The following is a 57,671-nucleotide window of genomic DNA, read 5'->3' as shown; positions in this document are numbered from 1 at the left end:
GCCTGCGCCGCGGTGGCGGCGAGCGGCTTCTCGACCCAGGCGTGCTTCCCGGCCAGCATCGCGCGGGCGGCCCACTGGTGGTGCAGCGCGGTGGGGAGCGCCACGTAGACGGCATCCACGTCGTCGCGCGCGAGGAGGTTCTCGTACCCCTCGACGGGGGCGCCGCCGAACCGGTCGGTGAAGGTGCGGGCCTTGGCCAGGTCCCGGCTGGCTATGGCCGTCAGCCGCACTTCGGGGACCCGCAGCACGGCGGGCAGCGTGTTGCGCCAGGCGATGTCGGCGCAGCCCAGCACTCCGATGCGCAGCGGGGCGTTGGTGGTGGTCAGGTCCATCCTCGCGTCCCTCTCTTCGTCGCCGTGGTCATCGCAGGCTGTGCAGGCAGGCGAGCAGGCTGCGGGTCTCGATGTTCAGGTAGTGTCCGTGCCGGACGAGCTCCATGAGCTGACGGATCGTCATCCATCGGTGGCTGTAGCCCACTTCGGATGGCAGGTGCGGGAAGTCGCTTTCCACTTCGATCACCTGATAGCGCGTCAGCGCGTGGTGGAAGCGTCCGCCTTCCTCCGAGAGCACCGTGTCGAAGCGGATGCGGTCGGGGGCGGCGTCGAGGACGTCCTTGAGGAAGGGCACCGCCTCGTCGGCCGCGATCGCCGGGGTGCGGACCGTGGGAGCCAGCTCCACGTGGTCCAACAGGCCCGGTTCGTAGCGTGCCTGGACCAGGATGCGCAGGCCGTCACCGGTCCGCCGGACCAGGAACGCGGCCAGGCCGTCGACCCGTGGGGCGAGCAGCGGCTGGGTCCACTCGGGCACCTCCCGGTGGAGGGACCGCACCCGGACCGCGACGACCCGGAAGCCCGAGCCGTCGTCGGCGGCGATCTCGTCGCCGTGCCGCGTCCAGCCGTGGGTCTCGTCCAGCGGGATCAGCCGGGTGTTCCACCGGCCCCTGCCCTTCACGTCGAGCAGCCAGCTCAGCGCCTCTTCGGCGCCGCTTCCAATCTCGTACGAGCGGCACAGCGCGTCGGTGAAGGCGTCCGCCCTGCTCTGGGCGGGCAGCAGGGCCGCGGGGAGGCAGCCCAGTACGGTGCGGGCGTCCATGTTCACGAGGTTCTCCACCTGGAGCAGGCCCAGGAGCTCGGGCAGCGGCACCCAGCGGAAGTCCTCGTGCACGGGCACGTCGTCCTCCACCTGGACGACCATGTTGCGGTTGTGCTTGTGCCAGAACCAGGCGCCCTGTTCCGACTGCAGGACGTCCACCAGCGTCCTGCCGCGGCCCGCGCCCCAGAAGTGCTCCAGGTACCGGGTGCGGCTCCCGCCGTGCACGCGGAGGTAGTTGCTGCGGGTGGCCTGCACGGTCGGTGAGAGTTGCAGGGTGTTGAGGTTGCCCGGCTCCATCTTGGCCTGCATCAGACAGTGCACGACACCGTCGAACTCCTTGACCAGGATGCCGAGGAGGCCGATCTCGGGCTGGTGGATGATCGGCTGGCGCGCCTGCCCGCCGTCGTCCGACTCGATGCGCAGCCCTTCCACCGTGAAGAACTTTCCGCTCGCGTGCACGAGGTTCCCGCCCTGTGGCTCGAAGCCCCAGCCGTCGAGCGCCGAGAAGGGGATGCGGGTCACCTCCGACCGATTGGCCGACCCCCGCTCCTCCCACCAGGTGCGAAATGGTGGGTCGGTCGCTGTTCCAGTCACCCAGAGCCTCCTGACAAACCTGCCCGAACGTATGGCAGGAGTTCAGCAGGATCCTCTGAAGCGGAGGTTGTGCGCCTCCAAAGCACGGAGCGCGCGGGCCGGGCGCACCGGTCCCGACATGCCAGGCCAGACGTGCGGGCCCTCGGCTAGACGGGGAGCCCGGAGCTTCGGATCGGTGGTCCCAGGAGGGCGTCGATCTCGTCGGTGACGGATTCGACCAGGTCCTGCCCGAACAGGCAGATGGTCTCTTCCCAGGGGTGCCCGAAGCCCCCCGAGTCGAAGTCCTCCGACAGGATGATGTAGTAGTCCCCGTCGGGAATGGGCACGAGGGGCCAGGGCGGCCGGCCTTCGCCACCGACACGGTGCGGCAGGAACCAGTAGGACGGGTGCTGCCACTCCAGCGCGATCAGCCAGTGGTCGGGCTTCGTGCAGGAGGTGAGGCCCCGTTCGACGACGTCGATGAAGCGGTCGACGCGGTCGGCGTCCGCCGCCTCGAACATCGAGGTGAGGCTCCATGTGACCGAGTCCGCCGGCTCCTTGATGCCCGCGCCGGCGGTCGAACCGCTCCCGGGACGGAAGTTGAACTGCTCTTGGAAGCGGTTCCAGTGACGGCGTTCCTCAGCAGCTGGCATCGCGATCACGGGGGCGTCTGTCACCCGCACAGTCTATGCAGGGGCACCCGCCCCACGCAGGGGCACCCGACCATCCGCGGAGGGCCGTTCACACCCGCGCACCTCCTGGTCAGGCGGCCGCTCGCCAGCTGTGGGCCAGCGTGAAGCCGCCGTCCCGCTCCAGTCGGCGCCAGGCCGCCCTGCACCGGTCGCCGCCCGCCGGTACCGCTCCGATCGCTTCCGGGCCCGCGGCGCGGGCGAGCAGGACCGCTGTGACGGCGGCGAGTTCCTCGGGGTCCGGAAACCCCTTCTCGACGCGCAGGAATTCTGCGGCATTCATCTCCTGTTCCCTCCTTGGGATTCCCGGGATTCACTGCGGGGGGTTGCCGTGCTTGCGGGACGGCAGGTCGGCGTGTTTGGTGCGGAGCATCGCCAGGGAGTCGATGAGCACCTCGCGGGTCTCCGCGGGGTCGATGACGTCGTCGACCAGGCCGCGCTCGGCCGCGTAGTAGGGGTGCATCAGCTCGGCCTTGTACTCCTTGACCATGCGCGCGCGCATCGCCTCGGGGTCCTCGGCCGCGGCGATCTGGCGGCGGAAGACGACGTTGGCGGCGCCCTCGGCGCCCATGACCGCGATCCCGTTGGTCGGCCAGGCGTAGGCGAGGTCGGCGCCGATGGACCGGGAGTCCATGACGATGTACGCGCCGCCGTACGCCTTGCGCAGGATCAGCGAGATCCGGGGCACCGTCGCGTTGCAGTACGCGTACAGCAGCTTCGCGCCGTGCCTGATGATCCCGCCGTGCTCCTGGTCGACGCCCGGCAGGAACCCCGGCACATCGACGAGCGTGACGAGGGGCACGTTGAACGCGTCGCAGAACTGCACGAACCGCGCGGCCTTCTCGCTCGCCTCGATGTCCAACACACCCGCGAAGACCTGGGGTTGATCGGCGACCAGTCCCACGACCCGGCCGTCCAGACGGGCGAGCGCGCAGATGATGTTGCGGGCCCAGCGCTCGTGGACCTCCAGGTAGTCGCCGTCGTCGACGAGCTCCTCGATGACCTTGCGCATGTCGTACGGCAGGCTGCCGTCCTCCGGGACCAGGTCGAGCAGGGCCTCCGAGCGCCGGTCGGCCCGGTCCGCGGGCTCCACGCGCGGCGGGTTCTCGCGGTTGTTGGAGGGCAGCATCGCGATGAGGTAGCGGACCTCGGCGATGCAGGTTTCCTCGTCGTCGTACGCGAAGTGCGCGACGCCCGAGGTCTCGGCGTGCACGTCCGCGCCGCCCAGCCCGTTCTGGGTGATCTCCTCGCCGGTCACGGCCTTGACCACGTCAGGACCCGTGATGAACATCTGCGAGGTCTCACGGACCATGAACACGAAGTCCGTCAGCGCCGGGCTGTAGGCCGCGCCGCCCGCGCACGGCCCCAGCATCACGCTGATCTGCGGGATCACACCCGACGCCCTGGTGTTGCGCTGGAAGATCCCGCCGTACCCGGCCAGCGCCGAGACGCCCTCCTGGATACGGGCCCCCGCACCGTCGTTCAACGACACCAGCGGCGCACCCGCCGCGATCGCCAGGTCCATGATCTTGTGGATCTTCTGCGCGTGGGCCTCGCCCAGCGCACCGCCGAAGATCCGGAAGTCGTGCGCGTAGACGAAGACCGTACGGCCCTCGACCGTGCCCCAGCCGGTGATGACACCGTCGGTGTACGGCTTCTTCGCCTCCAGGCCGAACCCGGTCGCCCGGTGCCGCCGCAGCTGCTCGACCTCCTTGAACGAACCCGGGTCCAGAAGCAGCTCGATGCGCTCGCGGGCCGTCAGCTTACCCTTGGCGTGCTGGGCCTCGGTCGCGCGCTCGCCCGGTCCGCGCAGTGCTTCCGCACGGATCTCGCGCAGCTCGTCACGAGCACTTCGTGTGGGTGCCATGCCTCATCGTCGACACCGCGTCTTAAGCAGTGCTAGGGCCCGCCTGGAGCGTCGGGCGCAAGCGGTGGACGCGGGCGTCGGGTACGAGCGGCGGGCTTGGGCAGTGGGCACGGACTCCGCCTACACTGCGCTTCTCCGTAGCGGACACGCGGGGTGCTTGCACCCCGAAGGATTCTCTGTAAGTATTTACTGCATGACAGGAAGTAGGGCCTCCCTGCTCACGGCAGCGGCGGAAGAATTCGCCCAGTTCGGCCTCCGGGGCACGCGCATCCAAGCGATCGTCGACCGGGCCGGCGTCAACGAGCGGATGATCTATCACCATTTCGGCAGCAAGGAAGGCCTGTACAAGGCCGCCCTCGAAGATCAGATGACGGGGCTCCACAACGCCTGGCAGCCCGCGCTGCAGCGGGCCGCGACGCTCCCCCCCTACGAGGGGATGGCCATGGCGCTCACCGCGCTCGCCGACGCCCTCGCGAACCAGCCCGCCCTGGTGGGCCTCTGGCTGCACGAGTCGCTGAACAACTGGCAGACCCTGCCGCTGCCGTCGTCGAACGCCCTGCCGGTCGAACTGCAGAAGCTGTACGAACGGGGCCAGCACGAAGGGGTGTTCCGCAAGGACTGCCCCTTCGAGATCGCCCACGGCATCGCCATGAGCGCCCTCATCGGCAGCGCGATCCTGGCGCGCCGGGGGGATGCCGCCCTGGTGAGCAGCGAGAACACGGGGCTCCCGCTGGACAAGACGCGGGAGCTGACGCTCGGACAGCTGCTGGACGGCATGACAGGACCCGCACCGACCGTTTGACGACACCCCCGCACCGGGTGCCCGCCGCCTGAGCGACGGGCACCCGCAACCGACCCGAGAACCGCGGTCGCACGACCGCCCGCCACAGGATCCATCATTTTCACCGCCCTATGCAGTAAACATTTACAGCAACACCGAAGGAGAACGCTCCGATGAGCGCGCCCACGGAAACCAAGGACGAGGCGGGCCGACGCCTGCCTCCCCGACTCGTCACCCTGATGGTCACGGTCGCCCTCGGGTCGATCATGATGCAGATGGACGCGACGATGACCAACATCGCGTACAACACCCTGCTGGAGGACTTCGACACCTCGCTCCTCACCATCCAGTGGGTCACCACGGGATACCTCCTCTCGATGGCCGCGGTGATGGCCGTGTCGGGCTGGGCCATGGAACGCTTCGGCGCCCGGACCATGTGGGTCACGTGCATCAGCCTGTTCCTGCTCGGGTCCGTGCTGTGCGGCGCGGCCTGGGACGCCCAGAGCCTCATCGCGTTCCGCGTCATCCAGGGCCTCGGCGGCGGCATGGTGCTGCCCCTGGGCATGGCGGTCCTCGCCCAGGAGGCCGGGCCGATGCGGCTGGGGCGCGTCATGAGCGTCCTGGGTATCCCCTCGGCCCTCGGCCCCGTGCTCGGCCCGGTGATCGGCGGTGTCATCGTCGACGACTGGAACTGGCGCTGGATCTTCTTCATCAACGTCCCGGTCTGCATCGCCGCCATCGCGCTGGCCTGGCGGACCATGCCCACCCGCAAGTCGCCGACCGCCGGGCGCCTGGACGTCCTCGGCCTGCTGCTGCTCTCCCCGGCCTGCGCCGTGCTGGTCTTCGGGCTCACCCAGGCCAGCAAGTACGGGTCGTTCGCCGACCGCCACTGCGTGATCCCGCTGGCCATCGGCGCCGCCCTGCTCGCGGCGTTCGCGGTGCACGCCCTGCGCGCCGAGAACCCCATCCTGGACCTGCGGCTGCTGAAGATCCGCAGCTTCATGTCGTCGTCGGCCGTGCTGTTCTTCGCCAGCGTGGCGCTGTTCGGTGTGGTGGGCGTCCTGCCGCTCTACTTCCAGCAGGTGCGCGGCCACAGCGCCCTGGAGGCCGGCCTGCTGCTGGCTCCGCAGGGCATCGGCATGGCCGCTTCGCTGTTCGTCGTCGGCAAGTTCACGGACAAGACGTCGCCGAGGCTGCTCGTCATCAGCGGGCTCACGCTCACCGCGATCGGCGCGCTGGTGTGCACGCAACTGGGGGCGGACACCAACATCGTCCTCCTCGGCGCGGCGCTCCTGGTCAGCGGCGGCGGCATCGGCCTGGTCATGGTCCCGGCCATGGCGGGCGCCATCCGGGACATTCCCGGGACGCTGATTCCGCGGGCCAGCGCGGCGAACCGGATCATCATGCAGATCGGGTCCTCGTTCGGCTCGGCCGTGCTGATCCTGGTGGCCCAGACCCGCATGGACCATCTCATCGAGACGAAGAACATCACCCCCGACAGCCTGGCCGGCGCCTACGGCACCACCTTCTGGTGGGTCATCGGCTTCGTGGTGGTGTCCGTGCTGCTCGCACTGCTCCTGCCGGCCCGCAAACCGTCCCAGCACAACCCCACCGGGGAAGCCTCCGCGATCCCCGCACTCTGACCGGAAGGGAGGGACGTTCATTCCCCCGTAGCGCCTCTCCCTTCCTCTCCCCCGGCCCCGCTCCGGCCGCCCGGCACGCCATAGCGCGGCCGAGTGCCGGAGCGGGGCCGGGGGCCCGCAGAGGGGGGATCGAGCACTGCCCGGGGGTCGGTCATCGTGTCAGCTGCCGGAGAGGAGCAGGGGTGCCGTCATCAACCGGTTGTCACCGGCGAGGATGGCCCGCTGGAGGTCCTGCAGCGGGCGGCCGGGCTCAAGGCCCAGTTCCTCCTGCAAGGTCCTGCGCGCCGCCTGGTAGACCTTCAGCGCGTCCGCCTGCCGCTCCGAGCGGTACAGGGCCAGCATGAGCTGCCGGTAGAACGTCTCCCGCATCGGATTCTCCGCCGTCAGGGCGTAGAGCGTGCCCACCGTCTCCCGGTGCAGCCCGACGTGGAGCCGGCAGTCGGCGAGCATCTCCTGGCAGGCCAGGCGGGTCTCCGTGAGCCAGGTCGAGAACCCGTCGATGATCGGACCGTTGGCCTCCTGGCCGTTGCCCCCGGCGCCGAGGAGCGGACCGCGCCACAGGTCGAGCGCCTCCTCGAAGCGGCCGGCGGCCTCCTCGTAGCGCCCCTCCCTGAACAACACCCGCCCCTCGTCGACCAGTCGGGGAAAGATGTGGGCATCGATCTCGTCGTCACCGATGTGCAGCACGTATCCCGGGGCACGGGTTTCGACGGGACTGTCCGTCCTGCCCGGCCGCTGGAGGAACTTGCGCAGCTGGGAGACGTACACGTGGAGGCCCGCGGTGGCCCTGCGGGGCAGGTCCTCGCCCCAGATCTCCGTCATGAGCTGCTCCGGGGAGACCACCTGCTCGGCTCGGATGAGGAGGACCGAGAAGAGGATCACGACTTTGCGCGCATTGACGAAGGAGCACCGGTCGCCCTCCACCACACGGAGTGGACCCAGCATCTCGTACCTCATCGCCCCTTTCCTCCAAGCCTTTCCAGCGGACGGACCACGCGTTCGAGGATCCCGGAGAGCCTGTCGGCCACGGCCTGCCGGTGGGAATCCAAGTAGAAGTGCCCGCCCTGGAACTCCTCCAGGTCGAAGGGCCCGTTGGTGTGCCGCTCCCAGTCGGCCGCCTCTTCGCGGCTGGTCTGCGGGTCCCGGTCTCCCAGCAGCGCGGTGATCGGGCACTCCAGGGGTGGCGCCTGGGTCCACCGGTATCCCTCGATGGCCCGGTAGTCGTTGCGGACGACCGGTACGACCGCCGCGAGCACGTCCGGATCGTCGAGGAAAACGGGGTCCGTGCCGCCGACACGGCGCAACTCCTCGACCATCCCGGCGTCGCTGAGCTCGTGCACCGTGCTGCGGCGGTAACGGGACGGGGCCCGCCGTCCGGAGGCGACCAGCCAGCGCGGCCCGCTCCCGGGACGGCCCGCGCCGAGGCGGCACGCCACCTCGTAGGCGACCGTGGCGCCCATGCTGTGGCCGAAGAAGACGAGCGGCCGGTCGGTGAACGGGCCCAGGGCGGAGGCAACTTGGTCAGCCAATAAGACGAGGTCGTCGACGAGCGGTTCCCTTCGCCGGTCCTGCCGACCGGGGTACTGCACCGCCAACACCTCCACTTCGCCCGTCAGCGAGGGCGAGTGGGCCAGGGGGTGGTAGTAGGTGGCCGATCCACCCGCGTGGGGGAAGCACACGAGGCGGACCTCGGCCTCCGGCCGGGGCCGGAGGTGTCGTATCCACGGATCCGATGCGTCAGGGGTGGGAGACAACTGATGATCCCTTCGTCAGGAGCGTCCGACAACGATGCCGTCGCTCCAACCAGCGACATCTTCCGGACAAAACCTCCGGGGGTAACCGGGGCGCAGCCGCCATCCACGACCCGCGGTACACCGCGCTCCTACCGCCCCCGGTTCGGCACACGGTCCGCGCAAGCGGCCTCCACGTGCCTGCGGTAAATACTTACAGAGTAGAGTCCTTGAGCACAACAACAATCTCCGAGCGACGGTCTTGACAACACGCCCGGGATGGCGTGCGGCGGGCGCCCGCACCGGGCCGGGCCACCGAAAGCACGGGAGTCGGCTTGAAGCGGGGCCCGCGCGACTTCATCGGCATCACGGACACAACCGGACAGCCCACTGCCTTCATCGACGAAAATCTCCCGCCATAAGTCCGTGCCATCTGCAAACTGTTCCTTCCAGGATGATGCACGGCATGCAGTTCCAGGAGCAACAAGCGCTCGACGACACCGAGTCGGAATACGAGAATCCAGTTATCCGGAATACCTCACCTAGCTGGGCTGCGACGAAGTCCCGAGGGGCCCGGAATCAAAAGAGAGCGGTTGCGAAAGAGACCAAGATTTTACTTGGCCAGCACCCTTCGCCAATATCTGACAGATCGTCATGATCCCGCCACCGGCCGCCGGTCCGGGGGCACGCCCCGCGCCACGGCAGGTACGGACCATGACGGGAAGCGACGGCGACCAGGGGTACGACGGGCCGTTCGGCGAAGGCCCGGTCCCGGCTCCTGGCGTACGTCATTCCTCGGCCACAGCACAGCATTCGCAAATTTGGCGTGATCCCCAAAGACGTGACACGTTTCGACCGGAGCATGATGAGCCATCTCCCGGGCCGCCTGCCGCCTCGCCCTTACTGTTCGGTGAAACGCGGTCTCTGCAGCTCGGCGATAAGGGGCGCGGAAAAAGAAGCCGAAATTATCGCCCGATATCGACGGGCGGGCCGCACCGGACATGGCCGAAAAAGTTCGGGAAGAAAACTGATCGGTTTCACCGGCAGCACAACGGGCCATGGACGTGGTGTGAAACCACGTCCATGGCCCGTAGCGTCGGCGATGGATTTCAGACGGACAGGGCCGCCCGCGCGCGCAGCGGTTCCCACCACGCCCGGTTGTCCCGGTACCAGGCCACCACCTCGGTCAGGCCCTCCTCCAGCGGGACCTCGGGCGCGAACCCCAGCTCCTCGCGGATCTTCGAGGTGTCCACGGAGTAGCGCTCGTCGTGGGCGGTCCGGTCCGGCACCTGGCGCACCCGGCTCCAGTCGGCCCCGCAGAGGGCGAGCAGGCGCTCCGTCAGCTCCCGGTTCGTCAGCTCGGTCCCGGCACTGATGTTGTAGATCTCGCCCCCGCGCCCTTCGGTGAGCACCAGGTGGACCGCGCGGCAGTGGTCCCGGACGTGCAGCCACTCGCGCACGTGGTGGCCGTCGCCGTACAGCGGCACGTCCAGGCCGTCCAGCAGGTTGGTCACGAACAGCGGGATGAGCTTCTCGATGAACTGGTGAGTGCCGTAGTTGTTGGAGCACCGCGTGATGGAGACCTCGACGTCGCTGCTGCGCCAGTAGGCCCTGGCCATCAGGTCGCTCGCGGCCTTGGACGCGGCGTAGGGGGAGTTGGGCTCCAGGAGGGTGTCCTCGGTCCAGGAGCCCTGGAGCAGCGAGCCGTACACCTCGTCCGTGGAGACGTGCAGGAACCGCCCGACGCCCGCCCGCGCGCAGGCGTTCAGGAGTATCTGGGTGCCGAGCACGTTCGTCGTCACGAAGGGCGTGCCGTCGGCCAGGGAACGGTCGACGTGCGACTCCGCGGCGAAGTGCACCACGGCGTCGTGTCCCGGCAGCAGCGCCGACAGCATCTCCGCGTCGCAGATGTCGCCCTGGACGAAGGTCAGCCGGGGATCGCTCAGCGGGAGGTTGTCGAGGTTCGCCGCGTAGGTCAGCTTGTCCAGGACGGTGACCTCGCACCCCGCGGTGCCTGGGAAGCGGGCGGCGAGCAGGTCGCGCACGTAGTGGCTGCCGATGAATCCGGCGCCGCCGGTGACCAGGAACTTCATGGACCTCGTGCCCTTCACGCGGGAATCTCGACGCGGCAGTCGTCGCCGACCATCAGCCGGTGCTTGGGGACCGGGTCGGAGCCCAGTCGCACGTCGCCGCCCTTGCCGACGATGGACTCGTGCAGCGTGCGCACTCCGCGTACGGAGGCGTGGTCCAGGATGATGGAGGACTCCACGCCCGCGTCCTGGAGGCGGCAGCCCCGGCCGAGCGCGCTGAACGCGCCCACGTAGCTGTCCTCGACGATGCTTCCGGCGCCGATGACGGTGGGGCCCACCAGGACGGAGCGCTCGATCCGGGCGCCCGGTTCGACGACGACGGGGCCGTAGATCCGGCTGAGGGTGTCGACGGAGCCCTGGACGCTCGGCTCGACCGCCTCCAGCAGGACGCGGTTGCACTCCAGGAGGTCGTGCAGCGTTCCGGTGTCCTTCCAGAAGCCCGGGTAGACCGTGCCGCGCACCTCGTGGTCGTTGCTCACCAGCCACTGGACGGCGTCCGTGATCTCCAGCTCGCCGCGCCAGCTGGGCCTGGTGTTCTCCACGGCCTCGTGGATCTCCGGGGTGAAGAAGAAGGCCCCGGTGACGGCGAGGTCGCTACGGGGCCTGGCGGGCTTCTCCTCCAGGGCCGTCACCCTGTTCTGGCCGTCGAGTTCGGCGATGCCGTAGGCGCTGGGGTCGGTGACCTTCGCCAGGAGGAGCTGCGCCGCGGGACGGTCGCGGCGGAAGGTCGCCAGCTCGTCGGTGATGCCGGGGGCGAAGACGTTGTCGCCGAGGTACATGACGAAATCGTCGTCGGCGAGGAAGTCACGGGCGATCATGACGCAGTGCGCCAGGCCCTGCGGGGACTCCTGGGGCAGATAGGTGACGGCCATGCCGAAGCGCGAACCGTCGCCCACCGCCGCGGGAATGGAGGTGTTCCGGGCGTTGATGATGATGCCGGTCTCGGTGACGCCGGAGGCGGCGAGCGCCTCAAGGGCGTGGAAGAGCACGGGCTTGTTGGCGACGGGCACCAACTGCTTGGGCATGCTGTGACTGAGCGGGCGCAACCGTGTTCCGGTGCCGCCCGACAACACTAGGGATTTCATCGGGATCTCTCACACCAATCCATCGGAGACGGAACGATCTGTACCGGGGCGGGACGTCCCCGGGTCAGGCTCACCGCCGTTCGGCGACGCGTTCCGCGACGGCGTCGGCTGCCTGCGCCGGGGTGAGCTGGGCCGCGTTCTCGTCCCGCAGGCCGGCCGCGGCCTTGGCCCAGCGCGGCTCGTCGAGCAGCGACCGGACGGCGGTGCGGATCTCGCCGGCGTCCGTCTGCGGGCCGCGGATCAAGGTGCCCGCGCCGACGGCGGCCACGGTCTCCGCGTTGCGCAGCTGGCCCGGTTCCTGGGGCAGCATCACCTGCGGTACGCCGGCGGCCGCGACGGTCAGCATGGTGCCCGCGCCCGCGTGGTTGACGGCGACCGAGCAGGTGGCGGCGACCAGGTGGAGCGGCATGCCTTCGACGACGCGCACGCCGGGCGGTACCGGGCCCAGGGCCGCGCGGTCCTGGGCCCCGACGGTGACGACCACGTCGGTGTCGAGGCCGTCGAGGGCGTCGATCACCGTGCCGAGGGGCGCCTCCTGGCCGACGAGCGTGGCGGAGTTGGACACGCTCCACGACACTCCGACGCGCGGGCGCTCCGGCGGCCTGCGCAGCCAGTCGGGGATCACGGTCGAGCCGTTGTACGGCACGAAGCGGGTGACCAGCTGGTGGGGCAGCCTGAACGCCTGCAGGCTCGGCGGGCACGGGTCGACGGTGAGGACACCGCCCGTGGCGCGCGGGGTGGCCCCGAAGCGCTCGTACAGCGCCCGCAGCTCGTCCGGCCAGCTGTCCACGGGCGCGCCGTGCCCCGGGAAGCGGACCATCCCGGCGTGCTGCGGCCCCCACGCCTGGTGGACGAGCGGGATCCCCATCACCTCGGCCACGAGGGGCCCCACCAGCGCCACCACGTCGCAGACGATCACGTCGGGGCGCCAGTGGCGGGCGAACGCGACGAGTTCGTCGGCCATCGCCGACGCCGCGCCGGTGTGGGCGGCGTTGCGCAGCGCCACGTACCTCCTGCGCACGTCCTCGGGGATGGCGCTCATCTCGCCGAACCCCGCGAGGGTCCGGCCCGTCTCCCGGCGGAGCACTTCCTGGGCCCTGCCGAGGTGGGCGAGCAGGTCGAAGTCGGCGCCCACCGGGTAGACCTGCATGCCCGAGCGCACCGCCGTGTCGGTCACGCCGGACTGGGCCGCGACGCACACCTCGTGCCCCGCGGTCCGCAGGGCCCACGCCAGCGGCACCATCGGGTAGTAGTGGCTGGCCGCGGCCAGGGGAACGAACAGCACGCGCATGGGTTTCTCCGTGTCCCGCCGGTGTCCGGCGCCGGGTGAAGCCCCACCCGTGGCCGTCGGCTGCACGGTGAGTGGGAGTCCTGGGCGGGCCCATTCCATTCGGCGGGGCTGAACCTGTGCCAAAGCCCCGCTAATCCGGGCGGCGGGCCGCCCCGTACAAGGGCTGCCCTAGACGGCTTTTAGCAGGGCTGCGGAGCATGCGGGGAATTGGCCGCCCGAGAGAAAGCGGGATGTTCCCGATGACTTCAGACGTCGTGGTGGTCGGCGGTGGCCCGACGGGGCTGACGCTCGCCTACGAGCTGGCCCTGGCCGGTGCACACCCCATCGTCCTCGAACAACAGGCGGAGCCGCGCACGGAGCCCAAGGCGAACGGGCTCGTCGGGCGGATCGTCCAGCTCCTGGACTACCGGGGGCTGCTCGACCGGTTCGCCGAGGGCTCCCGGCACGTGGGTCCCGCCCCGTCCTTCTACTTCGGCGCGGTCCCCCTGAACCTGTCCGCGCTCGAACGCAATCCCCTGCACCTGCTGGTGGTCCCGCAGCCCCGTCTGGAGGACCTGCTCGCCCGGAGCGCGGTCGCGCTGGGCGCCGAGATCCGTCGGGGGCAGCGCGTGGTGGCCCTGTCGCAGGACGACACCGGGGTCACCCTGGAGACCCAGGTCGCCGGCGGCAACGAGACGCTGCGCGCGGCCTACGCGGTCGGCTGCGACGGCGCGCACAGCACCGTGCGCAAACAGGTGGGCATCGGGTTCCCCGGCACCACCAGTTCGCTGGTGACCCGGATCGGGCACGTGTCGCTGCCCGCCGCGCTGGTGGTGCCGGGCACCGGGGAGCTGGAGCTGCCGGGCGGGCCGCGGTTGCGGCTCGGCTGGAACTACACGGAGCGCGGGAAGATCGGGCTGATGTCCTTCAAGCCCGGCGTGCACGTGGTGACGGCCGCCGAGGACGACCGGGCGCCGACCGACGCCAACGCGCCGATGACACTGGGCGAGCTCCGCTCCAGCGTCCACCGGATCCTGGGCACCGACCTGCCGATGAGCGACCCGCTGTGGCTGTCTCGGACGGTGGCGAGCAGCCGCCTCGCCGACCGCTACCGGGAGGGCCGGGTCATGGTGGCGGGGGACGCGGCGCACCTGTTCCCCGCGGGCGGTTCCGCGCTGAACACCGGCATGCTCGACGCGGTCAACCTGGGCTGGAAGCTGGCCGCCCTGCTGAACGGCACGGCCCCGGCCGGGCTGTTGGACTCGTACCACGACGAACGGCACGCCGTGGGCGAGCAGGTGCTCGCCCACACCAGGGCGCAGGCCGCCCTGATGGCCATCGGGGAGGAGTCCGCGGTGCTGCGCGACTTCTTCGGGGAGGTGCTCGGCCTCCCCCAGGCGCTCGAACACGTCGCCGGACGGCTGCACGGCGAGGACGTACGGTACGGGGCCGACGCGCTGGACGACAACGCGCACCCGCTGCTGGGCCGTTGGGCGCCCGATCTCGCACTGCGCACCGCGCAGGGCCCGACGCGGGTGGCCGAACTGCTGCGCGCGGGGCGGCCGGTGCTGCTGGACCTCAGCGGCGACGGGGCCCCGCACGACGTCGTGGCGGACGGCTGGAAGGACCGGGTTGACGTGGTGGCCGCGCGCAGCGAACAGCCCGCTCCCCCGGCCGACGTCCTGCTGATCCGGCCCGACGGCCACGTGGCGTGGGCGGCGTCCCGCCACGACCCGCGGGAGGAGCTGCGGCAGGGCCTGCGCTCGGCGCTGACCACCTGGTTCGGCGCGCCTGCCAGGGCGCTTTAGCCCCCGCAAAGCGCCCGGTTAGAGCGGTCGGCGACCGTGTGACGACGATCAGAGTGTGTGCGACGCCGCGCGCTGCGCATTCCGCTTTCGGCTGAGCCGGCAGACACACGGGGACAGAAAAGGTGGCGCGGTAAGCGATGTCGAGTCTCGACGATCACGCAGTGTCCGGTGCGGACGACCTCTCTCAGGCCATCGCGGTCGTCGGACTGTCCTGTCGGCTTCCGCAGGCGCCGAACCCCGAGGCGTTCTGGCGGCTGCTCTCGACGGGGTCCAGCGCCGTCACTCGGACGCTGGGCGCACGCTGGGGCGACGAGACCGGGCTCGCGCACGGCTCGGCGGCGGCGTTCGCCGGGGGCGTCGAGCACGGTGGCGTCCTGGACGGGGTCGACGGCTTCGACGCCGGCTTCTTCAGCATCTCGCCGCGCGAGGCGGTGGAGATGGACCCCCAGCAGCGGCTGATGCTCGAACTGAGCTGGGAGGCCCTGGAGGACGCGGCCATCGTGCCCGGCGCGCTGCGGGCGGGCGCCGGCGGCGTCTTCGTCGGCGCCATCGGTGACGACTACGCCTCGCTGCTCTCGCGCCACCACCGGGGCAGGTTCACCCCCCACACGCTGCCCGGCACCAGCCGGGGCCTCCTGGCCAACCGCGTCTCGTACGCGCTCGGGCTGCGCGGCCCCAGTTTCACCGTGGACGCCGCGCAGGCCTCCTCTCTGGTCGCCGTCCACCTGGCCTGCGAGAGCCTGCGCGGCGGCGAGTCGGACCTCGCCATAGCGGGCGGCGTCAACCTCATCATCGGGCCGGAGAGCACCGCCAGGGCCGCCGGGTTCGGCGCCCTGTCGCCTGACGGCCGCTGCTACACCTTCGACGCCCGCGCCAACGGCTACGTACGCGGTGAGGGCGGCGCCGTGGTCGTGCTCAAACCGCTCGCGTCCGCGCTCGCCGACGGGGACCGCGTCCACTGCGTGATCCGGGGCAGCGCGGTCAACAACGACGGCGCGTCCCAGGGTCTGACGGTGCCCAGCGGCCCGGCGCAGGAGGAACTGCTGCGCCGGGCGTGCGTGCGGGCCGGGGTCGGTCCCGACGAGGTGCAGTACGTGGAGCTGCACGGCACGGGCACGCGCGTCGGCGACCCCGTCGAGGCGGCGGCGCTCGGCGCGGCCCACGGCGCGGGCCGCACGCGGGAGACGGCGCTGCGGGTGGGATCCGCGAAGACCAACGTCGGCCACCTGGAGGGCGCGGCTGGAATCACGGGCCTGGTCAAAACGGTGCTGAGCATCGCGCGGCGGCGCCTGGTGCCCTCGCTCAACTTCCGTACGCCCAACCCCGACATCCCGCTCGACAAGCTGGGGTTGCGGGTCCAGACGGAGGCGGGTCCGTGGCCCGCGCCGGACAGGCCGTTGATCGCCGGGGTCAGTTCCTTCGGCATGGGCGGCACCAACTGTCACGTGGTGCTTTCCGAGGCGCCGACGACGGACAAGGGCGGCCCTGTGGAGGGCGGCGGCGGCAGTAGCGGCACCGAGGCGGGCGCGGGCGGGCGGGCGCGGGACGGTGACGGGCGCGCGCAGGACGGTGGGGGGCGCGCGCAGAACGGTGTCGGCCCGGCGGTGGGCTCGCCGGATGCCGGGCTTCCCGTGTCCTGGCCCGTGCCCGTGCCTGTGCCCTGGCCCGTGTCCGCCCGCGACGCGGCCGCCCTGCGCGACCAGGCAGCCGCGCTCGCGGAGTGGGCCCACGGCCGACCCGCCGACCGGCCGGCGGACATCGGCTGGTCCCTCGCCTCCACGCGGACGGCCTTCGAGCACCGGGCCGTGGTGCTCGCCCACGACCGCGAGGGCCTGTTGCGCGGGCTGCGCGGCCTCGCCGACGGGGTGCCGGGGGCGGGCGTCGTGAGCGGGCGCACCGCCGAACCCGGCCGACTGGCCGTGCTGTTCACCGGGCAGGGCAGCCAGTACGCGGGAATGGGCCGAGGTCTGTACGCCGCGCATCCGGCGTTCGCCGCCGCCTTCGACGAGGTGTGTGCCCACCTGGACCCGCTCCTCGAACTCCCTTTGCGACAGGTGGTGTTCGCCGAGGAAGACGCCCCCGAAGCGGCGCTGTTGCACGACACCGCCTACACCCAGGCGGCGCTGTTCGCGGTGGAGACCGCGCTCTTCCGGCTCTTCGAGCACTGGGGCGTGACGCCCGACGTGCTGGTCGGCCACTCCGTCGGCGAGCTGACCGCCGCCCACGCCGCCGGGGTGCTCTCCCTGGCGGACGCCGCCGTGCTGGTGGCCGCGCGCGGGCGGATGATGGCGGCGCTCCCCGCGGGCGGCGCGATGCTCGCCGTACAGGCGTCGGAGGACGAGGTCGCCGGGAGCATCGCCCACCTGCTCGGCGAAGTGGCGATCGCCGCGGTCAACGGGCCCTTTGCCGTGGTGGTGTCGGGCGACGAGGAGCCGGTGGCGCGGCTGGCCGCCGAGTGGCGGGAGCGCGGCAGGAAGGTGCGGCGGCTCCAGGTGAGCCACGCGTTCCACTCCCCCCGCATGGAGCCGATGCTGGCCGAGTTCGAACGGATCGCACGCGGCCTGGAGTACGCGGAGCCGCGCGTTCCCGTCGTCTCCAACCTCACGGGAGACCCGGCGGCCCCGGGCCAGCTGGACTCGCCCGAGTACTGGGTGCGCCACGCCAGGGAAGCGGTGCGCTTCCACGAAGGCGTCCTGACGCTGCGGGAGCTCGGCGCGACGGCGTACCTGGAGCTCGGCCCCGGCGGTGTGCTCACCGCGATGGCCGGGGAGTGCCTGGCCGGAACGGACGACGCGGTCGGGACCCTCGGCACGGACGGGACCCTCGGCACGGACCGGTCCCATGACACGCACCGGGCCCTTGGCGCGGACCGAGCCCTTGGCGCGAACGGGGCCTTTGGCGCGGACGGGTCGGGCGGTCCCGGCGCGCTGCTCACCGCGACGCTGCGGCCCGGCCGGTCCGAACCCGAGGACGCCCTGGCGGCCCTCGCCCGGCTGCACGCGCACGGGGTGCCGGTGGACTGGCGGCCCGTCTTCGCGCCCTGGTCGCCCGGCCGGGTCGCACTGCCCACGTACGCCTTCCAGCGGCGCCGGTACTGGCCGGATCTCGGTGAAGGGGCGGGCACGACAGTGGCGTCCGGGTCCACTCCGGCCGTGGCGTCCGATTCCGTACCACCCGGGACACCCACTTCCGTACCGGCCCTGGCATCCGACCCCACTCCGGCCGAAGCCGCCCCCGCCCCCGCGCCGGAACCCGAGACTCCCTCCCCCTGGCGCCGACGGCTCTCCGCACTGTCCCCGCAGGACCAGGAGCGAGCCCTGCACGAGCTGGTACAGACCCAAGTCGCAGTAACTCTTGGCCACTTGACGAGCGACACGGTCGACACCAGCCGCACGTTCAAGGACCTCGGCTTCGACTCGCTGTCGTCGGTGCAGCTGCGCGACCAGCTCACCGCGGTCACCGGGCTGAGGCTGCCGACCGCGCTCGTCTACCACCATCCCACGCCCCGCTCCCTGGTCGACCGGCTGCACTCCGAGCTCGACGCCTCCACCGCGCAGGCACCGGACGACACGGAGCCGACCGGCGCGGTCGTCGCGGACGACCCGGTCGTCGTGGTCGGCATGGCCTGCCGTTTTCCGGGCGGCGCGGCTTCGCCCGAGCAGCTGTGGGACCTGGTGGCGGAAGGCCGGGACGCGATCGGGCCGCTGCCCGACAACCGGGGCTGGGACCTGGAGGGGCTCTACGACCCCGACCCGGATACGCCCGGCACCTCGTACGTCCGGGAGGGCGGGTTCCTCTACGACGCCGACCTGTTCGACGCCGCGTTCTTCGGCATCAGCCCCCGCGAGGCCGCCGCGATGGACCCGCAGCAGCGGCTGCTCCTGGAGACGTCCTGGGAGGCGCTGGAGCGGGCGGGCATCGATCCCCGGACGCTGGCGGGCACGGCCGCGGGGGTGTTCGTCGGCGCCACTGCCCAGGAGTACGGCCCGCGCCTGTCCGAAGGCGCCGACGGCCTCGACGGCCACCTGCTGACCGGCACCACGACCAGCGTCGCCTCGGGCCGGATCGCCTACTCGCTCGGCCTGCGCGGGCCGGCCGTCACGGTGGACACCGCGTGCTCGTCGTCGCTGACCGCGCTGCACCTGGCGGCCCAGGCACTGCGCCAGGGCGACTGCTCCCTGGTGCTCGCCGGAGGCGTGACGGTGATGGCCGGGCCCGGCATGTTCGTGGAGTTCAGCCGCCAGCGGGGCCTCTCCCCCGACGGGCGGTGCAAGGCCTTCGCGGCCTCCGCCGACGGCACCGGTTGGGCCGAGGGCGCGGGCGTCGTGGTGCTCGAACGGCTTTCTGACGCCCGGCGGCACGGCCGTCCGGTGCTCGCCGTGGTACGCGGCTCCGCGATCAACCAGGACGGGGCGAGCAACGGCCTCGCCGCCCCCAACGGCCCGGCCCAGGAGCAGGTGATCCGGCAGGCGCTGGCCGCCGCCCGGCTCGGCCCGGGTGACGTCGACGCGGTGGAGGCGCACGGCACGGGCACCAGGCTGGGCGACCCCATCGAGGCGGACGCCCTGCTGGCCACCTACGGGCGCGGGCACGACGCCGAACTCCCGCTACGGCTGGGCTCGTTGAAGTCCAACATCGGGCACACCCAGGCGGCGGCCGGGGTCGGCGGCTTCATCAAGATGGTCATGGCGCTGCGCCACGGCGTCCTGCCGCGCACCCTGCACGCCGACGAACCCACGCCGCACGTCGACTGGTCGGGCGGCCCGCTCGCCCTGCTCACCGAAGCCCTGCCCTGGCCCGAGCTCGAACGGCCCCGGCGGGCCGCGGTGTCCTCGTTCGGCATCAGCGGCACCAACGCCCACCTCATCCTGGAGCAGGCGCCACCGGGCGACCAGGAGGAATCCGCTCCCCCGGCCGAGGGCGGCGGCCGCGCGCGGCACGCGGTCGCCTGGCCGATCTCCGCGCGGACCCCTCGGGCACTGGCCGCGCAGGCCGGGCGGCTGCGTGACCTCCTGACCGCCGAACCGCCACCGGACCTCGCCGACGTCGGCCTCGCGCTCGCGACCGCGCGTACGGCGTTCGAGGAGCGCGCCGTGGTCGTGGCCGACGACCACGCCGGGCACTTGGACGCTCTGGCGGCGCTCGCGCGCGGCGAGTCGGCGCCGGGCGTCGTGCGGGGCACCGCCCGCGCCCCCGGAAAGACGGTGTTCGTCTTCCCGGGGCAGGGGTCCCAGTGGGAGGGCATGGCGGTCGAACTCCTCGACGGGGCGCCCGTGTTCGCCGCGCGGATCGAGGAGTGCGCCGAGGCCATGTCGGCGTACGTCGACTGGTCGCTCGTGGACGTGCTGCGCGGCCGCGAGGGCGCTCCCGGCCTGGACCGCGTCGACGTGGTGCAGCCCGTGCTGTTCGCCGTGATGGTGTCCCTCGCCAAGTTGTGGCGGTCCTACGGGGTGCGGCCCGACGCCGTGGTCGGCCACTCGCAGGGCGAGATCGCGGCGGCCTGCGTCGCCGGCGCCCTGTCGCTCGACGACGCCTGCCGCGTCGTCGCGCTGCGCAGCCGGGCGCTGGTCGCGCTGGCCGGAACCGGCGGCATGGTTTCCGTACCGCTGCCCGCCGCCGAGGTGCGCACCCGGCTCCAGCGCTGGCGGCGGCGCCTGGGCGTGGCCACCGTGAACGGACCCGCCTCCACCGTCGTCTCGGGCGACCCCGAGGCCCTGGACGAACTCCTCGCCGACTGCGCGGCAAAGGACGTACGGGCCCGCCGGATTCCCGTCGACTACGCCTCGCACTCGCACCACGTCGAAGCGATCCGGGAGCAGCTCGCGGACCTTCTGTCCGGCATCGCGCCGCGCTCCTGCGACGTCGCCTTCTACTCCACGGTGGACGGCGGGCCCGTCGACACGAGCGGGCTCGACTCCGACTACTGGTACCGCAACCTGCGCGAGACCGTGGAGTTCGAGCGCGCCACCCGCGCCCTGCTGCGCGACGGGTACGGGGTGTTCGTCGAGTCGAGCCCGCACCCCGTGCTCACCGTGGGCGTCCAGGAGACGGTCGACGCCGCCGTGGCCGAGAGCGCCGCGTCCGGGGCGGCGGCCACGCCAGTCGTCACCGGCTCACTGCGCCGCGACAAGGGCGGTCCGCAGCAGTTCCACGCCTCGCTGGCGGAGGTGTTCACGCACGGTACGGACGTGCTGTGGCACACCGGGCAGGACAACGTCCGGGCACCGGGACGCGCCGTCGTCGACCTGCCCACGTACGCCTTCCAGCGCGAGCGGTACTGGCTCACCGCCCCGCGGGCCGCCGGGTCCGCGGCGAGCCTCGGCCTGTCGGGAACGGCCCATCCGCTGCTAGGCGCCACCGTGGAGATCGCCGACGAGGACCGGACCGTCCTGACCGGGCGCGTCTCCCGGCAGAGCCATCCGTGGCTCGCCGATCACGCGGTGGCCGCCACCGTGGTCGTACCTGGTGCCGCCTTGGCCGAACTCGCCCTGCATGCGGCCGAGTTCGTGGACTGCGGTCAGCTGGACGAGCTCACCCTGGAGAGCCCGCTGGTGCTCCCGGAGCGGGGCGATGTCCAGTTGCAGGTGGCGGTCGGCCCGCCGGATGGGCCGTCCGGACGGCGCCCGGTCTCGGTGCACGCCCGCCCGGAACCCTCCGTCGAGGACGAGGAGCCGGCCTGGACCAGGCACGCAGTCGGATCGCTGCTCGCGGCCGGGGGCCGGGCCGCGGAGCCCGGCGACGGCGCGTGGCCCCCGCCGGGCGCCACACCCGTCCCTGTCGAGGGCCTGTACGAGGGCCTGTTGGACGACGGCTACGAGTACGGCCCCGCCTTCCAGGGCGTGCGGGCCGCCTGGCAGGACGGCGAAATCCTGTACGCGGAGGTGGCGCTGCCCGAGGAACTGCGGTCGGATGCGGCCCAGTTCACCATCCACCCCGCGCTCCTCGACTCGGCGCTGCACGCGCTGGCCCTCGGTGGCGGTCCGCTGCGCGCGGACGGAGCCGGGCGCCTCGGCCTGCCGTTCTCGTGGTCCGGCGTGACGCTGCACTCGTCCGGTGCGACGGCTCTGCGGGTCCGCTGGTCGGCGACCGGCCGGGACACGGTGACGCTCGCCCTGACCGACGCTTCGGGGCAGCCGGTCGCGACGATCGACGCGCTGGCCCTGCGGCCCGCCGCCGTGGACCGGATCGGCGACGGGCGGGGCGGCGCGCACCTCGGAGCGCTGCACCGGGTGGTGTGGAAGCCGGTGGACGCGGCGGAGGTTCCCCTCGGGGAGCAGGACGCCGAGTTCGTCGACGGGCCTGCGGGCCTCGCCGCCGTCATCGCGGCGGCCGAGGGGGGCGCGGCGGCGCCTGCGTACGTCTTCGTCTCGGTGTCCGACGCTTCGGGGGCAAGGTCGGGGCGGGGGCCAGGGTCGGAGACGGGGCGGGGGCAAGGGTCGAAGTCGGGGACAGGGCCAGGGCCGGAGTCGGAGACGGGGACGGGCTCAGGGGAGAGCGGGCGGGGGACTTCCGATGGCGGTCCCCTCGTCGAGCCCGGCACGAAGGCCGCGCGGGCCATCACCCACCGCGCCCTCGACCTGGCCCAGGAGTGGCTTGCTCACGAGGGGGCGCTGACCGGCTCACAGCTGGTGTTCGTCACACGTGACGCCATCGGTACCCCGGGGACTAACTTCACAGAGGGTTCCGCGGCCGACTCCGCACGCGCCGCAGACAATATCGCAGCCCCTGGCGTTCGGGGACTGGCGGAGGCGCCCGTCTGGGGCCTGATCCGCTCCGCACAGACCGAGAACCCAGGACGCTTCGCACTGCTCGACCTCGACCGACCGTGGGACGCCGCCCTCCTTCCCACGACGGTCGCCGCGCTCGCAGGCGGCGAGTCCCAGCTGGCACTGCGCGCGGGGGTGCCGCATGCTCCCAGGCTCGTACGCGTCGAGCCGAACACGCCCGTGGGGAACGCGCCCATGGAGAACGCGACCGGATACGCGGTCGGCACCACTCTGATCACCGGCGGAACCGGAACTCTCGGCCGACTCCTGGCCCGGCACCTGATCGCCGAACACGGCGCCCGCCGACTGCTGTTGGCAAGCCGCAGGGGCGCCGCCGCCGAGGGCGCGCAGGAATGCGCGGCCGAGCTGACCGCGCTCGGCGCGCAGGTCACGGTGGCCGCCTGCGACACGGCGGACCGCGAGGCTCTCGGCGCGCTGCTCGCTTCCGTACCGGAGGAGCATCCACTCACCGCCGTCGTGCACGCGGCCGGTGTCCTGGACGACGGTGTCGTCGACTCCCTCACCCCGGAACGGCTGGACGGCGTGCTGCGCGCCAAAGCCGACGCGGCGTGGCTGCTGCACGACCTGACACGCACTCTCCCCGTAAGGGACTTCGTGCTCTTCTCCTCGGTGATCGGCACCGTCGGAGGTGCCGGCCAGGCCAACTACGCCGCGGCGAACGTCTTCCTGGACGCGCTGGCGCACCACCGCCGCGCCTTGGGCCTGCCCGCGCGTTCACTCGCGTGGGGGCTTTGGGAACAGGGAACGGGGCCTGCTTCCCGGGCGGAAGGAACGGGATCCGGGCGCGGGGTTGCGGCCGGTAGCACATCGGAGGTGACGGCAGGTGCGCCTCCAGGGACGACACCAGGTGCGCCTTCGGGGATGACTGCCGCAATGAGCGAGACCGATCGGTCCCGAATGGCCCGCGCCGGAATCCTGCCGCTCCCGGCGGGCCACGGCCTGTCCCTCTTCGACGCCGCGCACACCACGGACGATGCCGCACTCGTTCCGGCCCGAATCAACTCCGCTGCTCTGCGCACAAGTTCGACTGCCGGAACACTTCCCGCGCTGCTGCGCGGCCTCGTACGAACCGTACGCCGGACGGCGACCGCCGCCGCCACCGGGGCCACGGAAGCGGACGGAATACGGGGGCGTCTGGCCGGGCTGACCGAGGCGGAGCAGGACGAGCTGGTCCTGACCCTCGTACGCGGGCAGATCTCCGACGTCCTGGGACACGGTGACGCGGACCGCATCGCCGACGAACGAGCCTTCAAGGACCTCGGGTTCGACTCCCTGACCGCCGTCGACTTGCGCAACCGGCTGACGGCGGCCACCGGCGTCAGGCTGTCCGCGACGCTCGCATTCGACCATCCGACACCCGCCGCCCTCGCACGGTACCTTCGCATTCAACTCACCGGCATCGAGGCGGAGTCCACGCCCCAGACCCGGACTGTTGCACACTCCGAAGACCCAATCGTGATCGCGGGCATCGGCTGCCGCTTCCCCGGCGGGGTCGGCTCTCCCGAAGAGCTGTGGCGGCTGGTCGCGGACGGCGGCGAAGCGCTCACGGCCTTCCCCTCCGGCCGTGGCTGGGACCTCGACGCCCTGTACGACCCCGACCCGGACCACCCGGGCACCGCGTACACCCGCGTCGGCGGCTTCCTCGACGACGCCGACCACTTCGACGCCGACTTCTTCGGCATGAGCCCCCGCGAGGCACTGGCCACCGACCCTCAGCAGCGGCTCCTCCTGGAGACCGCCTGGGAGACCCTGGAGCATGCGGGAATAGACCCGGAGTCACTGCGCGGCAGCCGTACCGGGGTCTTCACCGGAATCATGTACGGCGACTACGGCAGCCGAATCCAACAGGCGCCCGAGGAGTTGGAGGGCTACCTCCGCAACGGCAGCCACGGCAGCGTCGCGTCCGGCCGCATCGCGTACACCTTCGGGTTCGAGGGCCCGGCGGTGAGTGTCGACACGGCCTGCTCGTCGTCGCTGGTCGCCCTGCACCTGGCCGCGCAGGCACTGCGCAACGGAGAATGCGACCTGGCCCTCGCGGGCGGCGTGACGGTCATGGCGACCCCGGCCACCTTCATCGAGTTCAGCCGCCAGCGAGGGCTGTCCCCCGACGGCCGCTGCAAACCCTTCGCGGCCGCCGCTGACGGGACGGGCTTCGCGGAGGGCGTGGGGCTGTTGCTGGTGGAACGCCTTTCGGATGCGGAGCGCAACGGGCATCCCGTGCTGGCCGTGTTGCGAGGCTCGGCCGTCAACCAGGACGGCGCCAGCAACGGCCTCACCGCACCCAACGGACCCTCACAGCAGCGGGTGATCCGCGCCGCACTCGCCGACGCCCAACTCAGCGCCGACCAGGTCGACGCCGTAGAGGCACACGGTACCGGGACAAGCCTGGGCGACCCCATCGAAGCGCAGGCCCTGCTGGCGACCTACGGGCAGCACCGGGACGCGGACAGCCCGCTGTGGCTGGGATCGATCAAGTCGAACATCGGGCACACCCAGGCCGCGGCCGGAGTCGCCGGCGTCATCAAAATGGTCGAGGCGATGCGCCACGGAGTGCTGCCGCAGACCCTGCACGTCGACGAACCCTCACCCCACGTCGACTGGACCACAGGCGCAGTATCCCTGCTCAACCAGCAGCAAGCTTGGCCCGACACCGGACAGCCAAGGCGCGCAGCCGTGTCCTCGTTCGGGATCAGCGGCACCAACGCCCACATCATCCTCGAACAAGCACCGGCGAAGAGTCCCGCCGAAGTCACGGAAGCCCCCGTGCCCCCGGCCGGTCCGCTGGCGTGGGTCTTGTCCGCCAAGACCCAGGACGCCCTGCGCGAGCAAGCTGCACGACTGCGGGAACTGGTGGCCGCGACCGACCCGTCCCCGGCGGACGTGGGCTTCTCCCTCGCCACCACGCGTGCCCATCTGGAGCAGCGGGCCGCGGTGATCGCGGAGGACCGGGACGGGTTCCTGACCGGACTGGACGCACTCGCCACGGGCACGGAAGCGCCTCATGTCGTACGAGGGGCAGCGGCCGCCACCGCCAAGACCGCGTTCCTCTTCGCCGGACAGGGATCCCAGCGACTTGGCATGGGAAGCGAGCTGTATGCCGCCTACCCGGTGTTCGCCACAGCCCTGGACGAGGTCTGCACGCAGCTCGACCCGCACCTAGACATACCGCTGCGGGAAGTGATGTGGGCCGACGAGGACAGTGAACAGGCAGCGCTGCTGGAAGACACTCTCTACACTCAGCCCGCACTCTTCGCCCTGGAAACGGCACTGTTCCGCCTCCTGGAACATTTTGGTGTCGTCCCTGAGTTCCTGACCGGGCACTCCATCGGTGAACTCGCGGCCGCGCATGTCGCAGGCGTGCTGAACCTGGAAGACGCCTGCACCCTGGTCGCCACCCGCGCCCGGCTCCTGCACAGCCTCCCGAGCGGCGGAGCCATGACCGCCCTCCACGCCACCGAAACCGAAGTCCTCGACGCACTCGACGGACGCACCGACGTCACCATCGCCGCCCTCAACACACCCACCAGCACCGTCATCTCAGGCGACAGGGAAGCGGTCAGCGAAGTCGCGGCACACTTCGCCCGGCAAGGCCGGAAGGCCACCAACCTGCATGTCAGCCATGCCTTCCACTCCCACCACCTCGACCCCATCCTCAACGACTTCCACACCGTCGCAGCCGGTCTCACTTACCACCAGCCCCGCATCCCCATCGTCTCCACCCTCACCGGCGAAACCGCACGCCCGGAAGACCTCACCACACCCCACTACTGGACCCGCCAACTCCGCCAAACCGTCCGCTTCCACCCCGCACTCACCACCCTCACGAACCAACGCACCACCACCTACCTCGAACTCGGACCCGACACCACCCTCACCGCCCTCACCCGCACCACCACCGACACCACAGCAACCCCCCTCCTCCACCCCAACCAACCCGAAACCCAGACGGTCCTCGCAGCCCTCACCACCGCCCACATCCATGGCACACCGGTCAACTGGACCAAGGTCTACGCACCCCACCACCCCCACACCACCACCCTCCCCACCTACCCCTTCCAACACCACCCCTACTGGCTCCACCACACCGAAACCATCGTCGATGCTTCCGGCATCGGGCAGAGTCCCACCACCCACCCCCTCCTCGCAGCCGCAATAGAACTCCCCAACAACGCCCACCTATTCACCGGACGCCTCACCCTCAACACCCACCCCTGGCTCGCCGACCACACCATCCACGGAACCACCCTCGTACCCGGCACCGCACTCCTCGACCTCGCCCTCCACGCCACACACCACACCGGCCACAACCACATCCAAGAACTCACCCTCCACACCCCCCTCACCCTCCCTGAGCAGGGTGCGACACGGATTCGTCTCACCACCTCGCCATCCGCCGAGGGCAGCAGGTCGGAGTTCGCGCTCCATTCGCAGGCCGAGACGTCCGTGACCGGCGCAGAGTGGACGCTCCATGCGACCGGCGCCCTCATCACCGTGCCCGAAGCTTCCTCGACCACTCCCACCGCGTGGCCGCCGAGCGGGGCCACACCGGTCGACGTCGACGAGCTGTATCGGCGCCTGGCCGGTCTGGGGCTCGGCTACGGCCCTGCCTTCCGCGGGATGAGTGCCGCCTGGCGGCGAGAAGGTGAGGTCTTCGCCGAGATCCGACTTCCCGAGGGGCTCGCCGACGACGGCCATGTGATCCAGCCCGCGTTGCTGGACTCCGCGCTGCACACGATCTTCCTCACCTCCGACGCACCCGGAAGTTCCGAGGCACCCGAACAGGGCGGCGGACCGCTCCTGCTTCCCTTCTCGTGGAGTGGGCTCACCTTGCATTCCGCGCGCCCTTCCGTCCTTCGCGTGAGGCTCGGCGTCGGTGGTGAAGGGGCTGCCGGTGGGGCGCCCGTCAATTCTCCCGTGTTCACGCTGACGTTGACGGACGGCGACGGACGTCCGGTGGCGACCGTGGATTCGTTCGCCGTACGCCCCGTATCCGCGCGGCAGTTGGAGGCCTCCGTCGGCTCCAGTACGACGCTCAGCCGTGTCGGCTGGCAGCCGCTTCCCGCGGCATCGGGGACGACCGACACGGGCACGGAAGCAGACGCGTCCCGCTTCACGTTCCTCCACGCCGTCGCCCCAGCGGACAGTCCCCTGTCCGACTCCCCCTCCGTACAGACGCACGAGGTTCTGCGCCACACGCTCGCACAGCTCCAGGAGTGGCTCGGGGAGAGCGACCGCGATGCTGGTGCTCACGCCCACGCAGATCGCCTGGTGGTCGTGACCCGGGGCGCCGTGTCCACCGGAAGCGGGGACGAGGTCCGGGATCTGGCGGGGTCGGCTGTGTGGGGCCTCGCCCGTGCGGCTCAGACCGAGCACCCCGACCGCCTGCTCCTCGTGGATCTGGAGCAGATCGAGAATGCCTCGGTGCGAGGCGAGGACGATCGGCCGGAGCGGGTCGAGGACGACCTGGCGCCGCTTGCCTTCACGGCGTTCGCGCGCGGCGAATCGCAGGTCGCCGTGCGCCGGGGCACAGCACTCGTACCACGCATAATCCGTGGCGTCACGGCCGACGATCCGGCCGCCGCACCCCACACCAGCGACGACGAACTCCCTCTCGGAAATGGGTCGTTCGATTCGGAGGGGACCGTACTCATCACCGGCGGAACCGGAACACTCGGGAGTCTGCTGGCCCGCCATCTGGTCACCGAACACGGGGTCCAGCACCTGCTGTTGCTGAGTCGTCGGGGCGGTGCCACCGAAGGCGCCGCCGAGCTCGTCTCTGATCTCAGGTCCGCCGGCGCAGCCGAGGTCGCCGTGGTGGCCTGTGACTCCGCCGACGTGCACGCCCTGCGCGCGGTCCTCGACGGGATTCCGCAGGAACGGCCGCTCACCGCCGTCATCCACGCGGCGGGTGTGCTCGGTGACGCCACCGTCGGCGCACTCACCGCGGAGCGGGTCGACACCGTGCTGCGCCCCAAGTCAGACGCGGCATGGAACCTGCACGAGCTGACCAAGGACCGGGAGCTGAGTGCCTTCGTCCTCTTCTCGTCCGCCGCGGGGATCCTCGGCACGGCGGGTCAGTCGGGATACGCGGCCGCCAACGCCTTCCTCGATGCGCTCGCCGCACACCGCCGGGCCTCCGGGCTGCGCGGCGTGTCGATCGCCTGGGGCCTGTGGGAGCAGGAGAGCGCAATGACCGGTGCTCTCGACGCCGTCGACCGCGACCGTCTGGCCAGGTCGGGGCTGTCCCCCATGGGCAGCGCCGAAGGGCTCGCGGGCTTCGACGCCGCGCTCGCGCAGGGGCTGGACCAGCCGGTCGTCCTGGCCGTGCGCTGGAACCTCGCCGCTCTACAGGGACAGGCCGAGTCAGGCGCACTGCCGTCGATACTGCGCGGCCTCGTCCGTACACCGGTCCGTACCTCCCCGACCGGCAAGGACGCGGCCCTGTCGGCCGCCGCGTTCGAAGAACGTCTGCTCTCCCTGCCGGAGGCGGAGCGCGCCGAGGTGTTGCTCGACCTGGTACGTACGCAGGCGGCGGGTGTCCTGGGGCTCGGTTCGCCGGCTTCGGTCGACTCCGCGCGCGGCTTCCTCGACATGGGTTTCGACTCGCTGACGGCCGTCGAGCTGCGCAACCGGTTGATGACCGCCACCGGCCTCCGGCTTCCGACGACCCTACTCTTCGACCATCCGACACCGGCGACGCTCGTCAGGTTCCTGCAAGCGGCGTTCGGGCCCGTCGAATCGGCGGCCGACCAGTCCGTACTGGCCGAACTCGACAAGCTGGAGCCCGCGCTCCACACCATGTCGGAGGACTCCAGGAGGGTCCTCGCCGTTCGCCTCCAGGACGCGCTTCTGAAACTGAACGAAATCACCGAATCCGACGGTGGTTCAGCGGTTACGACGCACATCGAGTCGGCGAGCGACGACGAGGTGTTCGCCTTCATCGACAACGAGCTCGGAATTTCCTAATGCCCCCCGCTACACCGGAGAGTCAACGCCTCATGACGAACGAAGACAAGCTCCGCGACTATCTGAAACGAGTGACGGCCGAGCTCCACCAGACCCGGCAGCGGCTCGTCGAGGCGGAGACCGGCACGTCGGAACCCCTCGCTCTGGTGTCGATGGGCTGCCGTTATCCGGGCGGGGTCCGCTCGCCAGAGGACCTGTGGCACCTCGCGGTGAACGGTAGGGACGCGATATCCGCATTCCCCACGGAACGCGGCTGGGACCTCGATGCCCTGTACGACCCGGACCCGGAAAAGGAAGGAAAGGTCTACATACGCGAGGGCGGTTTCCTCCACGACGCCCATGAATTCGAACCGGAATTCTTCGGCATCAGCCCGCGCGAGGCGTTGGCCATCGACCCCCAGCAGCGGATCCTCCTGGAGACGGCTTGGGAGACCTTCGAGCGCGCGGGGATCGACCCGGAGTCGCTGCGCGGCAGCCGTACCGGTGTCTTCACCGGCATCATGTACGGCGACTACGGATCCCGCGTCATGCATCAGGTCCCGGCCGGCTTCGAGGGCTACCTGGTCACAGGCAGTTCGCAGAGCGTCGCGTCCGGCCGCATCGCGTACACCTTCGGGTTCGAGGGCCCGGCGGTGAGTGTCGACACGGCCTGCTCCTCGTCGCTGGTCGCCCTGCACCTGGCCGCGCAGGCACTGCGCAACGGCGAATGCGACCTGGCCCTAGCGGGCGGCGTCACCGTCATGGCGACTCCCGCGAGCATCATCGAGTTCAGCCGCCAGCGAGGCCTGGCGCACGACGCCCGCGTCAAGTCCTTCGCGGCGTCCGCCGACGGCACCGTCCTGGGCGAGGGGGCGGGGCTCCTGCTCGTGGAGCGCCTTGCGGACGCGGAACTCCACGGCCATCAGATCCTGGCGGTACTGCGGGGTGCGGCGGTCAACCAGGACGGCGCGAGCAGCCAGCTCTCCGCGCCGAACGGGCCGTCACAGCAGCGGGTTATCCGCGCCGCACTCGCCGACGCCCAACTCAGCGCCGACCAGGTCGACGCCGTAGAGGCACACGGTACCGGGACAAGCCTGGGCGACCCCATCGAAGCGCAGGCCCTGCTGGCGACCTACGGGCAGCACCGGGACGCGGAGCGCCCGCTGTGGCTGGGATCGATCAAGTCGAACATCGGGCACACCCAGGCCGCGGCCGGAGTCGCCGGCGTCATCAAAATGGTCGAGGCGATGCGCCACGGAGTGCTGCCGCAGACCCTGCACGTCGACGAACCCTCACCCCACGTCGACTGGACCACAGGCGCGGTATCCCTACTCAACCAACAGCAAGCCTGGCCCGACACCGGACAGCCAAGGCGCGCAGCCGTCTCCTCGTTCGGGATCAGCGGCACCAACGCCCACATCATCCTCGAACAAGCACCGGCGAAGAGCCCCACCGAAGTCACGGAAGCCCCCGCGCCGCCGACCGGCCCGCTGGCGTGGGTCTTGTCCGCCAAGACCCAGGACGCCCTGCGCGAGCAGGCCGTACGACTGCGGACACTGGTGGACCAGACCGAACCGTCCCCGGCGGACGTGGGCTACTCCCTCGCCACCACGCGTGCCCATCTGGAGCAGCGGGCCGCGGTGATCGCGGAGGACCGGGAGGGGTTCCTGGCCGGGTTGGACGCGCTCGACACGGGCACGGAAGCACCTCATGTCGTACGAGGGTCAGCAGCCGCCACCGCCAAGACCGCGTTCCTCTTCGCCGGACAGGGATCACAGCGTCTCGGCATGGGACGCGAGCTGTACGCCGCCTACCCGGTGTTCGCCACAGCCCTGGACGAGGTCTGCACGCAGCTCGACCCGCACCTAGACATGCCGCTGCGGGAAGTGATGTGGGCCGACGAGGACACTCCCGAGGCCGCACTCCTAGAAGACACCCTCTACACCCAGCCCGCACTCTTCGCCCTGGAAACGGCACTGTTCCGACTCCTCGAACACCTCGGCGTCACACCCCACTACCTGGCCGGGCACTCCATCGGTGAACTCACCGCCGCGCATGTCGCAGGCGTGCTGAGCCTGGAAGACGCCTGCACCCTGATCGCCACCCGAGCACGGCTCCTGCACGGCCTCCCGAGCGGCGGAGCCATGACCGCTCTCCACGCCACCGAAACCGAAGTCCTCGATGCCCTCGACGGACCCACCGACGTCACCATCGCCGCCCTCAACGGGCCTATCAGTACGGTGATCTCAGGCGACATGGACGCAGTCGCCGAAGTCGCGGCCCACTTCACCGAACAGGGCCGGAAGGCCACCAACCTGCATGTCAGCCATGCCTTCCACTCCCACCACCTCGACCCCATCCTCAACGACTTCCACACCGTCGCGGCCGGTCTCACCTACCACCAGCCCCGCATCCCCATCATCTCCACCCTCACCGGCGAGATCGCACGCCCAGAAGACCTCACCACCGCCCACTACTGGACCCGCCAACTCCGCCACACCGTTCGCTTCCACCCCGCACTCACCACCCTCACCAACCAACACATCACCGCCTACCTCGAACTCGGCCCGGACACCACCCTCACCGCCCTCACCCGCACCACCACCGACACCACAGCAACCCCCCTCCTCCACCCCAAACGCCCAGAGACCCATACGGTCCTCGCAGCACTCGCCACCGCCCACATCCATGGCACACCGGTCAACTGGACCAAGGTCTACGCACCCCACCACCCCCACACCACCACCCTCCCCACCTACCCCTTCCAACAGCACCCTTACTGGCTCCACCAAACCGAAACCATCGTCGATGCTTCCGGCATCGGGCAGAGTCCCACCACCCACCCCCTCCTCGCAGCCGCAATAGAACTCCCCAACAACGCCCACCTATTCACCGGCCGCCTCACCCTCAACACCCACCCCTGGCTCGCCGACCACACCATCCACGGAACCACCCTCGTACCCGGCACCGCACTCCTCGACCTCGCCCTCCACGCCACACACCACACCGGCCACAACCACATCCAAGAACTCACCCTCCACACCCCCCTCACCCTCACCGAACAAACAGCAGTACGACTCCGCGTCACAGTCGAAGAAGCCGACGACAGCACATCCGCCACACTCAGCATCGACTCCCAGGCAGAGGACTCTGATCCGGAGTCGGACTCCCCATGGGTTATCCACGCCACCGCCACCCTTAATCAGGTCGACTCAGAACCCGATCGGCAGCAGCAGAGGGCGCTAGCGGGGACCTGGCCGCCCGAAGGAGCGCTCGCGCTCGACATCGGTGAGCTGTACGAGGACCTTTCCTTTGCCGGCCTCGCGTACGGCCCCGTATTCCAGTGCGTTCGCGCCGCTTGGCAGTACGACGACGGTACGGTCTTCGCGGAGGTGGACCTGTCCGAGGAGCCGGGCATGGCAGGTACGGCCGCCGACGGATTCGACATCCATCCAGCCCTCCTTGACGCCGCCCTGCACCCCGCCCTCCTCGCGCCAAAAGTCGACAGCGACAGCCGTGACCGCGCTGCGCGCGTCCCCCTCCGTTGGTCGGGCGTCGCCCTGCACTCCGCACCCACTTCAGTGCTCCGCGTGCGGCTCACCCCGGAGGACGACGACACGTTCGCTGTGGTAGTCGCCGGCGACTCGGGCCGCCCGGTTGCCACGGCAGCCGCCCGCCTCGGCCCCGTACCCGATTCCCTCGCCCACCCCAGTCACCCTGGTCGTGCGAGGCGCCACCTCTTCCGTCTCGACTGGAGCCCGGCCTCGGGACAGGAGCCCACCCACCGCACGGCGACATGGGGAGTTCTCGGCACGGATGCTCTTGGGATTCGGGCCACCTTGGAACAGAGCGGTCACCAGGCCGTCAAGTCCTACACCGACGTGAAAGAACTGGTCACATCGCTCGACGCCGCAGCTGACGGTGCCGAGGCTTCGCCTCCAGACGTCATCGTCATCCCTTGCGTCACCCCCGACGGTGCCGACACCACCCAGGCCGCGCACTCCGTCACGGAACACGTCCTCGCGCTCACGCAGGCCTGGCTCAACGAGCCGCGGCTCGCTGCCTCCCGCCTGGTGGTCGCCACACGAGGAGCCGTCTCCGCCTCCGGTACGTCCGACGCCCCCGGTAGCCACACGGCCCTCGATTTGGCCGCAGCCACAGTCTGGGGGCTACTGCGCAGCGCTCAGTCCGAGAATCCGGATCAGTTCCGGCTCGTCGACACCGACGACTCGAAGGCCTCGAACGATGCTCTATGCGCCGCTCTCGATAGCGATGATCCCCAAGTCGTCCTGAGGAATGGAGAGATGTTCACTCCGGTCCTGGCGAGCGAAGGGGATCCAGCAAACAGCCAAGCATCACCTCTCGATACGAACGGCACCGCGCTGATCACGGGCGGCACCGGCACTCTCGGCACCCTCATCGCCCACCACCTCGTCACCCACCACGGCATACGCCACCTCCACCTCGCAAGCAGGCAAGGACCAAACGCCCAAGGCGCCACCGAACTACACGACCAACTCACCGCCCTAGGCGCCCACGTCACCATCACCGCCTGCGACACCAGCAACCCACAACAACTCACAGACCTACTCGCCACCATCCCCGACAACCACCCCCTCACCGCCGTCATCCACACCGCCGGCACCACAGCAGACGCCACCCTCACCAACCTCACCACCGAACAACTCCACACCGTCCTACAACCCAAAGTCGACGCCGCCTGGCACCTCCACCACCTCACCAAACACCACAACCTCGCCGCATTCATCCTCTTCTCCTCCGCCGCAGGCATCCTCGGCAACCCCGGACAAGCCAACTACGCCGCCGCCAACACCTTCCTCGACACACTCGCCCACCACCGCCACACCCAAGGACTCCCCGCCACCAGCCTCGCCTGGGGCCTCTGGCAACAAACCAGCACCATCACCACCACCCTCACCAACGAACACCACACCCGACTCAACCGCAACGGCATCCACCCCCTCCCCACCACCCAAGCCCTCACCCTCCTCGACACCACACTCACCACCCCACAACCACACCTCATACCGATGCTGTTGGATACGACCGCCCTCCGCGCACAGGCGGATCAGCTCCCCCCGCTGTATCGACAGCTCGTTCCCCTCCGCACTCGGCTCGCCACGGTCTCGTCCTCTTGGGCCGACCAACTCGCCAACCTGGCCAGTGGTGAGCGGAGCCAAGCCCTTATGGACCTGGTCGCGACGCACACGGCCAGCGTTCTGGGTCACACACACGGCCAAGGCGTCCAGCCGAACGTCAGCTTCCAGTCGCTAGGGCTGGACTCCCTCACCGCGATCGAACTCCGCAACCGGCTGACTGCGGCAACCGGTCTCCGACTGCCGTCCACCCTCGTCTTCGACCATCCGACGCCCGACCACCTGACCCAATACCTCGCATCGCAGCTCCCTTCGGCGCATGACCATCAGCGCGTCAACGCGGAGCGGACACCTGCCGTACGACACACGGCAGACGATCCGATCGTCATCGTGGGCATGGCCTGCCGCTATCCGGGCGGGGTCACCTCTCCCGCACAGCTCTGGAAACTCGTAGCCGAAGGCACTGACGCCATCACCCCCTTCCCCACAAGCCGCGGCTGGGACCAGGAAGACCTCTACAACCCCGACCCCGACCACCCCGGCACCAGCTACACACACCACGGCGGCTTCCTCCACGACGCCCACCACTTCGACCCCGACTTCTTCGGCATGAGCCCCCGCGAAGCACTCGCCACCGACCCCCAACAACGCCTCCTCCTAGAAACCGCCTGGGAAACCCTCGAACGCGCCGGCCTCAACCCCGAAACACTGCGCGGCACCCGCACCGGCGTCTTCACCGGCATCATGTACAACGACTACGCCAGCCGCTTCCAGAACCACATTCCACAGGACTACGAGGGCTACCTCGGCATTGGTGCATCAGCCAGTGTCGCCTCGGGCCGAGTCTCCTACGCCTTCGGTCTCGAAGGCCCCGCTGTCACCATCGACACGGCCTGCTCGTCATCGTTGGTCGCCCTGCACCTGGCCGCGCAAGCACTGCGCAACGGCGAATGCGACCTCGCCCTCGCAGGCGGCGTCACCGTCATGGCAACCCCCTCCACCTTCATCGAGTTCAGCCGCCAACGAGGCCTGTCCCCCGACGGCCGCTGCAAACCCTTCGCAGCCACCGCCAACGGCACCGGCTGGAGCGAAGGCGTCGGCCTCCTCCTCGTCGAACGCCAATCAGACGCCAAACGCAACGGCCACCCCATACTGGCCATACTGCGAGGCTCGGCCGTCAACCAGGACGGCGCCAGCAACGGCCTCACCGCACCCAACGGGCCATCACAACAGCGGGTCATCCAGGCCGCGCTCGCCGACGCCCAGCTCAGCGCCGACCAGGTCGACGCCGTAGAGGCACACGGCACCGGGACAAGCCTGGGCGACCCCATCGAAGCGCAGGCCCTGCTGGCCACCTACGGACAGCACCGAGACGCGGACAGCCCGCTGTGGCTGGGATCAATCAAATCGAACATCGGCCACACCCAGGCCGCCGCCGGAGTCGCCGGCATCATCAAAATGGTCGAAGCAATGCGCCACGGAGTGCTCCCGCGAACCCTGCACGTCGACGAACCCTCACCCCACGTCGACTGGACCACAGGCGCAGTATCCCTACTCAACCAACAGCAAGCTTGGCCCGACACCGAACAGCCAAGGCGCGCAGCCGTGTCCTCGTTCGGGATCAGCGGCACCAACGCCCACATCATCCTCGAACAAGCACCAGTCACGAACACCGCGGCTGAGGAGCAGTCGGAAGAAACTGGCGGACCGTTGGCATGGGTGCTCTCCGCCAAGACCCAGGACGCGCTACGGGACCAGGCGGCCCAGCTGCGGTCCCTGGTAGCCGAGACCGATCTCACCTCGGCGGACGTGGGCTACTCCCTCGCCACCACACGCGCACACCTGGAGCAGCGGGCCGCCGTGATCGCCGAGAACCGGGAGGGGTTCCTGGCCGGACTGGACGCACTCGCCACAGGCGCGGAAGCACCTCATGTCGTACGAGGGTCAGCAGCCGCCACCGCCAAGACCGCGTTCCTCTTCTCCGGACAGGGATCACAGCGACTTGGCATGGGGCGCGAGCTGTATGCCGCCTACCCAGTGTTCGCCACAGCCCTGGACGAGGTGTGCGCACTCCTCGACCCGCACCTGAACGTGCCACTACGGGAGGTGATGTGGGCCGACGAGGACAGTGAACAGGCAGCATTGCTGGAAGACACCCTATACACCCAGCCCGCACTCTTCGCACTGGAGACAGCACTGTTCCGCCTCCTGGAACATTTTGGTGTCGTCCCTGAGTTCCTGGCCGGGCACTCCATCGGTGAACTCGCGGCCGCCCACGTCGCAGGCGTGCTGAACCTGGAAGACGCCTGCGCCCTCGTCGCCACCCGAGCACGGCTCCTGCACGGCCTCCCGAGCGGCGGAGCCATGACCGCCCTCCACACCACCGAAACCGAAACCCTCCACGCCCTCAACGGACGCACCGACGTCACCATCGCCGCCCTCAACAGCCCGACCAGCACGGTGATCTCAGGCGACACCGGCGCAGTGGCCGAAGTCGCTGCACACTTCGCCCGGCAAGGCCGCAAGACCACCCCACTGCATGTCAGCCACGCCTTCCACTCCCACCACCTCGACCCCATCCTCAACGACTTCCACACCGTCGCGGCCGGTCTCACCTACCACCAGCCCCGCATTCCCATCGTCTCCACCCTCACCGGTGAGATCGCCCGCCCGGAAGACCTCACCACCGCCCACTACTGGACCCGCCAACTCCGCCAAACCGTCCGCTTCCACCCCGCACTCACCACCCTCAACGCTCAACACACCACCACCTACCTCGAACTCGGACCCGACACCACACTCACCGCCCTCACCCACACCACCACCGACACCACAGCAACCCCCCTCCTCCACCCGAAACACCCAGAGACCCATATGGTCCTCACAGCACTCGCCACCGCCCACACCCACGGCACACCCGTCAACTGGACCACGGTCTACACACCCCACCACCCCCACACCACCACCCTCCCCACCTACCCCTTCCAACACCACCCCTACTGGCTCCACCACACCCCCACCATCACCAACGCCACCGACATCGGCCAAACACCCACCACCCACCCCCTCCTCGCAGCAACCACCGAACTACCCAACAATTCGGGCTACTTGTTCACAGGCCGCCTCACCCTCGATGCCCACCCCTGGCTCGCCGACCACACCATCCACGGCACCACCCTCGTACCCGGCACCGCACTCCTCGACCTCGCCCTCCACGCCACACACCACACCGGCCACAACCACATCGAAGAACTCACCCTCCAGAAGCCGCTCGTACTCTCCGACGGTCGGGCCGTCCAGCTGCACCTCGCCGTCGGACCGCCGGACGACAATGGAGCACGTTCCCTCACGATCCATTCACGCCTGGGCTCCGGCTCAGACGGGGAGGGCGGCGACGAGCCATCCTGGACGCTTCATGCCACGGGCAACTTGACCAGTAGGACCCCTGGGACCAGCGAAAACAGCGGACCTGGCGGATGCAGCGGTGGCGCGACGGCCTCGCAAGACTCCTCGCCGTCCCAGTGGCCACCGGCGGGCGCCGTCACACTCCCCATCGACGAGGTCCACGATCGACTGGTCGGCCTCGGGCTCACCTACGGCCCCTCTTTCCAGGGCCTCTCCGCCGCTTGGCGGCACGGCCCAGACGATGATCTCTATGCAGAGGTACGGCTTCCGGAGGGCATCGACACCACAGGATTCGGTGTCCATCCTGCCCTGCTCGACGCCGCACTCCACGTCAGCGCGTTCTCCGACACCTCCGCCTCTGACAACCCCGGCTCCCCCGACTCCACCGCCACCGCCACTGCCACCGCCACCGCCACCGCCACCAGCGGAGCGGAAACAGCCCGGCTTCCCTTCTCCTGGTCCGGCGTCTCGCTGCACACCACCCAGGCTCGCGCCCTGCGCGTAAAACTCGCCCGCACGGGGCCCCAGTCGGTTTCGCTCGACGTGACGGACTCCGAAGGCAGTCCGGTGATCACCGTCGCGGAGCTGACGACGCGTCCCGTCGCCGCCGAACAGTTGGCGGGCGAATCCGGGCAGGATTCCCTCCTGCACATCACTTGGGGGCCGGTCGCCGATGGTGGCGAGGGCGGCGTTCGGGCGGATGCGCTCGCCGTCGTCGGCGACGGCGTCGACCTCGTGTGCGCGGTCTCGGGCTCGGGCTCGGGTTCGGCCTCGGGCGCGGTCTCGGGCGCCATCACGTCGTACGTGAGTTTCGACGCGCTGCTCGAAGCGATCGACGAGGGAGGCCCCGTACCCGACACCCTCGTCGTGGCCCCGTCCGCGCACCGCGCCTCCGCCGGGACCGGCGACGCCGCTCACCTCGCGGCCCGCGACGTGCTGAGCCTGCTCCAGCGGTTCCTCGCCGATGAGCGGCTCGATGGCTCGCGGCTCGCTCTGGTCACGCGCCGGGCCGTGTCCGCGCGCGCCGACGAGGACGTGCTCGACCTGGCGCAGTCCGCGGTGTGGGGGCTCGTCCGTACGGCTCAGACCGAGAATCCCGACCGTTTCCTCCTGATCGACACCGAAGGCGGTTCCCGGCCCGGTGCCGGCCCGCAGGTCCCGGTCTCCGCTCTCTTCTGCGGCGAGCCGCAGACGGCGGTCCGTGACGGGGACTTGCTGGCTCCGCGACTCGCCAGGGCGGCGGCGGGCGGGGACGGTTCCGTGCCCGTTCCACTGCCGGACGGCTCGGGTGGCGACGCGTGGCGTCTTGCCACCACCGGCGACGGAACGCTCGACCGGCTGACGTACGAACCCTGCCCGGAGGCCGCGGAGGAGTTGCGGCCGGGACAGGTGCGCGTATCCCTGCGCGCGGCGGGACTCAACTTCCGGGACGTGTTGATCTCCCTGGGCATGCTGCCCGGGTACGACGCGGTGATCGGCGGTGAGGGTGCCGGAGTGGTCGTCGAGGTGGGCCCGGGTGTCTCGGGTTTCGAGCCGGGCGACCGCGTGATGGGGCTCTTCACCACCGGGCTCGGCCCCGTCGCGGTGGCGGACCACCGCCTGGTGTGCCGTGTTCCCGACGGGCTCGGTCTCGTCGAGGCCGCTTCGCTGCCCGTGACGTTCCTGACCGCGTACTACGGCCTGTTCCGGCTGGCGGGGCTCAAGGCGGGGCAGCGGCTGCTCGTGCACGCGGCCACCGGTGGCGTCGGCATGGCGGCCGTGCAACTGGCACGGCACGTGGGGGCGGAGGTGTTCGCCACCGCCAGTCCGCCCAAGCAGGGCGTGCTGCGCGCGGACGGGTTCGACGAGGCCCACGTCGCCAACTCGCGGACGCTCGACTTCGAGCGGGACTTCCTGGACGCCACCGACGGGCAGGGGGTCGACGTCGTACTGAACTCGCTCGCGCACGAGTTCGTCGACGCCTCGCTGCGCACCCTGCCCAAGGGCGGCCACTTCCTGGAGATGGGCAAGACCGATCTGCGGGACCCCCAGGCGGTGGCCGCCGAGCACGCAGGGGTGGCCTACCGGGCGTACGACCTGTTCGCCATGGTCGGTACGGATCCGGACCTGATCCGGGAGATGTTCGCGGAGCTGGTGCCGCTGTTCGAGAGCGGGGTGCTCGCGCCCGCGCCCATCAGGACGTGGGACATCCGCCGGGCCGGTGAGGCGTTCCGTCATCTCAGTCAGGCGCGGCACATCGGCAAGCTCGTGCTGACCGTTCCGGCGCCGCTGGACACTGGTGGCACGGTGCTGATCACGGGTGGCACCGGCACGCTCGGCACACTGGTGGCCCGGCACCTCGTCACCGAACGCGGCGTTCGGCACCTGTTGCTGACCAGCCGCCGCGGCCCCGACGCGGAGTCCGCCGTCGCACTGGCCGAGGAGCTGACGGCCCTCGGAGCGTCCCCCGAGATCGTGGCGTGCGACGCGAGTGACCGGCAGGCGCTCGCCGAGCTGCTCGACTCGATCCCCGGGAGCCGCCCGCTGACGGCGGTCGTACACGCGGCGGGCGTACTGGACGACGGCGTCGTGCAGTCCCTCACTCCGGAGCACCTGGACCGCGTGCTGCGGCCCAAGGTGGACGCGGCGTGGAACCTGCACGAGCTGACGGATCGGCTGGACCTCTCCATGTTCACGCTGTTCTCCTCGCTCGCCGGCGTCCTGGGCAACGCCGGGCAGGGAAATTACGCCGCCGCCAACGCCTTCTTGGACGCACTGGCCCAGCACCGCCGCGCCCGGGGGCTGCCCGGCCAGTCCCTCGCATGGGGCCTGTGGGCGCAGTCCAGTGCGCTGACCGGACAGATCGACGACGTCGACCGGGCGCGGATGGCCCGCGGCGGCGTACTTCCGTTGTCCACCACGGAGGCGCTCGCGCTGTTCGACGCGGCGTCCGGCTCCGACCGGGCCCTCTTCGTCCCGGCCCGGCTGAATCCCGCCGTACTGCGGGACCGGGCCTCCGAGGGGGCGGAGCTTGCTCCGATGCTGCGCGGACTGGTCGGCAACCGTCCGCCGCGGGCACCGAAGAGCACGGAGTCCTCGACGGCACGGCTGCGGCAGCAGCTCGAAGGCAGGAACGCCGCCGAGCGCTCCCGTCTGCTCCTGGACGCGGTGCGCGGCTACGCCGCCTCGGTGCTCGGGCACGGCTCGGCGGGCGCCGTGGAGGACGAGCGGGCGTTCAAGGACATCGGTTTCGACTCCATGTCCGCGGTGGAGCTCCGCAACCACCTCAAGACGGCGACGGGGCTGCGGCTGCCCGCAACCGTCGTCTTCGACCATCCCACGCCCGCCGCGCTCGCCGCCCATCTGAGCGACCGGCTCGCGCCGCAGGAGGAAGCGGCTCAGGACCCTGCGCTCGCCCAGCTCGCCCGGCTCCAGTCGGACGTGCTCTCCGGCGACCTGGACGCGGGAACGCGTTCCCAACTCGCCGCGCGTCTCAAGGACTTCCTCTTCCGGCTGGACGAGAGCGAAGCCCCGGGGGATCCCTCGGCGGCCGACTCCCTCGACATCTCCGACCAGATGGACACCGCCTCGGACGACGAGATCTTCGACTTCATCGACAACCAGCTCTGACGCCGCATCCCCGCGGTCCGGCGGCGCGAGACGAAGGACATGGCATGACCTACAGCGAAGAGACAAGCCAAGAGACCAGCCGAGAGATCGACCAAGGGACCAGCGAAGAGACCAACGGAGACCCTAGCGGAGACACCAGCGGAGACCCCACTGGGGACACCAACGGAGAGATGTACGAAGAGGTCGTCGACGGCCTCCCCACGGCCAGGGGCTGCCCGTTCAGCCCGCCCGACGCCCTCGGCGAACTCCGTGCGCGACGGCCCATCGCCCGGATGTCCTACACCGACGGCACCCTGGGCTGGCTCGTCACGGATCACGCGCTGGGCCGCGAAATGCTCACGCATCCCGACCTCAGCTCCCGGCACGAGCTGAGGAGTTCGCCAGTGCCGATGGCCATCGCGCCGCGGCCGGCCTCGCCCGGCATGTTCATCGGCATGGACGCACCGGAGCACACCCGCTACCGCAAGCCGCTCAACCGGCACTTCACGGTGCGCCGCGTGCGCCAGCTCGAACCGGCGATCCAACGGATCGTCACCCGGCACATCGACGCGATGGAACGCCAGGGTCCGCCCGCCGACCTGGTGGACTCCTTCGCCCTGCCCGTTCCGGTCCAGGTCATCGCGGAACTCGTCGGCGCCGACCCGGAGATCAGCGAGGAGATCTCCCGGCTGCGCGCACTGACGCTCGACCCGACGACGCCGCCCGCCGAGGCCCACGCGGCGGTCGCCGCCACCGGCGAGGTCATGGCGGAGCTCGTCCGCACCAAGCACCGCAGCCCGTCGGACGACCTGCTGAGCGTGCTGATCGCCGACGGCGAGATGAACGACGAGGAGTTGACCGGTCTGGCCTTCCTGATGTTCATCGCGGGCCACGAGACGACCGCGAACATGTTCAGTCTCGGCGCCTGCCTGATGCTGCGGGACGAGAAGGTCCGCGCTCAACTGACGGGCGCCGAGGTGCTCTCCGACGAGGCGGTCAACGAACTCCTGCGCCATCTGTCGATCGTGCAGTTCACTTCGCGTGCCGCGCTCGCCGACGTCGACCTCGGCGGCGTACGCATCAGGAAGGGCGAGACGGTGACGCTGTCCGTCTCCGCGGCGAACCGTGACGCGCGGCGGTTCGCGGCCCCGGACACGTTCGACGCCGCCGCCGGTGAGAACGGCCATCTCGCCTTCGGTCACGGAATCCACCAGTGCATCGGACACAACCTGGCACGCGCGGAACTCAGGATCGGCATTCCCGAGCTGTTCCGGCGGCTTCCCGGCCTGCGGCTCGCGGACGAGTCCAAGGAGGTCGTCACCCGCGAGGGGCACAACACGTACGGCGTACTCGAACTGCCCGTCGTCTGGTAGGCGCCACCGGCACGACGACGGCACTTCGGCACCCCTCGGCACCCCCTTCCCCGAGACAAGCGCCCCGGCACAGCACCGTACGCAAATCAGGCAATTTCCTGCCCAGATACCCGCAAGACCCAAACAAGAGCCGCTTAAGGTTCCCTCCCGACCATGGAAGCTCCGACCACTGATCCCGGTCATCCGTGTAGGGATACGAACTCAAAGGCTGGCGTCACATGGCGAACGAGGACAGGCTCCGCGGGTATCTCAAGCGTGTCACGGCAGATCTGCACCAGGCCCGGCAGCGTCTGAACGAGATCGAGTCCCGCAACCACGAACCCATCGCGGTTGTGGGAATGGCCTGCCGGTTCCCCGGCGACGCTCGGTCCCCGGAAGACTTGTGGGACATCGTCTCCCACGGCACGGAGACCATTTCCGAATTCCCCACCGGCCGCGGCTGGAATCTGGCCGAACTCTACGATCCCGACACGAGCGCGCGCGGCAAGTCGTACACCAATCTGGGCCATTTCATTCATGACGCCGATGAATTCGACTCCCGGTTCTTCGGCATCAGCCCGCGCGAGGCGCTCGCCATGGACCCGCAGCAGCGGCTCCTCCTGGAGACCGCGTGGGAGGCCGTCGAGCGCGCGGGACTGTCCGCCACCGACCTGCGGGGCACCGACACCGGTGTCTTCGCGGGCGTGGCAGGGCAGGAGTACGTCTCGCTCCTCCAGGAGGACGCCGGCGCCTCCGAGGGCTATCTGCTCACCGGAATGATCGCCAGCGTCGTGTCCGGGCGCCTCGCGTACGCGCTCGGCCTCGAAGGTCCGGCCGTCAGCGTCGACACCGCCTGTTCCTCCTCGCTCGTGGCGATGCACCTGGCCGTGCAGGCGCTGCGGAACGGCGAGTGCGCGATGGCGCTCGCCGGTGGTGCCACGATCATGGCGACCCCCGGCATCTTCGTGGAGTTCAGCCGCCAGGGCGGCCTGGCCGCCGACGGCCGTTGCAAGTCGTTCGGCGCGGACGCTGACGGCACCGCCTGGGGCGAGGGCGTGGGCGTCCTCGTCCTGGAGCGCCTCTCCGACGCGCGCAGGAAGAACCATCGCGTGCTCGCCGTCATCCGGGGCAGCGCCATCAACCAGGACGGCGCGAGCAACGGCCTCACCGCACCGAACGGCCCTTCGCAGCAGCGCGTCATCCAGGCCGCGCTCGCCGACGCCCGGCTCACCGCCGACCAGGTCGACGCCGTCGAGGCACACGGTACGGGCACGAGCCTCGGCGACCCGATCGAGGCGCAGGCGCTGCTGGCGACGTACGGCCAGGAACGCGACCCGGAACGGCCGTTGTGGCTCGGCTCGATCAAGCCCAACATCGGCCACACCCAGGCGGCCGCGGGCGTGGCCAGCGTCATCAAGATGATCGAGGCGATACGCCGCGCCGAGCTTCCCCGCACCCTGCACGCCGATGAGCCCTCGCCCGAGGTCGACTGGTCGGCCGGCGCGGTCGCGCTCCTGCACACGCATCGGGCGTGGCCGGAGACGGACAGGCCGAGGCGCGCAGCCGTGTCCTCGTTCGGCATCAGCGGCACCAACGCCCACATCATCCTCGAAGAAGCCCCGGCGAAGAGCCCCGCCGAAGTCACGGAAGCCTCCGTGCCCCCGGCCGGTCCGCTGGCGTGGGTCTTGTCCGCCAAGACCCAGGAGGCGCTGCGGGAGCAGGCCGTACGACTGCGGGAACTGGTGGCCGCGACCGACCCGTCTTCGGCGGACGTGGGCTACTCCCTCGCCACCACACGCGCCCATCTGGAGCAGCGGGCCGCGGTGATCGCGGAGGACCGGGAGGGGTTCCTGGCCGGACTGGACGCACTCGCCACAGGCACGGAAGCACCTCATGTCGTACGAGGGTCAGCGGCCGGAGCGGGCCGGACCGCGTTCCTCTTCTCCGGACAGGGATCGCAACGGCTGGGCATGGGGCGCGAGCTGTATGCCGCCTACCCGGTCTTCGCCAACGCCCTGGACGAGGTGTGTGCGCTCCTCGACCCGCACCTGGACGTGCCGCTGCGGGAGGTGATGTGGGCCGACGAGGACACCCCCGAAGCCGCACTGCTGGAAGACACCCTCTACACCCAGCCCGCACTCTTCGCCCTCGAAACCGCGCTCTTCCGACTCCTGGAACATTTCGGTGTCGTCCCCGAGTTCCTGGCCGGGCACTCCATCGGCGAACTCACCGCCGCCCACGTCGCAGGCGTACTCAACCTGGAAGATGCCTGCACCCTGGTCGCTGCCCGAGCACGGCTCCTGCACAGCCTCCCGAGCGGCGGCGCCATGACCGCCCTCCACGCCACCGAAACCGAAGTCCTCGACGCCCTCGACGGACGCACCGACGTCACCATCGCCGCCCTCAACGGGCCTACCAGTACGGTGATCTCAGGCGACAGGGAAGCGGTCAACGAAGTCGCGGCACACTTCACCCGGCAAGGCCGCAAGACCACCCCACTGCACGTCAGCCACGCCTTCCACTCCCACCACCTCGACCCCATCCTCAACGACTTCCACACCATCGCGGCCGGTCTCACCTACCACCAGCCCCGCATCCCCATCATCTCCACCCTCACCGGCGAAACCGCACGCCCAGAAGACCTCACCACACCCCACTACTGGACCCGCCAACTCCGCCACACCGTCCGCTTCCACCCCACACTCACCACCCTCAACACTCAAAACACCACCACCTACCTCGAACTCGGACCCGACACCACCCTCACCACCCTCACCCACACCACCACCGACACCACAGCAACCCCCCTCCTCCACCCCCACCAACCCGAAACCCACACCCTCCTCACCGCACTCGCCACCACCCACACCCACGGCACACCGGTCAACTGGACCACGGTCTACGCACCCCACCACCCCCACACCATCGACCTCCCCACCTACCCCTTCCAGCACCACCCCTACTGGCTCATCAAGCCTGCCTCCAACGGCAACGCGGGGGCGTTCGGGCTCGAAGCCGCCGATCATCCTCTGCTCTCCGCCGCTCTCGATCTGCCCGAGGCAGCGAGCCAGGTCCTCACCGGACGGCTTTCGACGGCGACCCACCCGTGGCTGGCACAGCACACGGTGCACGGCACCACCATCGTGCCCGGCACCGCTCTACTCGACTTGGTGCTGCACGCCGCGCGCCGCACCGGGGTTCTGTACATCGAGGAGCTCACCCTTCAGGCGCCGTTGGTCGTACCGGAGCGGGACGCAGTGCACGTACAGGTGCAGATCGAGGCTGCGGACGACGGTGGTCGGCGGAGGCTGTCCCTGCACTCGCGGGTGGCTTCGCGGCCCGAGGCGGGGTGGGTTCAGCACGGAACTGCCACCCTCAGCGACGTATCGACGGCCGCACCCGAGGTCGAGACCGAGTGGCCGCCCGTCGCGGCGCAAGCGCTGAACACAGACGACCTCTACGGCCGCCTGGCCGATCTCGGGCTGCCGTACGGCCCCGTCTTCCGGGGCCTTACCGCCGCCTGGCGCGACGGCGATGATCTGTATGCCGAGGTCCAGCTCCCGGAGGACACCGACACCTCCGGATACGGTGTCCACCCCGCGCTCCTGGATGCCGCGCTCCACTCGCTCGCTCTGGGCTCGGACACCGACACGGGTACCAGCACCACCGGCACCGGCACCGGCACCGCTGAACTTCCCTTCGTCTGGGGCGGAGTCGAGCTTCGCGCGACGGACGCCAGGGCGCTGCGCGTTCGGCTGACCACGACCGGCCCGCACACCCGACGGATCAGCGCCACGGATCCGCACGGCGTTCCCGTCGTCACCGTCGACGGGCTGACGACGAGGCCCGTCACTGCCGGGCAACTCACCGTCGCCACCGGGGATGCGGCTCTCGACGACGCTCTCTTCGACCTCGTCTGGGCATCGGCTTCCGATGCCGACGCGTCGTCGGACGCGGCCCACTCCGTCGCGCTTCTCGGAGACGGCGAACTGCGGCCGCTCACGGGGGAAGGTGACTCCTTCGAGCGCTACGCCGATCTGGCCGCTCTCCGTGAGGCCGTCGCATCAGGTACGCCGGTTCCTGATGTGGTCGTCACCGTCCTGGGCTCACCGGACGCCGCCGACGTATCGACCGGTTCCACTCCCTCCCGCACGCACGAGGTCACGGAGGGCGTCCTGGCCCTCGTACAGGAATGGCTCGCCGAGGAGGCGTTCGGTCCTGCGCGTCTGGCCCTGGCCACTTCGGGGGCCGTATCGACACGGCACGGTGAAGCTCCGCAGGGTGCGAGCGAGTTGGCGTACGGGGCGGTGTGGGGTCTGGTGCGGGCGGTGCAGTCGGAGCACCCCGATCGGTTCCTCCTCGTCGACCTGGACGGTGAACCGGCTTCTGCGGACGGCCTACTGGCCGCGGTCGCCGTCGGTTTGGCCGGGGAGCCGCAGCTCGCGGTGCGGGAAGGGCGACTGTTCGCGCCGCGCATGGTACGGACAGGTACGGAGGGCTCTCTGAGGCCGCCGGCCGGGGAGTCCGCGTGGCGCCTCGACGTGTCCGCACAAGGCGAGCTGGAGAACCTGTCGCTGGTGGCGAGCCCCGCTGCCGAGGCTCCGCTGGGAGCGGGGCAGGTGCGTGTCGGCGTACGGGCCGCAGGGCTCAACTTCCGTGACGTGATGATGGCGTTGGGGATGTACCCGGGCGATCTTTCGATCGGCAGCGAGGGCGCCGGTGTCGTTCTGGAGGTCGGTCCCGGCGTGACGGGACTGCGTCCGGGTGATCGGATCATGGGTCTGTTCGCCGGGGCGATGGGGCCGGTCGCTGTCGCGGACCGCGCGATGGTCGTCCGTATGCCCGCCAATCTGACGTTCGGGCAGGCGGCGGCCGTGCCGGTGGTGTTCCTGACCGCCTACTACGGCCTGGTGGACCTGGCCCGGGTCCGCCCCGGGCAGCGGCTGCTGGTGCACGCGGCGGCGGGCGGGGTCGGCGGCGCGGCGGTGCAGCTCGCGCGCCACTGGGGCGTGGAGGTCTTCGGTACGGCGAGCCCCGGCAAGTGGGACCGGCTGCGCGCCGCGGGACTCGACGACGCCCACCTCGCGAATTCGCGGACGCTCGATTTCGAGCATGCGGTCCTGGAGGCCACGGACGGGCGCGGAGTCGATGTCGTACTGAACTCGCTGGCCCAGGAGTTCGTCGACGCGTCGTTGCGTACGCTGCCCCACGGTGGCACGTTCCTGGAGATCGGCAAGACCGACATCCGTGCCGCAGATGAGGTGACGAACAGTCATGAGGGCGTGGATTACAGCCCCTTCGACATGGGTGAGGCCGGACCCGAACGGATCCAGCAGATCCTCACGGAACTCGTGGACCTCTTCGAGGCGGAGGCGCTGCTGCCGCCTCCCGTGACGGCCTTCGACGTCCGTCACGCACGTGAGGCGTTCCGCGCGCTCGGGCAGGCGCGGCACGTCGGCAAGGTCGTGCTGACGATGCCGGGGGCGTTGACGTTCGCGGACGCGCGCCCGGATGCGGCCGGGTCGGGCGTGAGCGACACGGCTACGGCCGACACGGATGCGGCAGACACGGATGCGGCAGACACAAGTACGGCTGCGGCGGCAGGCGGCGCGGGCGCGCCGGACCCCGAAGGCACGGTTCTCGTCACCGGGGCGACCGGTGCGCTGGGGCGGCTCGTGGCCCGCCATCTCGTAGCCGAACGCGGTGTACGTCACCTGCTGCTCCTGAGCCGCCGTGGACCGCGGGCGGCGGATGCCCACGAACTCGTCGCGGAACTCACCGGTCTCGGTGCGCGGGTCACGCTGCGGGCCTGCGACGCCGCCGACCGGGAATCGCTCGCGGCCGAGCTGGCGCGGATCCCGGCCGAGCATCCGCTGACGGCCGTCGTCCACACGGCCGGAGTGCTCGACGACGGGCCGGTCGAGTCCCTGACCCCGGACCGTCTCGCCACGGTGCTGCGCCCCAAGGTCGACGCCGCCTGGAACCTCCACGAGCTGACCGCATCCTGCGACCTCACCGCGTTCATCTGCTTCTCCTCGCTCTCCGGTCTGCTCGGTGCCGCCGGCCAGTCCAACTACGCGGCGGCCAACGGCTTCCTCGACGCCCTCGCCCTGCACCGGCGCGCCCGGGGGCTGCCCGCCGCCGCCATCGTGTGGGGCCTGTGGGACGCTCCGGGCGGCATGGCGGACGGTCTCGACGCGACGGACCTCGCACGCCTCGAACGCGCCGGGGTCTCCGCGCTCACCACCGAGCAGGGTCTCGCACTGTTCGACGCCCACGACGTGGGCTCCGCCCTGGTGATCCCCGCGCGGCTCGTCCCCGGGGCCCTGCGCGCCCGCGCCGACGCGGGCACACTGCCGCCCGTACTGAGCCGACTTGCCGGAAGGAGGACGCCGCGCGCCCTCACCACTTCGGCCTCTACCCCGTACGGCGCGCGGTCGCCGCTTCAGGCCTGGGCGCGGCGACTCGCCCCGCTCGCCGCAACCGAGCGGACCGAAATGCTTCTCGACCTGGTGCGCACCTCCGCTGCGGCCGTGCTCGGGCACTCCGGTTCCGACGCGGTCGAGAGCGACCGCGCGTTCAAGGAAGCGGGGTTCGACTCGCTCACGGCGGTGGAGCTGCGCAACCGGCTCAGTACCGCCACCGGCCTGCGACTGTCCCCCACTCTCGTCTTCGACCATCCCACGCCCGCGGCGCTCGCCGCGCATCTCCTCACCGAGCTGCTCGCCTCGACGGACGCCGTGTCCACCACGACAGGCCACGGCACGGTCGGTCCCCACACAGCCGGTCGCGGCACGTCCGCCGTCCCGACGGCGCGGGCCGCCGACGAGCCCGTGGCGATCGTCGGCATGGCATGCCGCTTCCCCGGTGACGTTCGTTCCGCCGACGACCTGTGGCGGCTCGTCGCCGAAGGCAGGGACGCGATCGCCCCGTACCCGGGAGGCAGGGGCTGGGACGTGGCCGCGCTGTTCGACGCCGACCCGGACGCCGCCGGAAAGACCTACACGCTCCAGGGCGGCTTCGTCGGTGACGTCGACCGGTTCGACGCCGACTTCTTCGGCATCAGCCCGCGCGAGGCCCTCGCCATGGACCCGCAGCAGCGGCTCCTCCTGGAGACCGCGTGGGAGGCGCTGGAGCGGGCCGGTATCGATCCCGGCACCCTGCGCGGCAGCGACACCGGCGTCTTCGCCGGGGTCTCGGCCGCCGAGTACCTGTCCCTCCAGCACGAGGGCGCCGACGAGCTCGCCGGATACCTGCTGACCGGGAACACCGCCAGCGTCGCCTCCGGTCGCATCGCGTACACCTTCGGCCTCGAAGGCCCCACGTACACCGTCGACACCGCTTGTTCCTCGTCACTGGTGGCCCTGCACCTGGCTGCCCGCGCGCTGCGCGACGGCGACTGCGGCATGGCTCTGGCCGGCGGCGCAACGGTCATGGCGACGCCCGGTCTGCTCGTCGAGTTCAGCAGGCTGCGCGGCCTCGCTCCGGACGGCCGCTGCAAGTCCTTCGCGGCGTCCGCGGACGGGACGGGCTGGGGCGAGGGCGCGGGCATGTTCGTACTCGAACGCCTTTCGGATGCGGAGCGCAACGGGCATCCAGTGCTGGCCGTGTTGCGAGGCTCGGCCGTCAACCAGGACGGCGCCAGCAACGGACTCACCGCACCCAACGGACCATCACAACAGCGGGTAATCCGCGCCGCACTCGCCGACGCCCAACTCACCGCCCAACAGATCGACGCCGTAGAGGCACACGGCACCGGGACAAGCCTGGGCGACCCCATCGAGGCACAGGCCCTGCTGGCCACCTACGGCCAACACCGTGACGCGGACAGCCCGCTGTGGCTGGGATCGATCAAATCGAACATCGGCCACACCCAGGCCGCCGCCGGAGTCGCCGGCGTCATCAAAATGGTCGAGGCGATGCGCCACGGAGTGCTGCCGCAGACCCTGCACGTCGACGAACCCTCACCCCACGTCGACTGGACCACAGGCGCAGTATCCCTACTCAACCAACAGCAGACCTGGCCCGACACCGGACAGCCAAGGCGCGCAGCCGTGTCCTCGTTCGGGATCAGCGGCACCAACGCCCACATCATCCTCGAACAAGCACCAGCCACCCACAAGGCGCCCGAGGAGCAGACCGACGGGCCGGGTGGGCCGCTTGCGTGGATACTCTCCGCCAAAACCCAGGACGCCCTGCGCGAGCAAGCTGCACGACTGCGAAACGCTACGAAGGACGGTGACGTCCCACTCGCCGACATCGGCTTCTCCCTCGCCACCACACGCGCACACCTGGAGCAGCGGGCCGCGGTGATCGCCGAGGACCGGGACGCTTTCCTGACCGGACTGGACGCACTCGCCACGGGCGCGGAAGCACCTCATGTCGTACGAGGGTCAGCGGCCGGAGCGGGCAGGACCGCGTTCCTCTTCGCCGGACAAGGATCCCAGCGTCTCGGCATGGGACGCGAGCTGTATGCCGCCTACCCGGCCTTCGCCAACGCCCTGGACAAGGCGTGCGCACTCCTCGACTCACATCTGGACGTACCGCTGCTCGATGTCATGTGGGCCGACGAGGGCAGTGAACAGGCAGCGCTGCTGGAAGACACCCTCTATACCCAGCCAGCCCTCTTCGCCCTGGAGACGGCACTGTTCCGTCTCCTCGAACACCTCGGCGTCACACCCCACTTCCTGGCCGGGCACTCCATCGGTGAACTCGCGGCCGCACACGTCGCGGGCGTACTGAACCTGGAAGACGCCTGCACCCTGGTCGCCACCCGAGCACGGCTCCTGCACAGCCTCCCGAGCGGCGGAGCCATGACCGCCCTCCACGCCACCGAAACCGAAGTCCTCGATGCCCTCGACGGACGCACCGACGTCACCATCGCCGCCCTCAACGCACCCACCAGCACGGTGATCTCAGGCGACATGGACGCAGTCGCCGAAGTCGCGGCCCACTTCACCGAACAGGGCCGCAAGACCACCCCACTGCACGTCAGCCACGCCTTCCACTCCCACCACCTCGACCCCATCCTCAACGACTTCCACACCGTCGCAGCCGGTCTCACCTACCACCAGCCCCGCATCCCCATCATCTCCACCCTCACCGGCGAAACCGCACGCCCAGAAGACCTCACCACCGCCCACTACTGGACCCGCCAACTCCGCCAAACCGTCCGCTTCCACCCCACACTCACCACCCTCAACACTCAAAACACCACCACCTACCTCGAACTCGGACCCGACACCACCCTCACCACCCTCACCCACACCACCACCGACACCACAGCAACCACCCTCCTCCACCCCCACCAACCCGAAACCCACACCCTCCTCACCGCACTCGCCACCACCCACACCCACGGCACACCGGTCAACTGGACCACGGTCTACGCACCCCACCACCCCCACACCACCACCCTCCCCACCTACCCCTTCCAACACCACCCCTACTGGATCAACAAGTCAGCCGCCTCGGGCAACGCCCGGACGCTAGGCCTGGACCGTGCCGAGCATCCCCTGCTCGGTGCCGCCATCAAGCTGCCCAACGGCAACGGTGACCTCTTCACCGGCCGCCTCTCCCTCGACACCCACCCCTGGCTCGCCGACCACACGGTCCTCGGAACCACCGTCGTACCCGGCACCGCACTCCTCGACCTCGCCCTCCACGCCGCACACCACACCGGCCACAACCACATCGAAGAACTCACCCTGCAGAGCCCGCTTGTACTCGTCGACGATCAGGCCGTACAGCTGCACATCACGGTCGGCTCTCCCAACGATTCCGGGTCTCGGCCACTCACGATCCACACACGCTCGTACGACGTCGCAGACCTCGGCACAGGCACGGAGCAGTGGACGCTGCACGCCACCGGCACCCTCACCACAACACCACCTGACCACCTCACCGAGGACGCCGAAAACCTCAGCGAATGGCCGCCGACCGACGCCAGTCCTGTCGACACCACCGACCTCTACGACCGCCTTGCCGACCTCGGACTGCCCTACGGCCCCACCTTCCAAGGCCTCAAAGCCGCCTGGCAGAGCGGCGACACCCTCTACGCAGAAGTCCAGCTCCCAGAAGACATCAGCACCACCGGATACGGCATCCACCCCGCGCTCCTCGACGCCGCACTCCACGCCATCGCCCTCACCGAGACAGACGACGGCTCAGCACTGCTCCCCTTCTCGTGGAACGGCGTCAGCTTCCTCTCGGATCCGAGCCTCCAGAATGTGCGCTCATTGCGAGTACGTCTGTCGCCCGGCAACAACACGAAAACGGCCACGGGCACGGCCACAGGCACGGAAGGCAGCATCATGCTCGCGGTCGCCGACGACACCGGCGCGCCCCTGATCGCGGTCGCCTCGCTGATGAGCCGACCTGTCAGCGCAGAGCAGTTCGGTACCGCCGTGCAAGCCCGTCGCAAGGCACTGTACGAACTGAGCTGGGAACCCCTCGCCGAGACGTCCAGGAACTCCACCGAGGCGGCCACCGCCTGGGTGGTGCTAGGTGAGGCCCCATGGGTGGACCCGGCAGGCTCTGATGCACCTTCCTTCCCCAGCTTGGCGGAGCTGTGCCTTGCCGTTGAATCTGGCGCCCCCGTACCGGAGTTCGTCATCGCTTCTTTCACCTCAGAGGCGAAGAACCCCGCCAGCCCGGACATCGCACAGGAAGCACACCGGCTCGCCGCCCAAGCACTCGACCTGGTCCACGAATTCCTCGCCGCCAGTTCGCTGGAGTCCGCCCGGCTGGTCCTCGTGACACGGCACGCCGTGGCGATCGGTCCCGACGATCACATCGACGACCTGGGGTCCACACCCCTGTGGGGGCTCGTGCGCTCGGCGCAGTCGGAGCAGCCCGGCCGTTTCATCCTCGTGGACGCGGACGTAGACGGCGTTGCAGCGGATGCACTGGCCTCCGTGTTCCTCTCCGACGAAGCGCAATTGGCTCGGCGCGCCGGGCAGTGGTTCGTTCCGCGCCTGAGTCACGCGGTCCCGGCCACGATGAATGACGCGCCCTCTACAACGCTAGACCCGGACGGCACCGCATTGATCACGGGCGGCACCGGCACCCTCGGCACTCTCATCGCCCACCACCTGGTGTCCGAGCACGGCATACGCCACCTGATCCTCGCAAGCAGGCAAGGCCCCCACGCCAAAAACGCCGACCAGCTCCACAATCACCTCACCGCCCTAGGCGCCCACGTCACCATCACCGCCTGCGACACCAGCAACCCAGAACAACTCACAGACCTACTCGCCACCGTCCCGGCTGGCCATCCCCTCACCGCCGTCATCCACACCGCCGGCATCACGGCGGACGCCACCCTCACCAACCTCACGGCGGAACAGCTCGACACCGTCCTACGGCCCAAAGTCGACGCGGCCTGGCACCTCCACCGCCTCACCCAGGACCAGGACCTCGCCGCATTCGTCCTCTTCTCCTCCGCCGCAGGCATCCTCGGCAACCCCGGACAAACCAACTACGCCGCAGCCAACACCTTCCTCGACACACTCGCCCACCACCGCCACACCCAAGGACTCCCCGCCACCAGCCTCGCCTGGGGACCCTGGGCCGACACCAGCACCATCACCGCCACCCTCGACACCACCAACCGCAACCGCATCAGCCGCAGCGGCATACATTCACTACCGACCGACCAGGCCTTGGCCCTCTTCGATACGGCATTGGCCGACGGTCGGCCACACTTGATTCCGGCGTTGCTGGACACCGCGGCGCTCCGTTCCCGAGCCGACCACCTGCCGACCCTCTACCGTCGGCTCGTGCCCGTTCGGCCCACCACCCGCCCTTCGGACTCCCGCTGGGCAGTGCGCCTCACCTCGCTCCCTGCGGACGAGCAGTACCGGGTGATCCTGGACCTCATCACCACGCACACGGCCACCGCGCTCGGCCACCCGGCGAGTCACTCCATCAACGACAAGCACTCCTTCCAGACCCTAGGCCTGGACTCCCTCACCGCCGTCGAACTCCGCAATCGACTGACCGTCGCCACCGGGCTCCGGTTACCGGCAACCCTCGTCTTCGACCACCCGACGCCCGGCCACCTCGCCCGACACCTGCACGACCGGCTCGCCGCCACGCAGGGCGCACCGACGAAGGCCTCCAGCACTCATGCCTCCCACGCCCGCACGCGCGCCGACGACGATCCGATCGTCGTCGTGGGCATGGCCTGCCGCTATCCAGGTGGAGTCACCTCTCCCGAACAGCTCTGGAAACTCGTAGCCGAGGGCACAGACGCCATCACTCCCTTCCCCGCAAGCCGCGGCTGGGACCTGGAAGAGCTCTACAACCCCGACCCGGACCACCCCGGCACCAGCTACACACAACACGGCGGCTTCCTCCACGACGCCCACCACTTCGACCCCGACTTCTTCGGCATGAGCCCCCGCGAAGCACTCGCCACCGACCCCCAACAACGCCTCCTCCTAGAAACCACTTGGCAGGCTTTGGAACGCGCGGGTGTCGACCCGGAGTCACTGCGCGGCAGCCGCACCGGAGTCTTCACCGGAATCATGTACGGCGACTACGGCAGCCGTTTTCACCACGACATCCCCAAGGGTTTCGAGGGCTATCTGGGAACCGGCAGTTCATACAGCGTCGCCTCGGGCCGCCTCGCCTACTCCTTCGGGTTCGAGGGCCCGGCGGTGAGTGTCGACACGGCCTGCTCGTCGTCACTGGTCGCCCTGCACCTGGCCGCGCAAGCACTGCGCAACGGTGAATGCGACCTCGCCCTCGCAGGCGGCGTCACCGTCATGGCAACCCCCTCCACCTTCATCGAGTTCAGCCGCCAACGAGGCCTGTCACCCGACGGCCGCTGCAAACCCTTCGCAGCCACCGCCGACGGCACCGGCTGGAGCGAAGGCGTCGGCCTCCTCCTCGTCGAACGCCAATCAGACGCCAAACGCAACGGCCACCCCATCCTCGCCGTCATGCGCGGGTCGGCCGTCAACCAGGACGGCGCCAGCAACGGCCTCACCGCACCCAACGGACCCTCACAACAGCGCGTAATCCGCGCCGCACTCGCCGACGCCCAGCTCACCGCCCAACAGATCGACGCCGTCGAAGCACACGGCACCGGGACAAGCCTCGGCGACCCCATCGAGGCACAGGCCCTGCTGGCGACCTACGGACAGCACCGGGACACGGACAGCCCGCTGTGGCTGGGATCGATCAAGTCGAACATCGGCCACACCCAAGCCGCCGCCGGAGTCGCCGGCGTCATCAAAATGGTCGAAGCGATGCGCCACGGAGTGCTACCGCGAACCCTGCACGTCGACGAACCCTCACCCCACGTCGACTGGACCACAGGCGCAGTATCCCTGCTCAACCAACAGCAGGCCTGGCCCAGCACCGGACAGCCAAGGCGCGCAGCCGTGTCCTCGTTCGGGATCAGCGGCACCAACGCCCACATCATCCTCGAACAAGCACCCGCGGAGAGCCCCGCCGAAGTCACGGAGGCCTCCGCGCCCCCGGCCAGTCCGCTGGCGTGGGTCTTGTCCGCCAAGACCCAGGACGCCCTGCGCGAGCAAGCTGCACGACTGCGGGCACTGGTGGCTGAGACCGATCCGTCTTCGGCGGACGTGGGCTTCTCCCTCGCCACCACGCGTGCCCATCTGGAGCAGCGGGCCGCGGTGATCGCCGAGGACCGGGACGGGTTCCTGGCCGGGTTGGACGCGCTCGCCACGGGAGCGGAAGCACCTCATGTCGTACGGGGGTCAGCGGCCGGAGCGGGCAGGACCGCGTTCCTTTTCTCCGGACAGGGATCACAGCGACTTGGCATGGGACGCGAGCTGTACGCCGCCTACCCGGCCTTCGCCAACGCCCTGGACGAGGTCTGCACGCAGCTCGACCCGCGCCTGGACATGCCGCTTCGGGAGGTGATGTGGGCCGACGAGGGCAGTGAACAGGCAGCGCTGCTGGAAGACACCCTTTACACCCAGCCCGCACTCTTCGCCCTGGAAACGGCACTGTTCCGCCTCCTCGAACATTTCGGTGTCGTCCCCGAGTTCCTAGCTGGCCACTCCATCGGCGAACTCGCAGCCGCGCATGTCGCAGGCGTGCTGAACCTGGAAGACGCCTGCACCCTCGTCGCTGCCCGAGCCCGGCTCCTGCACAGCCTCCCGAGCGGCGGAGCCATGACCGCCCTCCACGCCACCGAAACCGAAACCCTCCACGCCCTCAACGGACGCACCGACGTCACCATCGCCGCCCTCAACACACCCACCAGTACGGTGATTTCAGGCGACAGGGAAGCGGTCAACGAAGTCGCGGCCCACTTCGCCCGGCAAGGCCGCAAGACCAGCAACCTGCACGTCAGCCACGCCTTCCACTCCCACCACCTCGACCCCATCCTCGACGACTTCCACACCGTCGCGGCCGGTCTCACCTACCACCAGCCCCGCATCCCCATCATCTCCACCCTCACCGGTGAAACCGCACGCCCAGAAGACCTCACCACCGCCCACTACTGGACCCGCCAACTCCGCCACACCGTCCGCTTCCACCCCACACTCACCACCCTCACCAACCAACACACCACCACCTACCTCGAACTCGGACCTGACACCACACTCACCACCCTCACCCGCACCACCACCGAAACACCCGCCACACCCCTCCTCCACCCGAAACACCCAGAGACCCAGACGGTCCTCGCAGCACTCGCCACCGCCCACACCCACGGCACACCGGTCAACTGGACCAAGGTCTACACACCCCACCACCCCCACACCACCACCCTCCCCACCTACCCCTTCCAACACCACCCCTACTGGCTCCACCACACCCCCACCATCACCAACGCCACCGACATCGGCCAAAAACCCACCACC

The 57,671-nt window shown here is 70.1% G+C and carries 16 protein-coding genes and 1 pseudogene (1 of these 17 running past the window's edge); 7 read left to right on the top strand and 10 right to left on the bottom strand.

All coding sequences use genetic code 11. The features are described from left to right. From ACIBNE_RS38315 to ACIBNE_RS38295, 5 genes are all read right to left on the bottom strand, one after another. Nucleotides 1-332: the beginning of a Gfo/Idh/MocA family protein gene (locus ACIBNE_RS38315; protein WP_399280186.1), read on the bottom strand. It extends 664 nt beyond the left edge of the window; only the first 332 of its 996 coding nucleotides appear in the window; the start codon lies at nt 330-332; its stop codon lies off the left edge, out of view. 28 nt (nt 333-360) lie between these two features. Beyond that, complete coding sequence (locus tag ACIBNE_RS38310; RefSeq protein ID WP_399280184.1) at nt 361-1,686, bottom strand: NDP-hexose 2,3-dehydratase family protein; 1,326 nt, start codon at nt 1,684-1,686, stop codon at nt 361-363. A gap of 146 nt (nt 1,687-1,832) precedes the next feature. After that, nucleotides 1,833-2,342: a DUF2716 domain-containing protein gene (locus ACIBNE_RS38305; protein WP_399280182.1), complete on the bottom strand. Its 510-nt coding sequence runs from the start codon at nt 2,340-2,342 to the stop codon at nt 1,833-1,835. A gap of 85 nt (nt 2,343-2,427) precedes the next feature. Further along, complete coding sequence (locus ACIBNE_RS38300; RefSeq protein WP_399280181.1) at nt 2,428-2,637, bottom strand: acyl-CoA carboxylase subunit epsilon; 210 nt, start codon at nt 2,635-2,637, stop codon at nt 2,428-2,430. Nucleotides 2,638-2,667: 30 nt separating this feature from the next. Continuing rightward, on the bottom strand, nt 2,668-4,221 hold the full coding sequence (locus ACIBNE_RS38295; protein ID WP_399280179.1) for an acyl-CoA carboxylase subunit beta: 1,554 nt from the start codon (nt 4,219-4,221) through the stop codon (nt 2,668-2,670). Nucleotides 4,222-4,414: 193 nt separating this feature from the next. Here ACIBNE_RS38295 and ACIBNE_RS38290 point away from each other — a divergent pair, with 193 nt between their 5' ends. After that, complete coding sequence (locus tag ACIBNE_RS38290; RefSeq protein WP_399280177.1) at nt 4,415-5,023, top strand: TetR/AcrR family transcriptional regulator; 609 nt, start codon at nt 4,415-4,417, stop codon at nt 5,021-5,023. Nucleotides 5,024-5,175: 152 nt separating this feature from the next. Beyond that, nucleotides 5,176-6,645 carry an MDR family MFS transporter gene (locus ACIBNE_RS38285; RefSeq protein WP_399280175.1) on the top strand — a complete coding sequence of 490 codons (1,470 nt, stop codon included), beginning with the start codon at nt 5,176-5,178 and terminating at the stop codon, nt 6,643-6,645. Nucleotides 6,646-6,804: 159 nt separating this feature from the next. Here ACIBNE_RS38285 and ACIBNE_RS38280 read toward each other — a convergent pair whose 3' ends face one another. The 5 genes from ACIBNE_RS38280 to ACIBNE_RS38260 form a co-directional block, all read right to left on the bottom strand. Then, nucleotides 6,805-7,602, bottom strand: coding sequence for a BTAD domain-containing putative transcriptional regulator (locus ACIBNE_RS38280; RefSeq protein WP_399280173.1), 798 nt, complete (start codon nt 7,600-7,602; stop codon nt 6,805-6,807). Next, on the bottom strand, nt 7,599-8,324 hold the full coding sequence (locus tag ACIBNE_RS38275) for a thioesterase II family protein (RefSeq protein WP_399280171.1): 726 nt from the start codon (nt 8,322-8,324) through the stop codon (nt 7,599-7,601). The genes ACIBNE_RS38280 and ACIBNE_RS38275 overlap by 4 nt, the downstream gene beginning before the upstream one ends. 1,160 nt (nt 8,325-9,484) lie before the next feature. Continuing rightward, entirely contained in the window at nt 9,485-10,468 is a 984-nt protein-coding gene (gene rfbB / locus ACIBNE_RS38270) for a dTDP-glucose 4,6-dehydratase (RefSeq protein WP_399280169.1), read from the bottom strand. Between the two features lie 14 nt (nt 10,469-10,482). Then, on the bottom strand, nt 10,483-11,550 hold the full coding sequence (locus ACIBNE_RS38265; protein WP_399280167.1) for a glucose-1-phosphate thymidylyltransferase: 1,068 nt from the start codon (nt 11,548-11,550) through the stop codon (nt 10,483-10,485). A gap of 70 nt (nt 11,551-11,620) precedes the next feature. Next, nucleotides 11,621-12,841, bottom strand: coding sequence for a nucleotide disphospho-sugar-binding domain-containing protein (locus ACIBNE_RS38260; protein WP_399280165.1), 1,221 nt, complete (start codon nt 12,839-12,841; stop codon nt 11,621-11,623). A gap of 239 nt (nt 12,842-13,080) precedes the next feature. Here ACIBNE_RS38260 and ACIBNE_RS38255 point away from each other — a divergent pair, with 239 nt between their 5' ends. The 5 genes and pseudogenes from ACIBNE_RS38255 to ACIBNE_RS38235 form a co-directional block, all read left to right on the top strand. Then, on the top strand, nt 13,081-14,628 hold the full coding sequence (locus tag ACIBNE_RS38255; protein WP_399280163.1) for an FAD-dependent oxidoreductase: 1,548 nt from the start codon (nt 13,081-13,083) through the stop codon (nt 14,626-14,628). 161 nt (nt 14,629-14,789) lie between these two features. After that, entirely contained in the window at nt 14,790-29,381 is a 14,592-nt protein-coding gene (locus ACIBNE_RS38250) for a type I polyketide synthase (RefSeq protein ID WP_399280161.1), read from the top strand. Nucleotides 29,382-29,452: 71 nt separating this feature from the next. Beyond that, nucleotides 29,453-41,491, top strand: a complete 12,039-nt coding sequence (locus ACIBNE_RS38245; protein ID WP_399280318.1) for an SDR family NAD(P)-dependent oxidoreductase — start codon at nt 29,453-29,455, stop codon at nt 41,489-41,491. A 170-nt stretch (nt 41,492-41,661) separates the two neighbouring features. Beyond that, entirely contained in the window at nt 41,662-42,843 is a 1,182-nt protein-coding gene (locus ACIBNE_RS38240; RefSeq protein WP_399280159.1) for a cytochrome P450, read from the top strand. 230 nt (nt 42,844-43,073) lie between these two features. Further along, nucleotides 43,074-57,671, top strand: a pseudogene (locus ACIBNE_RS38235) (SDR family NAD(P)-dependent oxidoreductase); the annotation flags it as partial.

The organism is Streptomyces sp. NPDC050504 (assembly GCF_044458065.1).
In the GTDB taxonomy this organism is placed as follows: Bacteria; Actinomycetota; Actinomycetes; order Streptomycetales; family Streptomycetaceae; genus Streptomyces.
This window is presented reverse-complemented; position numbering and strand designations above follow the sequence as displayed.

Coding starts and splice junctions, on each gene's coding strand:
- ACIBNE_RS38300 (WP_399280181.1), bottom strand. CDS start 2,637: ATGAATGCCGCAGAATTCCTGCGCGTCGAGAAGGGGTTTCCGGACCCC.
- ACIBNE_RS38295 (WP_399280179.1), bottom strand. CDS start 4,221: ATGGCACCCACACGAAGTGCTCGTGACGAGCTGCGCGAGATCCGTGCG.
- ACIBNE_RS38290 (WP_399280177.1), top strand. CDS start 4,415: ATGACAGGAAGTAGGGCCTCCCTGCTCACGGCAGCGGCGGAAGAATTC.
- ACIBNE_RS38285 (WP_399280175.1), top strand. CDS start 5,176: ATGAGCGCGCCCACGGAAACCAAGGACGAGGCGGGCCGACGCCTGCCT.
- ACIBNE_RS38280 (WP_399280173.1), bottom strand. CDS start 7,602: ATGAGGTACGAGATGCTGGGTCCACTCCGTGTGGTGGAGGGCGACCGG.
- rfbB (WP_399280169.1), bottom strand. CDS start 10,468: ATGAAGTTCCTGGTCACCGGCGGCGCCGGATTCATCGGCAGCCACTAC.
- ACIBNE_RS38265 (WP_399280167.1), bottom strand. CDS start 11,550: ATGAAATCCCTAGTGTTGTCGGGCGGCACCGGAACACGGTTGCGCCCG.
- ACIBNE_RS38260 (WP_399280165.1), bottom strand. CDS start 12,841: ATGCGCGTGCTGTTCGTTCCCCTGGCCGCGGCCAGCCACTACTACCCG.
- ACIBNE_RS38255 (WP_399280163.1), top strand. CDS start 13,081: ATGACTTCAGACGTCGTGGTGGTCGGCGGTGGCCCGACGGGGCTGACG.
- ACIBNE_RS38240 (WP_399280159.1), top strand. CDS start 41,662: ATGTACGAAGAGGTCGTCGACGGCCTCCCCACGGCCAGGGGCTGCCCG.